This is a genomic window from Kitasatospora sp. CM 4170 (assembly GCF_032110285.1).
Taxonomy (GTDB): Bacteria; Actinomycetota; Actinomycetes; order Streptomycetales; family Streptomycetaceae; genus Kitasatospora; species Kitasatospora aburaviensis.
This window is the reverse complement of record NZ_CP134877.1, coordinates 5,596,555-5,653,855: the sequence shown is the minus strand read 5'-3', so window position 1 is coordinate 5,653,855 and position 57,301 is coordinate 5,596,555. Positions and strand designations below refer to the sequence as shown.

At 75.0% G+C, this 57,301-nt stretch carries 51 protein-coding genes (2 of these 51 running past the window's edge); 23 read left to right on the top strand and 28 right to left on the bottom strand.

The window, feature by feature from the left end; all coding sequences use genetic code 11:
* From RMN57_RS24205 to RMN57_RS24190, 4 genes are all read right to left on the bottom strand, one after another.
* Positions 1-734, bottom strand: the 5' portion of a protein-coding gene (locus RMN57_RS24205) for a PP2C family protein-serine/threonine phosphatase (protein ID WP_313765426.1). 460 nt of this gene lie to the left of the window's left edge; only the first 734 of its 1,194 coding nucleotides appear in the window; the start codon lies at positions 732-734; its stop codon lies beyond the left edge, outside the window.
* Positions 735-925: 191 nt separating this feature from the next.
* Positions 926-4,159: an ATP-dependent DNA helicase gene (locus tag RMN57_RS24200; RefSeq protein WP_313765425.1), complete on the bottom strand. Its 3,234-nt coding sequence runs from the start codon at positions 4,157-4,159 to the stop codon at positions 926-928.
* 82 nt (positions 4,160-4,241) lie between these two features.
* Entirely contained in the window at positions 4,242-7,559 is a 3,318-nt protein-coding gene (locus RMN57_RS24195; RefSeq protein WP_313765424.1) for an ATP-dependent DNA helicase, read from the bottom strand.
* A gap of 113 nt (positions 7,560-7,672) precedes the next feature.
* Entirely contained in the window at positions 7,673-8,029 is a 357-nt protein-coding gene (locus tag RMN57_RS24190; protein WP_380236212.1) for an MGMT family protein, read from the bottom strand.
* 134 nt (positions 8,030-8,163) lie between these two features.
* Here RMN57_RS24190 and RMN57_RS24185 point away from each other — a divergent pair, with 134 nt between their 5' ends.
* Complete coding sequence (locus RMN57_RS24185; protein ID WP_313765422.1) at positions 8,164-11,028, top strand: lysylphosphatidylglycerol synthase transmembrane domain-containing protein; 2,865 nt, start codon at positions 8,164-8,166, stop codon at positions 11,026-11,028.
* A gap of 125 nt (positions 11,029-11,153) precedes the next feature.
* Here the strand turns inward: RMN57_RS24185 and moeZ are convergent, their stop codons facing one another.
* From moeZ to RMN57_RS24160, 5 genes are all read right to left on the bottom strand, one after another.
* Entirely contained in the window at positions 11,154-12,332 is a 1,179-nt protein-coding gene (gene moeZ / locus RMN57_RS24180) for an adenylyltransferase/sulfurtransferase MoeZ (RefSeq protein ID WP_313765421.1), read from the bottom strand.
* 275 nt (positions 12,333-12,607) lie between these two features.
* On the bottom strand, positions 12,608-13,606 hold the full coding sequence (locus RMN57_RS24175) for an NAD-dependent epimerase/dehydratase family protein (protein ID WP_313765420.1): 999 nt from the start codon (positions 13,604-13,606) through the stop codon (positions 12,608-12,610).
* Between the two features lie 156 nt (positions 13,607-13,762).
* Complete coding sequence (locus RMN57_RS24170; RefSeq protein ID WP_313765419.1) at positions 13,763-14,968, bottom strand: hypothetical protein; 1,206 nt, start codon at positions 14,966-14,968, stop codon at positions 13,763-13,765.
* Positions 14,968-16,662, bottom strand: a complete 1,695-nt coding sequence (locus RMN57_RS24165) for a DUF3492 domain-containing protein (RefSeq protein WP_313765418.1) — start codon at positions 16,660-16,662, stop codon at positions 14,968-14,970. The genes RMN57_RS24170 and RMN57_RS24165 overlap by 1 nt, the downstream gene beginning before the upstream one ends.
* Positions 16,663-17,214: 552 nt before the next feature.
* Positions 17,215-18,144 carry an alpha/beta hydrolase gene (locus RMN57_RS24160; RefSeq protein ID WP_313765417.1) on the bottom strand — a complete coding sequence of 310 codons (930 nt, stop codon included), beginning with the start codon at positions 18,142-18,144 and terminating at the stop codon, positions 17,215-17,217.
* Between the two features lie 221 nt (positions 18,145-18,365).
* Here RMN57_RS24160 and RMN57_RS24155 point away from each other — a divergent pair, with 221 nt between their 5' ends.
* From RMN57_RS24155 to RMN57_RS24145, 3 genes are all read left to right on the top strand, one after another.
* Positions 18,366-19,025, top strand: coding sequence for a TetR/AcrR family transcriptional regulator (locus RMN57_RS24155; RefSeq protein WP_313765416.1), 660 nt, complete (start codon positions 18,366-18,368; stop codon positions 19,023-19,025).
* A gap of 146 nt (positions 19,026-19,171) precedes the next feature.
* Entirely contained in the window at positions 19,172-19,399 is a 228-nt protein-coding gene (locus tag RMN57_RS24150) for a DUF3107 domain-containing protein (RefSeq protein WP_238950083.1), read from the top strand.
* A 130-nt stretch (positions 19,400-19,529) separates the two neighbouring features.
* Entirely contained in the window at positions 19,530-19,877 is a 348-nt protein-coding gene (locus RMN57_RS24145; protein WP_313765415.1) for a hypothetical protein, read from the top strand.
* 56 nt (positions 19,878-19,933) lie between these two features.
* On the opposite strand, the gene RMN57_RS24140 is transcribed toward RMN57_RS24145, so the two are convergent.
* Entirely contained in the window at positions 19,934-20,662 is a 729-nt protein-coding gene (locus tag RMN57_RS24140) for a ferritin-like fold-containing protein (RefSeq protein ID WP_238950078.1), read from the bottom strand.
* Between the two features lie 531 nt (positions 20,663-21,193).
* Between RMN57_RS24140 and RMN57_RS24135 the strand changes: the two genes are divergently transcribed.
* From RMN57_RS24135 to RMN57_RS24115, 5 genes are all read left to right on the top strand, one after another.
* Positions 21,194-23,170, top strand: coding sequence for a DEAD/DEAH box helicase (locus tag RMN57_RS24135; protein ID WP_396327946.1), 1,977 nt, complete (start codon positions 21,194-21,196; stop codon positions 23,168-23,170).
* 199 nt (positions 23,171-23,369) lie between these two features.
* On the top strand, positions 23,370-24,263 hold the full coding sequence (locus RMN57_RS24130) for an alpha/beta hydrolase (protein ID WP_313765414.1): 894 nt from the start codon (positions 23,370-23,372) through the stop codon (positions 24,261-24,263).
* Positions 24,264-24,662: 399 nt separating this feature from the next.
* Positions 24,663-24,809, top strand: a complete 147-nt coding sequence (locus tag RMN57_RS24125) for a hypothetical protein (RefSeq protein WP_238950056.1) — start codon at positions 24,663-24,665, stop codon at positions 24,807-24,809.
* 317 nt (positions 24,810-25,126) lie between these two features.
* Positions 25,127-25,765 (top strand): DUF6758 family protein, encoded by a 639-nt coding sequence (locus RMN57_RS24120; RefSeq protein WP_238950043.1) that lies wholly within the window; start codon positions 25,127-25,129, stop codon positions 25,763-25,765.
* Between the two features lie 46 nt (positions 25,766-25,811).
* Positions 25,812-26,672, top strand: coding sequence for a PHP domain-containing protein (locus RMN57_RS24115; RefSeq protein ID WP_313765413.1), 861 nt, complete (start codon positions 25,812-25,814; stop codon positions 26,670-26,672).
* A 190-nt stretch (positions 26,673-26,862) separates the two neighbouring features.
* Here RMN57_RS24115 and RMN57_RS24110 read toward each other — a convergent pair whose 3' ends face one another.
* Positions 26,863-27,525, bottom strand: a complete 663-nt coding sequence (locus RMN57_RS24110) for a suppressor of fused domain protein (protein WP_313765412.1) — start codon at positions 27,523-27,525, stop codon at positions 26,863-26,865.
* Between the two features lie 450 nt (positions 27,526-27,975).
* Between RMN57_RS24110 and corA the strand changes: the two genes are divergently transcribed.
* Positions 27,976-29,100: a magnesium/cobalt transporter CorA gene (corA, locus tag RMN57_RS24105; RefSeq protein WP_313765411.1), complete on the top strand. Its 1,125-nt coding sequence runs from the start codon at positions 27,976-27,978 to the stop codon at positions 29,098-29,100.
* Between the two features lie 14 nt (positions 29,101-29,114).
* Here the strand turns inward: corA and RMN57_RS24100 are convergent, their stop codons facing one another.
* Positions 29,115-30,056: a DMT family transporter gene (locus RMN57_RS24100; RefSeq protein ID WP_313765410.1), complete on the bottom strand. Its 942-nt coding sequence runs from the start codon at positions 30,054-30,056 to the stop codon at positions 29,115-29,117.
* Between the two features lie 137 nt (positions 30,057-30,193).
* On the opposite strand from RMN57_RS24100, the gene RMN57_RS24095 reads away from it, so the two are divergent.
* The 4 genes from RMN57_RS24095 to RMN57_RS24080 all read left to right on the top strand — a co-directional run bounded on the left by RMN57_RS24095 (position 30,194) and on the right by RMN57_RS24080 (position 34,079).
* On the top strand, positions 30,194-30,742 hold the full coding sequence (locus RMN57_RS24095) for a hypothetical protein (protein ID WP_313765409.1): 549 nt from the start codon (positions 30,194-30,196) through the stop codon (positions 30,740-30,742).
* 193 nt (positions 30,743-30,935) lie between these two features.
* Positions 30,936-32,219 carry a magnesium transporter MgtE N-terminal domain-containing protein gene (locus RMN57_RS24090; RefSeq protein WP_313765408.1) on the top strand — a complete coding sequence of 428 codons (1,284 nt, stop codon included), beginning with the start codon at positions 30,936-30,938 and terminating at the stop codon, positions 32,217-32,219.
* A gap of 37 nt (positions 32,220-32,256) precedes the next feature.
* Positions 32,257-32,862, top strand: coding sequence for a DUF1003 domain-containing protein (locus RMN57_RS24085; RefSeq protein ID WP_380234719.1), 606 nt, complete (start codon positions 32,257-32,259; stop codon positions 32,860-32,862).
* 56 nt (positions 32,863-32,918) lie between these two features.
* Complete coding sequence (locus RMN57_RS24080) at positions 32,919-34,079, top strand: Mrp/NBP35 family ATP-binding protein (RefSeq protein ID WP_313765407.1); 1,161 nt, start codon at positions 32,919-32,921, stop codon at positions 34,077-34,079.
* Between the two features lie 87 nt (positions 34,080-34,166).
* Here the strand turns inward: RMN57_RS24080 and RMN57_RS24075 are convergent, their stop codons facing one another.
* The 4 genes from RMN57_RS24075 to sigE all read right to left on the bottom strand — a co-directional run bounded on the left by RMN57_RS24075 (position 34,167) and on the right by sigE (position 37,425).
* Positions 34,167-34,841 carry a hypothetical protein gene (locus tag RMN57_RS24075; RefSeq protein WP_313765406.1) on the bottom strand — a complete coding sequence of 225 codons (675 nt, stop codon included), beginning with the start codon at positions 34,839-34,841 and terminating at the stop codon, positions 34,167-34,169.
* A 199-nt stretch (positions 34,842-35,040) separates the two neighbouring features.
* Positions 35,041-35,490, bottom strand: coding sequence for a sec-independent translocase (locus RMN57_RS24070; RefSeq protein ID WP_313765405.1), 450 nt, complete (start codon positions 35,488-35,490; stop codon positions 35,041-35,043).
* 130 nt (positions 35,491-35,620) lie between these two features.
* A complete protein-coding gene (locus RMN57_RS24065; RefSeq protein WP_313765404.1) occupies positions 35,621-36,688 on the bottom strand; it encodes a zf-HC2 domain-containing protein in 1,068 nt (355 codons plus the stop codon).
* Complete coding sequence (gene sigE, locus RMN57_RS24060) at positions 36,685-37,425, bottom strand: RNA polymerase sigma factor SigE (protein WP_380234720.1); 741 nt, start codon at positions 37,423-37,425, stop codon at positions 36,685-36,687. Before sigE ends, RMN57_RS24065 begins: the two co-directional genes overlap by 4 nt.
* Positions 37,426-37,756: 331 nt before the next feature.
* On the opposite strand from sigE, the gene RMN57_RS24055 reads away from it, so the two are divergent.
* Positions 37,757-38,389, top strand: a complete 633-nt coding sequence (locus tag RMN57_RS24055) for an O-methyltransferase (RefSeq protein WP_238950323.1) — start codon at positions 37,757-37,759, stop codon at positions 38,387-38,389.
* Positions 38,390-38,607: 218 nt separating this feature from the next.
* Here the strand turns inward: RMN57_RS24055 and RMN57_RS24050 are convergent, their stop codons facing one another.
* Positions 38,608-38,775, bottom strand: a complete 168-nt coding sequence (locus tag RMN57_RS24050) for a DUF3117 domain-containing protein (RefSeq protein WP_014137929.1) — start codon at positions 38,773-38,775, stop codon at positions 38,608-38,610.
* 300 nt (positions 38,776-39,075) lie between these two features.
* Here RMN57_RS24050 and RMN57_RS24045 point away from each other — a divergent pair, with 300 nt between their 5' ends.
* Positions 39,076-39,876, top strand: a complete 801-nt coding sequence (locus RMN57_RS24045) for an enoyl-CoA hydratase-related protein (RefSeq protein WP_313765403.1) — start codon at positions 39,076-39,078, stop codon at positions 39,874-39,876.
* A gap of 23 nt (positions 39,877-39,899) precedes the next feature.
* Here the strand turns inward: RMN57_RS24045 and RMN57_RS24040 are convergent, their stop codons facing one another.
* On the bottom strand, positions 39,900-40,487 hold the full coding sequence (locus RMN57_RS24040; protein WP_313765402.1) for a DNA-3-methyladenine glycosylase I: 588 nt from the start codon (positions 40,485-40,487) through the stop codon (positions 39,900-39,902).
* Complete coding sequence (locus RMN57_RS24035; protein ID WP_313765401.1) at positions 40,484-40,924, bottom strand: DivIVA domain-containing protein; 441 nt, start codon at positions 40,922-40,924, stop codon at positions 40,484-40,486. Before RMN57_RS24035 ends, RMN57_RS24040 begins: the two co-directional genes overlap by 4 nt.
* Before the next feature lie 157 nt (positions 40,925-41,081).
* Between RMN57_RS24035 and folP the strand changes: the two genes are divergently transcribed.
* Positions 41,082-41,894, top strand: coding sequence for a dihydropteroate synthase (folP, locus tag RMN57_RS24030; RefSeq protein WP_313767940.1), 813 nt, complete (start codon positions 41,082-41,084; stop codon positions 41,892-41,894).
* Positions 41,895-41,925: 31 nt separating this feature from the next.
* On the opposite strand, the gene RMN57_RS24025 is transcribed toward folP, so the two are convergent.
* Positions 41,926-42,735: a TIGR00730 family Rossman fold protein gene (locus tag RMN57_RS24025; RefSeq protein WP_313765400.1), complete on the bottom strand. Its 810-nt coding sequence runs from the start codon at positions 42,733-42,735 to the stop codon at positions 41,926-41,928.
* Between the two features lie 112 nt (positions 42,736-42,847).
* On the bottom strand, positions 42,848-43,921 hold the full coding sequence (gene dapE / locus RMN57_RS24020) for a succinyl-diaminopimelate desuccinylase (protein ID WP_313765399.1): 1,074 nt from the start codon (positions 43,919-43,921) through the stop codon (positions 42,848-42,850).
* 160 nt (positions 43,922-44,081) lie between these two features.
* Between dapE and RMN57_RS24015 the strand changes: the two genes are divergently transcribed.
* Positions 44,082-45,098: a hypothetical protein gene (locus RMN57_RS24015; protein WP_313765398.1), complete on the top strand. Its 1,017-nt coding sequence runs from the start codon at positions 44,082-44,084 to the stop codon at positions 45,096-45,098.
* A gap of 280 nt (positions 45,099-45,378) precedes the next feature.
* Positions 45,379-46,155, top strand: coding sequence for a hypothetical protein (locus tag RMN57_RS37105; protein ID WP_380234665.1), 777 nt, complete (start codon positions 45,379-45,381; stop codon positions 46,153-46,155).
* Between the two features lie 143 nt (positions 46,156-46,298).
* Here RMN57_RS37105 and dapC read toward each other — a convergent pair whose 3' ends face one another.
* Complete coding sequence (dapC, locus tag RMN57_RS24005; protein ID WP_313765397.1) at positions 46,299-47,459, bottom strand: succinyldiaminopimelate transaminase; 1,161 nt, start codon at positions 47,457-47,459, stop codon at positions 46,299-46,301.
* Between the two features lie 22 nt (positions 47,460-47,481).
* Entirely contained in the window at positions 47,482-47,808 is a 327-nt protein-coding gene (fdxA, locus tag RMN57_RS24000) for a ferredoxin (protein WP_238950001.1), read from the bottom strand.
* A 200-nt stretch (positions 47,809-48,008) separates the two neighbouring features.
* On the opposite strand from fdxA, the gene RMN57_RS23995 reads away from it, so the two are divergent.
* Both RMN57_RS23995 and RMN57_RS23990 read left to right on the top strand, forming a co-directional pair.
* Positions 48,009-48,983, top strand: coding sequence for a GNAT family N-acetyltransferase (locus RMN57_RS23995; RefSeq protein ID WP_313765396.1), 975 nt, complete (start codon positions 48,009-48,011; stop codon positions 48,981-48,983).
* A 69-nt stretch (positions 48,984-49,052) separates the two neighbouring features.
* Positions 49,053-49,925, top strand: a complete 873-nt coding sequence (locus RMN57_RS23990) for a transglutaminase-like domain-containing protein (RefSeq protein ID WP_313765395.1) — start codon at positions 49,053-49,055, stop codon at positions 49,923-49,925.
* Positions 49,926-49,934: 9 nt separating this feature from the next.
* Here the strand turns inward: RMN57_RS23990 and RMN57_RS23985 are convergent, their stop codons facing one another.
* The 5 genes from RMN57_RS23985 to RMN57_RS23965 all read right to left on the bottom strand — a co-directional run bounded on the left by RMN57_RS23985 (position 49,935) and on the right by RMN57_RS23965 (position 55,944).
* Complete coding sequence (locus tag RMN57_RS23985) at positions 49,935-50,573, bottom strand: response regulator transcription factor (protein ID WP_313765394.1); 639 nt, start codon at positions 50,571-50,573, stop codon at positions 49,935-49,937.
* 68 nt (positions 50,574-50,641) lie between these two features.
* On the bottom strand, positions 50,642-51,892 hold the full coding sequence (locus RMN57_RS23980) for a histidine kinase (protein WP_313765393.1): 1,251 nt from the start codon (positions 51,890-51,892) through the stop codon (positions 50,642-50,644).
* A gap of 8 nt (positions 51,893-51,900) precedes the next feature.
* The gene (locus RMN57_RS23975; protein ID WP_313765392.1) at positions 51,901-52,623 is read right to left on the bottom strand and encodes an ABC transporter permease; all 723 of its coding nucleotides are present in this window, start codon (positions 52,621-52,623) and stop codon (positions 51,901-51,903) included.
* On the bottom strand, positions 52,620-53,576 hold the full coding sequence (locus RMN57_RS23970) for an ABC transporter ATP-binding protein (RefSeq protein WP_313765391.1): 957 nt from the start codon (positions 53,574-53,576) through the stop codon (positions 52,620-52,622). The genes RMN57_RS23975 and RMN57_RS23970 overlap by 4 nt, the downstream gene beginning before the upstream one ends.
* Positions 53,577-53,781: 205 nt before the next feature.
* A complete protein-coding gene (locus RMN57_RS23965) occupies positions 53,782-55,944 on the bottom strand; it encodes a prolyl oligopeptidase family serine peptidase (protein ID WP_313765390.1) in 2,163 nt (720 codons plus the stop codon).
* 314 nt (positions 55,945-56,258) lie between these two features.
* On the opposite strand from RMN57_RS23965, the gene RMN57_RS23960 reads away from it, so the two are divergent.
* Both RMN57_RS23960 and mshB read left to right on the top strand, forming a co-directional pair.
* Positions 56,259-56,453 (top strand): DUF2304 family protein, encoded by a 195-nt coding sequence (locus RMN57_RS23960; protein ID WP_238949974.1) that lies wholly within the window; start codon positions 56,259-56,261, stop codon positions 56,451-56,453.
* 31 nt (positions 56,454-56,484) lie between these two features.
* A protein-coding gene (gene mshB / locus RMN57_RS23955; protein WP_313765389.1) for an N-acetyl-1-D-myo-inositol-2-amino-2-deoxy-alpha-D-glucopyranoside deacetylase crosses the window boundary here: on the top strand, positions 56,485-57,301 show its 5' portion. The gene runs 137 nt beyond the window's last position; 817 of the gene's 954 nt are visible here — the first part of the coding sequence; it begins with the start codon at positions 56,485-56,487; its stop codon lies beyond the right edge, outside the window.

Here is a 57,301-nt window from a genome sequence, read left to right as displayed (position 1 = left end):
AACTCCTCCTCCACCCCGGGGTGGTCGTTCTCGTGCAGCGCGCGGTCGAGGCTGACGGCGAGCCAGCCGGCCACCCGGTCCAGCGCGGGCTCCTGGTGGGCGGCCTCGCGGAAGGCGCCGAGCACGGCGGCGGCGGTCTCCACCGCGCCGAGCCCCTTGCCCCGGACGTCGCCGACCACGGCCCGGACGCCGTGCCGGGTGTTGACCACCTCGTAGAGGTCCCCGCCGATCCTGGCGTGCGCGGCGGCGGCCTCGTAGTGGACGGCGGCGCGGACGGTGCCGACCCGCTCGGGGACCGGCCGCAGCAGCACCCGGCGGGCGATCGAGGCGACCAGCTGGGCGTCGGCGAGCGCCTTCTCCTGGCGCAGCCGCAGGGTGGCGCTGACCCAGCCGATCACGGCGACCAGCACGATGGCGAAGACGGTGGCGCCGTGCACCGACTCGCCGAGCACCTCGTTGTGGAAGGCCATCAGGAAGGCGGCGGCCTCGGTGCAGAGGCCGATCGCGAGCGGGTACCAGGTTCGGCGGCTGACCACGGCGGCCAGCGCGGGGACGGCGGTGAGGGCCGGTTCGACGGTCACCGCGGCATCAGTGAAGTAGTCGAGGACGGCGACCAGCGCCATGCCGATGAACGGCAGCGACAGCGCCGTCCTCGGCCAGGTACCGGTCGCGCCCGGAGCGGCCCCCGGGGTCGGCCCGGCGAACCGCTCTCTGATCCATCCGGTCGCGCTCAACTTCGGACTCTCCAGCAGAAGACGCCGATGCCCTTGGGCACCTGCGGTGATGACTGAGGGTTAGGGGATACGGTCCTCGCTGGCGGCCGGAGCACGGGGGTTGACCGGTTACCGACCCCACAATAGGCGCGAAACGTGCACTACGCACTGGTTTCGCCCGATGCCATGATGAGTTGGATGCTCTCCGTGACTCATTCTTCACTGTTCCCGATCAGGAGCCGTTCCAACTTCTTTCGGTCGGGAAGTCCTGCGGGTTGTTCGATCCGACCGCTGCGGACGTACAGGAACGACGCGGTGACCTGCTCCAGCGGAACGCCCAACTGTTCGGCCCAGGCGACCCGGTAGACCGCGAGCTGGAGCGGATCCGCGGTCTCCTCGCGGTGCGTCTTCCAGTCCACCACTTCGTAGCGTGACGCGCCGCCGAATTCTGACCCGCCGTCACCGTCCCGGTAGACCGCGTCGATCCGGCCGCGCACCACCCGACCCGCCAGCACCAGCTGGAACGGCGCCTCGACCCGGTAGGGCGTCCGGTTCGCGTACGGGGTGCGCAGGAACGCCTCCTTGAGCCGCTCCAGGTCCTGCTCGTCCTCGATGCCGTCGTCGTCGGCGCCGGGCAGCGCACCCGGCTCGACCAGCAGCAGCGGCTCGATCCGGGACTGCACCCACGCGTGGAAGCGCGTTCCCCGGCGGGCCGCGGGCTGCGGCGGGCGCGGCATCGGGCGGGCGAGGTCGTGCGCGAAGCCGTCCGGGTCGGCGGCCAGCCGCATCAGCTGGGTGGCGGAGAGCGTCGCCGGCAGCGGCACGTCCCGGACGCTGCGCCGGGAGCGTGCGAGCTCGCCGAGCAGCGCCGTCAGGTCGCGGTCCCAGGACTCCACCAGGCGGCGGTCCTCGGCGGCCATCGGCTCCGGCTCGGGCGCGGGCCGCCCGGCGAGACGCCGGTGCACCACCTCGGCGACCCGGCGGCGGGCGTGCTGGGCCGCCGGGTCCAGCGGCAGCGGCCACGGCCGCTCCACCGGCGCGGCCAGGGCCGGGTTCCCGGCGCCCTTCTCCGGCGGCTCGGCCCACTGCTCAATCTCGCCGGCGCCGGGCTGCTCGCAGTGCTCCCGCAGCTGCTCCAGGAAGGCGGACGGGCCGCGCGGGGTCTTCTGGCTCGGGCCCCACCAGTGCCCGGAGGCGAGCAGCAGCGAGCGCGGCCGGGTGAAGGCGACGTAGCCGAGCCGCAGCTCCTCGGTGCCGGAGTGCTCGGCGAGCTCCTGCTTGAAGGCCGCCATCGACTTGGCGTTCCAGCCGCCGCGGACGTCGGGCAGGGTGGCCGCGTCGCCGCGCAGGGCGTGCGGGAGCACCCGCTTGGTGCTGGTCCAGCGCTCGCGCGCGGTCGAGGACGGGAACGCGCCCCGCACCAGGCCGGGAACGGCGACCACGTCCCACTCCAGGCCCTTGGACTTGTGCGCGGTGAGCACCTTCACGGTGTCCTCCCCGCCGGGCAGGCTGCTGTCCAGGCCGCGCTCGTACTCCTGGGCGGCCCGCAGGAAGCCGAGGAAGGCCGGCAGGCCCGGATCGCCGTCCAGGTCGGCGAAGCCGGCCGCGACGTCCAGGAAGGCGTACAGGGTCTCCCGTCGGCGGGCGGCCAACGCCTGCGGGGAGGCTGCGAGTTCGACCTCCAGGCCGGTGACGGCGAGCACCCGGTGCAGCACGTCCATCAGCGGCTCGGCGAGCGAACGGCGCAGCTCGCGCAGCTCCTGGGCGAGCCGGGCGAAGCGCGACCGGGCCTCGGGCGAGAACGGCAGGTCGTCGGGTGCCCCGTCCGGTCCGGTCGGGGCGGTCGGGGCGGTCAGGAAGGTCTCCAGCGCGTCGGCCAGCGAGACCACCTCGGTCGGGTCGGTCTCGGCGACGGCGGCGGCCAGCGCCTCGACGCCCTCCGGCCGGTCGGTGCGGACGAGTTCGGCGGCGCGGCGGCCGAGCAGGGCCAGGTCGCGCGGGCCGATCCGCCAGCGCGGACCGATCAGCAGCCGGACCAGCGCGGCGTTGGCGGTCGGGTCCTGGAGCACCTCGCAGACCGCCACCAGGTCCGCCACCTCGGGCAGCTGGAGCAGCCCGCCGAGGCCGACCACCTCGACCGGCACCTCCCGGGCGACCAGCGCCGCGTGGATGTCGGGGAAGGCCGCGCCGCCGCGGCAGAGCACGGCGATCCGGCCGGGGGCGGTGCCGGTGGCGACCAGGTGGGCGATCGAGTCGGCCAGCCAGTCGACCTCCTCGGCGTGGGTGGGCAGCAGCGCCGCCCGGACGTAGCCGTCCTGCTCGGCCCCCGGGGCCGGGCGCAGCGCCTCGACGCCCTCGTGCATCGCGCGCAGCGGCGCGGCCAGCTCGTTGGCGAAGGCGAGCAGCCGCCCGCCGCTGCGGCGGTTCTCGCTCAGCGCGTACCGGGCGGCGGGGCCGCCGCCGGCCCGCGGGAAGTGCCGGGGGAACTCGTCCAGGTTGGCCACCGAGGCGCCGCGCCAACCGTAGATCGCCTGGCACGGGTCGCCGACGGCGGTCACCGGGTGGCCGCTCCCCCGCCCGTCGGGGCCGGCGCCGAACAGCCCGGCCAGCATCAGCCGCTGGGCGACCGAGGTGTCCTGGTACTCGTCGAGCAGCACCACCCTGAACTGGCCGCGCAACAGCTCGCCGACCTCGGGGCGCTGCTGGGCGAGCCGGGCGGCGGCGGCTATCTGGTCGCCGAAGTCCATCAGCCCGGCCGCGGCCTTGCGGCGCCGGTACTCCTCGACCAGGCGGAGCAGCTCCAGCCGGGCCCGGGCGGCACCGGGGACGGCCCGCAGGTCCTCGTTGGTGAGCCTGGCGGTGGCCAGGGTGTCGAGCAGCTCCTCGTCGAAGGCGCGCAGCGCGGCCGGCTCGACCAGGTGCTCGGCGAGCTCGCCGTCCAGCGCCGTCAGGTCGGCGACCAGGTTGGCGAAGGTCCCGGTGAGGGCCGGGAACGGGCCGCGGGCGGTGCGCAGCACCTTGGCGGCGAGCTGGAACCGGGTGGCGTCGGCGAGCAGCCGCACGTCCGGCTCGATGCCGATCCGCAGGCCGTGCTCCTTGAGCAGGCGGCCGGCGAAGGCGTGGTAGGTGGAGATCTCCGGCTCGCCGAGCGGCTCCCCGTCCGCCTCCGCGACTCCCGCTCGCAGCAGGGCCGAGCGGACGCGTTCGGCGAGCTCGGCGGCGGCCTTGTTGGTGAAGGTGAGGCCGAGCACCTCCGCGGGGGCCACCGCGCCGGAACCGACCAGCCAGACCACCCGGGCGGCCATCACGGTGGTCTTGCCGGAGCCGGCGCCGGCCACGATCACGGCCGGCTCCAGCGGGGCGCCGATGGCCGCCATCTGCTCCCGGTTGAAGGGGATGCCGAGCAGCTCCTTGAGCTGGTCGGGATGGCTGAGCACGGCGGTCACCCCGCAACGTTAACGGGGTGCACCGACAGGCCGGACCGACGGCGGGGGTGACCCTCGCTACTCCGCGCCCCCTCCGCGACGTCTACTCGACGAGCTGGGCGCCGTCCCGCTGCGCCGAGCAGCTGCGGCGGAACGAGCAGCGGTCGCAGCCGCCGCCGGTCTGCGGCACGAAGCGCTCGGCGAGCACCTTCCCGGCCGCCTCGGCGAGCAGGTTCTCGATCCACGGCTCGCCCTCGGGCGGCTCCTGGCGCTGCACCTTCGGCACGTCCGGGCCGGACTTGTCCGGCTTGCGGAGCTGGACCAGCTCGGCACCGCCCGACTCGGGCGCCCCGCCGTCGAAGCCCGGCAGCTCGTTCAGCGCGCCCGCCCGGACGGCCAGCTGGTAGACGGCGAGCTGCTTGTGGTCGGGCAGCGACTTGTCGGTCGGCACCTCCTTGCCGGTCTTGAAGTCGACCACGTAGGCGCGCCCGGCCTCGTCCTTCTCGACCCGGTCCATCGAGCCGCGGATCCGCACCCGGACCCCGCCCGCGTCCAGGGTGACGTCGAACCCGTGCTCGGTGGCGACCACGTCCCGGCCGCGCTCCAGCACGTGCCAGTTGAGGAAGCGCTCCAGCGCCGACCGCGCCTCGGTCTTCTCCTGCTGGGACTTCCAGGGCGCGTCGAAGGCCAGCGCGTCCCAGACCGTGTCCAGCCGCTCCATCAGGACGGCGAGGTCGGCCGGGGTGCGGCCGGAGCCGACCTCGTCGGCGAGGGCGTGCACCACGTTGCCGAAGCCCTGGGCCGCGGAGCCCACGGCGCGCGCCTTGACCTCCTTGTCCAGGAACCACTGCAGCGAGCAGTTCTCCAGCTGCTCCAGGCCGCTGCCGGAGAGCCGGACCGGCAGGTCGGCGCTGCGCAGCGGCTCCGGGGCGGCGGTGGCGTCGTCCAGGCCCCACCAGCGCTCGGGGTGGGCGGCCGGCACCAGCGGCAGCCCGTCCTCGTCGGCGGCCAGCGCCAGGGTGGCGAGGCGCTCGGCGGCGGCGCGGCGCAGCTCGGGCGAGCGGGCCGGGTCGACGGTGACCGCGCGCAGCTCGGCGACCAGGGCGGCGACCGAGAGCGGGCGGCGCGGGCGGTGGGTGACGTCCTCGACGGTGGCCGGCGGGGTGCGGCGCAGCACCCGGCCGGTCCTGGGGTCGACGTCCTCGCGGTAGAGCTCGCGCAGGAAGCGGGAGGGCTCGTCGCCGTCCTCGGCGGGCGCCTTGACGGCGGTCACGATCAGCCGTTCCTTGGCCCGGGTGGCGGCGACGTAGAAGAGCCGGCGCTCCTCGCCGAGCAGCGCGGCCGGGGAGAGCGGCTCGGCGAGGCCGTCGCGGCCGATCCGGTCCGCCTCCAGCAGCGAGCCGCGGCGGCGCAGGTCCGGCCATAGGCCCTCCTGGACGCCGGCCACCACGACCAGGCGCCACTCCAGGCCCTTGGAGCGGTGCGCGGTCATCAGCCGGACGGCCTCCGGGCGGACCGCCCGCACGGTGAGGGTGTCGGCGGCGATGTCCTGCGCCTCCAGCTCGGCGAGCAGGTCGAGGGCGCTGCGGTGGCCGGTGACCTGCTCCTCGGCGCGGGCGGCGGTCTCGAACAGGGCGCAGAGCGCGTCGAGGTCCCGGTCCGCGTTGCGGCCGGCCGCGCCGCCGCGCAGCGCGGCCCGCTCCAGGCGCTCGCGCCAGCGGCGGCTGCCGTCCCAGAGCTCCCAGAGCGCGTCCTCGGCGGTGCAGCCGCCGGCCAGCCGCTCGCGGACCTTGCGCAGCAGCATGCCGAGGTCCCGGGCGCGCCGGGCGTACCCGGGGTCGAGCGCGATCAGCCGCTCCGGCTCGCCCAGGGCCTCCCGGATCAGCTCCCCGGCCGGGCGCGGCACGGCGGCGGGCCGGCCGTCGGCGCGCAGCACGGCCCGCTCCTCCTCGCGCAGGGCCCGGCCCAGGCGCCGCAGGTCGGAGCCGTCCATACCGCCGAGCGGGCCGGTGAGCAGGGTGTGGGCCAGCTCGGTGGTGAGCGGGTCGGGGGCGTCGATGCCGGCGTGCCGGTCCCGGGCGGCCTGCTCGGCGCAGACCCGCAGGGCGAGCAGCAGCTGTGCGACGGCGGGCTCCTCGCGCAGCGGCAGGTCGTCGCCGTCTATCTCCAGCGGGACGCCGGCCGCGCCGAGCGCCCGCCGCACGCCGGGGATCGAGCGGCCCCCGGCCCGGACCAGGACGGCCATCTCCCCCCACGGCACGCCCTCCTCCAGGTGGGCGCGGCGCAGCAGGTCGGCGATCGAGTCCAGTTCGGTCCCGGGGGTGGGGTAGGTGTACACCTCGACCCGGCCGCCCTCGCGGGAGGGCAGCAGGGCGCGGTGCTGGGCGAGCTTCTCCGCGGGCAGCCGGCCCATCGGCATCCGCCGGGCCAGCTCCCGGGAGGCGGCCAGCAGGACGGCGCCGGAGCGCCGGGAGACCCGCAGCACCCGGACGTCGGCGGGGGCGCCGTCGGCCTGCGGGAAGGCCTGGGGGAACTCCAGGATGCCGTTGATGTCGGCGCCCCGGAACGCGTAGATCGACTGGTCCGGGTCGCCGACCGCGACCAGGTCGCGCCCGCCGCCGGCCAGCCGGCGCAGCAGCCGGACCTGGGAGGGGTCGGTGTCCTGGTACTCGTCGACGAAGACCACGTCGTACCGCCCGCGCAGCTGCTCGCCGACCTCGGGGCGCTCGGCGAGCAGCACCGCGCGGTGGACCAGCTCCGCGTAGTCCAGGACCCCGCGCAGGTCCAGCACGTCCAGGTAGTCGGCGAGGAAGTGCGCGGCGGCGGCCCAGTCGGGGCGCCGGACGCCTTCGGCGAAGCGCGCCAGCTCGGCCTCGCCGAGGCCCAGCTCGCGGCTGCGGGCGAGCACGGCGCGGACCTCGTCGGCGAAGCCGCGGGTGGTCAGGCAGGCCCGCAGGTCGAGCGGCCAGGCGATGCGGGGGCTGCCGAGCCTGGCGTCCTCGGCACCGCCGGCCAGCAGCTCGCGGACCATCACGTCCTGCTCCGGCCCGGAGAGCAGCCGCAGCGGCTCGGCGTAGTCGTGCGGGTCCTGGTGGGCGCGGAGCAGGGCGTAGCAGAAGGAGTGGAAGGTGGTGGCCTGCGGGGCGGCGGCCGAGGCCCCGAGCCGGCCGGACATCCGGTCGCGCAGCTCCATCGCGGCCTTGCGGCTGAAGGTCAGCACCAGGATCCGCTCGGGGTCGGTGCCGCGCTCGATCCGCCGGGCGACGGCCTCCACCAACGTCGTGGTCTTGCCGGTGCCGGGCCCGGCGAGCACCAGCAGCGGGCCGCCCGCGTGCTCGACCACGGCGCGCTGGTAGTCGTCCAGCACGGGCGGGTCGGGCTGTGCGAGGGGGCTGCGCACCAGACGGTAGGGGGAGCTCACGAATGTCCTGGGGGGTTGTGCTGCGGGCCGCGGACGGCGGGCCCCCGCCGGGGGCCCGCCGTATCGAGCCTACGATCCTGCCCCGTCATTCCCGTCCGCGCACCCGCTTCGACTCAATCCCCCGCGGAGCGGCCGTCCCAGCGGGCCCGGGCGAGGTCGACCCGGGGCGGGTCCGCGAGCTCGCGCATCGGGGTACCCTCGTCGCCGTAGTGGGAGAGGGCGCGGTGCTCGTGGCCGGGCAGCAGCCGGCCGTCGGCCCGGATCACCCGCCACCACGGCACGGCGCCCCCGTAGAGGGCCATCACCCGGCCGACCTGCCGGGGACCGCCCTGGCCGAGGTACTCGGCAACGTCCCCGTAGGTCATCACCCGGCCGGGTGGAATCCGCTCGGTCAGGTCGAGCACCAGTTCGGCGAAGGGCGGCAGTCCGACCCGGCCACCGTCGTCGTCAGCGTCCGTCACCTGCGGCATTCTTCCTCATAGGGGCGGAGCGGCGGTCCGGTACGAACGATCCGCCGCGCCCGATCCGCCCCCTGTCCAGCACGGGGCGCCGAGGCATGCCACCATCTTCGGGGCGGTGAGTGGTGATACGAGGACAAGACCAGATGACCGGGACGGCTGACGTGGGCGTGGACGAGGACTCCGACGAGTCCGCCGACGCGCGGTCCGCGGCACCCTCGGGCGCACCCGGCACCGAGCCGTCGCCGGCAGTCTCCCTGATCAAGGACCGGACGATCAAGACCCCGCAGCAGACCGACGCCGGGGCCGCAGCGGCGCCCGGCCCCGCACCCGTACCCGCGGCCGAGGCGGCGCAGTCCGCCGTACCGGCCCAGCCACCCGCACCGGTCAACGGCCACGGGGCCGCCGCGGCGCACCAGCCGCCGCCCCCGGCCGGACCGGAAGAGCCGGAAGAGCCGCAGGCGCCGGCCGGTCCCGCGGACACGGCGGCCGCCGAGCCGGACGAACCCGGCGAGCCCGGCGAGGCGCACGACGACACCCCGCACCTGGACGTCGACGAGCCCCTGCTCGCCGCCCGCGCGCACCGGCCGTCCGACCTGATCCGCTTCCTGGCCGGCGTCCTCGGCATCGTCGCCGTCTTCGTCCTGGCCGGCGTGGCGACCTCGACCACCACCGGCATCGAGATAGACATCGCCTCCAACGCACCGCGGTTCTCCCCGGTGCTCTCCACCATCACCGGCCTGGTCTCCAGCGTCGCCGTCCTCGCCGTCCCGCTCGCCTTCGCGGTCGAGCGGCTGATCAAACGCGACGGCCTGCGGGTCGCCGACGGCGTGCTCGCCTCGGTACTCGCCTACGGGGTCTCGCTGGGCATCGACTGGTGGGTCGCCGAGGGCGCCTCCGAGCACATCCGGGAGGCCCTCACCCGGTTCCCGCTGGACAGCACCAGCACCCTGACCGACCCGGTGCACGGCTACCTGGCACCGGTGATCGCCTACATGACCGCGGTCGGCATGTCGAGCCGGCCCCGCTGGCGGGTCGCCCTCTGGGTGGTGGTCGTCTTCAGCGGGATCACCGAGCTGCTCGGCGGCTACACCACCCCGCTGTCGCTGGTGCTCACCGTCCTGATCGGCTGGTCCGTCGCCTACGGCACGCTGTACGCGATCGGCTCCCCGAACATCCGGCCCACCGGGCAGCACCTCATGATCGGCCTGCGCAAGGTCGGCTTCACCCCGGCCAGCGCCCACCGCGCCCAGGACGCGCCCGGCGGCACCCGCCGCTACTTCGTCGCCCAGCAGAGCGGCCCGCCGCTGGACGTCCACATCATCGACCGCGAGCAGCAGGCCTCCGGCTTCTTCTACCGCGCCTGGCGGCGGCTGCGGCTGCGCTCGGTGGCCGTCCGGCGCAGCCCGCAGTCGCTGCGCCAGGCGCTGGAGCAGGAGGCGCTGATCGCCTACGCGGCCGCCGCCTCCGGCGCCCGCGCCCCGCAGCTGGTCGCCACCTCCGAGCTGGGGCCGGACGCCGCGATCCTGGTCTACGAGAACGTCGAGGGCCGCACCCTGGACGAGCTCTCCGCCGAGGAGGTCACCGACCAGGTGATGGCCTCGCTCTGGGAGTCCGTCGCCGCCCTGCACGAGCGCCGGATCGCCCACCGCCGGCTCACCGGCGAGTCGCTGCTGGTCGTCGACGAGAAGACGGCCTGCCTGGTCAACCTCTCCGGCGGCGACATCGCCGCCACCGACCTGACGCTGCGCATCGACGTCGCCCAGCTGCTCACCACCTTCGCGCTGCGGATCGGCCCGGAGCGGGCGGTCTCCACCGCCAACGCGGTGCTCGGACCGGACCGGGTCGCCCAGGCGCTGCCGCTGCTCCAGCCGGTCGGGATGAGCCGCTCCACCAGGGTCGACCTGAAGAAGCTGAGCAAGGAGCGGAAGGCCGCGGCCCAGGCCCGGGCGCTGGAGCAGGTCGCCGCCGGCGAGCGCACCCAGCAGCAGGCCGAGGAGGACATCGCGGCGGCCGGCGAGGACCTGCTCAGCCGGATCCGCGGCCAGATCCTCCAGATCGCCCCCGAGGCGCCGATGGAGCCGGCCAAGCTGGAGCGGCTCAAGCCGAAGAGCCTGATCATGGTGATCGCGCTCACCTTCGCCGCCTACCTGGCGCTGACCACCATCAAGCCGGCCCAGCTCAAGCTCTCCCAGATGAACTGGGCCTGGGCGGCGGTGGCCCTCGCCGCGGCCGCCTTCAGCTACGTGGCCGCGTCGATGAGCCTGACCGGCTTCGTGCCGGAGAAGCTGCCCTTCCGGCGGACGGTGGCGGCCCAGCTGGCCGGGTCGTTCGTCAAGCTGGTCGCCCCGGCGGCGATCGGCGGCATCGCGCTGAACACCCGCTACCTGCAGAAGGCCGGGATCCGCTCCGGCCAGGCGGTGGCCTCGGTCGGCGCCTCCCAGCTGGCCGGCCTGGCCGGGCACCTGCTGCTGCTGTTCAGCTTCGGCCTGATCACCGGCAGCCAGAACAACGGGGACCTCTCGGCCTCCCGTGCGGTGATCATCGGCGTGCTGACCGCCGCCGTGCTCTCCCTGGTGATCGCGGCCGTCGCCCCGCTGCGGCGGTTCGTGCTGAACCGGCTGCGCTCGCTGTTCTTCGGCGTGGTGCCGCGGATGCTCGACCTGATGCAGACGCCGAGCAAGCTGGTCACCGGCTTCGGCGGCATCCTGCTGCTGACCCTCTCCTTCACCGCCTGCCTGGACGCCTCGGTGCAGGCCTTCGGCGGCTCGATCAGCTTCTCGGCGGTCGCGGTGGTCTTCCTGACCGCCAACGCCGCGGGCTCCGCCATCCCCACGCCCGGCGGCATCGGCCCGGTCGAGGTCGCCCTGATCGGTGCGCTCACGGTCGCCGACGTGCCCCCGGCGGTCGCCACCCCGGCGGTCTTCCTCTACCGGGCGCTCACCTTCTGGCTGCCGGTGCTGCCCGGCTGGATCTCCTACAACGTGCTGCAGCGCAAGGGCGCGCTGTAGAACCCGCCGGGGAACGGCGGCGTCGTCCGCCGGCGGTGCCGTCCCCCGGGCGCCGCTCCCCCGAACACGCCGAAGGGCCCGCCGGATCGCTCCGGCGGGCCCTTCCCGTCTGCGACGGACGCCCGTCAGTAGACCGGCTTGTGCGGCTCGATCTGGTTCACCCAGCCGAGCACGCCGCCGCCGAGGTGGACGGCGTTGGCGAAGCCGGCCGACTTCACCACGGCCAGCACCTCGGCCGAGCGCACGCCCGACTTGCAGTGCAGGACGATCTTCCGGTCCTGCGGCAGCGACTCCAGCGCGTTGCCCATCAGGAACTCGTTCTTCGGGATCAGCACGGCACCGGGGATGTTGACGATCTCGTACTCACCGGGCTCGCGGACGTCGACCAGGAAGATGTCCTCCTTGTCGTCCTGCCACTGCTTGAGCTGCTTCGAGGTGATCGTCGAACCAGCGGCGGCGGCCTGCGCCTCCTCCGACACGACGCCGCAGAAGGCCTCGTAGTCGATCAGCTCGGTGACGGTCGGGTTCTCGCCGCAGAGCGCGCAGTTCGGGTCCTTGCGGACCTTCACCTGGCGGTAGGTCATCTCCAGGGCGTCGTAGATCATCAGTCGGCCGACCAGGGGCTCGCCGACGCCGGCCAGCAGCTTGATCGCCTCGGTGACCTGGATCGACCCGATGGACGCGCAGAGCACGCCCAGCACGCCGCCCTCGGCGCAGGACGGGACCATGCCCGGCGGCGGGGCCTCCGGGTAGAGGCAGCGGTAGCAGGGGCCGTGCTCGGCCCAGAAGACGCTCGCCTGACCGTCGAAGCGGTAGATCGAGCCCCACACGTACGGCTTGCCGAGCAGCACCGCGGCGTCGTTCACCAGGTAGCGGGTGGCGAAGTTGTCGGTGCCGTCCACGATCAGGTCGTATCCGGAGAAGATCTCCATGACGTTGGAGTTGTCGAGGCGCTCCTCGTGGAGGATCACGTTGACGTAGGGGTTGATCTCCTTGACGGAGTCCCGCGCCGACTCGCCCTTGGAGCGGCCCACGTCCGACTGACCGTGGATGATCTGCCGCTGCAGGTTGGACTCGTCCACCACGTCGAACTCGACGATCCCCAGCGTGCCCACGCCCGCGGCGGCCAGGTACATCAGCGCGGGCGAGCCCAGGCCGCCGGCGCCGACACAGAGCACCTTGGCGTTCTTCAGCCGCTTCTGCCCGGCCATCCCCACGTCGGGGATGATCAGGTGGCGGGAGTACCTGCGGACCTCGTCAACGGTGAGCTCGGCGGCCGGCTCGACCAGGGGTGGCAGCGACACGGGGACTCCGATGGTCGTCGGTTCAGGTGGCCTGGGCCAACCTCTTCGGACTTGCACGACGCCACCGGCGGGTGGCTCTGCTACGCCAACAGTGTCACGCCGCCCCGGTATTCCGAGACAGCCCGTCCGATGGGCGAGACAGGCGCCCTCGGATGCTGGGACCGCGGAATCCCCCGGGGGCACCCCCGGCCGCGGGCCGCCCGAGGGCGCGCCGGCCCGCCCCGCCGGGGCCGTTGCGCCCTCGGACACCGGAGGCGCCTGCCGCCCGGCGCCGCTCAGACCCGGCAGGCCGTCTCCAGCCAGACGTCCCCGAGCGACTCCTCCAGCGGCACCTGCGTCCGCCAGCCGAGACGGTCCCGGGCGGTCCGCACGTCCGCCTGCCGCCACGGCACCGGCTCGCCCGCCGCGACCCGCCCCTCGCCCGGCCGCGGCTCCGGCCCCCGGTGGCCCGGCACGTGGTGGCCCAGGTGCGGGACGCCGTGCTCGGCCGGCCCGCCGGCCTGCGCGGGCAGCACGACCTGCCGGTTCTCCTCGACCACGGCCCCCTCGAAGCCCGACGCCCGGACCAGCAGCTGGGCCGCCTCCCGGGCCCGGACGGCGTGCCCGCTGCCGATGTTGATCACCCCGGTGGCCGCCGACACGGCGGCCGCCCGGATCGCCCGCGCGACGTCCCGGACGTCCACGAAATCCCGGTATCCGGACAGGTCGGGCATCCGCACCTGCGCCTCGTCCCGCTCCAGCGCCCGCCGCAGCCCCTCGGCCAGCCGGCCGAACAGCGAGGCGGTCGGCGCGCCCGGGCCGACCACGTCGAACACCCGCAGCACCGCGGCGTCGAGCCCGGAGGCCAGCACCAGCTCCGTCCCGGCGAGCTTCGACACCCCGTACGGGCCGACCGGGCGCGGCTCCGCGCTCTCCGAGACGGGCACCCCGCCCGGCACCGGCCCGTACTCGGCCGCCGAGCCGACGTGCACCAGCCGGGCCGGCTCGCGGCTGCGCCGGATCGCCTCGCAGACGGTGGCGACGGCCAGCGTGTTGGCCCGGATCAGGGTGCGCGAGCTGCCGTAGGTGGCGCCCGCGCAGTTGATCACCACCTGCGGCGCGACCGCGTCCAGGAACCGGGCCAGCGCGCCCGGGCTGCCGGTGGTCAGGTCGAAGCGGATGTCGGCCGAGTCACGCCGGCCGAGCACCGTCACCTGCAACTCCTGGTCCACGAGCAGACGATCGGTGACCCGGCGGCCGATGAAGCCGTCGGCGCCCAGCAGCAGCACCCTCATCGGGGGCGTCCTTCCACGAAGCGAGGTCGGGTACGACCTGGCGGACAGAGTGTGAGACGGATGGTGAGACAGGTTCGAGAACAGCGGGCCCGGAGGATCGTGGCCGGCGCCCGCGGGAACGGCGTCGACGGGCCGGTGACCGGTCGGGGGCGGCGCTCAGCGGTGCGCACCGGCCCGGCCGAGCACCGGCCACGCGTACGCCAGCACCGCCAGCGCGACGGCCCCGCCGCCGAGCAGCCCGGCCGCCGACGCGGGCCGGCCCAGGGCCGGCGGCAGCGCGACGGCGGCCGCCCCGGCCAGTGCGCCCAGTGCCGCGGCACCGCTGCGGCCGCAACGCGCCAGCATCGCCGGCAGCACCAGCAGCAGCCCGAGCACGCCCTGCGCCGCCCACTGGGCGGGCTCGGCGCGCTCGACCGCCAGGTGCAGCAGCCCGCCGCCGTGGCCCGGCCCCGGGCGCGGCGCGACGGCGGTCAGCACGGCGAGCGCGGCGAAGCTGAGCACCGCCAGCACCGCTAGGTGCAGGGCGACCGCCACCGGCAGCACCGGCCGCATCCGGGCCCGGAACTCGGCGAGGGTGCCGGCGGCCCGCAGGTGGCCCCGGCCGACGTGCCGGAACCAGCGGGCGGCCCACTCGGCCGAGCCTGCCGACAGCGCGGCCGCCAGCACCAGCGCGGCCGTCACCCGGCCGTCCGCCGCCCCGGCACCGGACGCGGCGAGCGGGAGCAGCAACAGCCCGGCGACCCCGGCGCCGTGGCCGAGCGCGGCCGGCCGCCACCGGCGCGGCGGCGCCCCCGGCGGCGCTCCGGCCGGCCAGGGCGCGGCCTGCGGGCCGAGCTCGCCCTCGGCGGCGGAGGCGGCGCAGTCGGCGGAGGCGGTGGTGGCGGTGCCGGCGGTGCCGGCGGCCGTCCCGGAATCGACCCTGCCCACCGCCACCCGGGCCGGCCGGGCCTCCCCGGCAGCCCCGGCCGGCAGCAGTACGAGCGGGACCGCGGCCGGCAGCAGCGCCGGCCACCGGCCACCGAGTCCGGCTGCCGCCGCGACCGGCAGGGCCGCCAGCACCGCCGTCCGCAGCACCCCGCCGCACCGCCGGTGCCGGATCTCCGGCGGCCCGGCGTCCCGCGGCGCGGGAGGACGGCGCGGCACCCTGGCGTACAGCTCCTCGGCGAGCGAGAACAGGTCGGCGTGCCGGCAGCGCGCGGCCTCCGCCGGGCCCAGCCCGGCCTCCTCCAGCCCGGCGGCGATCTCCAGCGGGTCGACGGCGCGCTCGCAGAGCGCGCGGTGCTCCGCCATCACCTCCCGGACCGGATCGGCCCCGGGGGCCCCGGCCGCCGCCCCCTCCCGGGCCGCCCGCGGGCCGGCCATCAGACCGCCTCCGCGAGGGCGCCCGCCCGGTCGGCCACCGCACCGGCGCCGCCGTCCGCGGCCTCGCCGTCCGCCGCACCCGCACCCGCACCCGCACCCGCACCCGCACCGACCGTGACGGCCGCACGCCCCGCACCGGCCGTGGCGCCGCCGTCCCCGGCGCTCCCCGCGCCCCGGCGGTCGGCCAGCCAGTACTCGGCGGGCCGGGCGAACGGGCGCGGCGGTGCGGCCACCGCACCGCCGGCCCCGGCCGCCGGGAAGGCCGGCCACTGCGAGACCAGCTCCAGGTAGATCTCCCGGAAGGCGCCGATCACCGGCTCCACGGCGAAGCGTTCCTGCGCCCGCAGCCGCCCGGCCAGCCCGAGCCGGGCCCGCCGCTCCTCGTCGCGCAGCAGCGCGAGGCAGGCCCCGGCCAGCGCCTGCGGATCGCGGGGCGGGACGAGCAGCCCGGTCGGGCCGACCACCTCCCGGGCCACCCCGACGTCGGTCGAGACCACCGCGCGCCCGCTCAGCATCGCGTCCGCCAGCAGCCGGGGGCCGCGGTGGGAGAGGGCCGAGAAGACGATCACCGTGCCGCCCTCCCAGGCCCGCGCCGGCGACTCCGGCCGCCCGGCGAACTCCACCGCCCCGGCCACCCCCAGCCGCTCGGCCACCGCCTCGCAGTGCGCCCGGTAGCCGCGGGCGGCCTCCTCGCCGTGGATCACCAGCCGCGCCCCGGGCAGCTCCGCCCGGACCCGCGCGAAGGCGTGCAGCGCCAGCTCGGTGTCACGTCCCGGCTCCAGCGCCCCCGCCCAGACCAGGGTCGGGGCGGCCGGCTCCGGACCGGCCGCCGCCCGGGACACCGCCGGGGTGCCCTCGTGGACCACCCGGGTCCGCGCCGGATCGGCGCCGCAGCGCTGCTGCCACTCCTGGTCGTGGGCGCTGCCGGGGGTGAGTATCGCGGCCTGCCGGTAGGTCTCCTCGGTGAGCGCCCGGAAGAAGGAGAGCAGCAGCGCCCGGACCGGCCACCGGTACGGCGCCTCGCGGTAGCCGAGGTACTGCTCGCGCAGGTGCAGGCCGTGCTCGGTGACCACGAACGGCACCCCGTGCAACCGCTTGGCCACCAGGGCCGGCAAGGCCGCCGGACCGCCGCCGACCACGTGGCAGAGGTCCGCCGCACCGAGCCCGCCGGGCCCGGCGCCGTACCAGGGCGCGGAGAGCGGGCGCAGGCACTGCTCCAGCAGGTCCGCGGCCACCAGCACGTCGCAGACCAGCGGCTCGCCGGCCGAGGTGTCGGCGCCCGGGCCGCGCCAGACCCGCTCCAGGGTGCGGCGGGCGTGTGCGGAGGCCAGGAAGGCGGGCAGCCCGCCGTCCTCTGCGGCCAGCACGGCCAGGCGGTACAGCCCGGCGCCGAAGGCGGCCCGCTCGCCCGGTACCACCAGGGCCCGGACCAGTTGCTCGTACGCCCGTGCGTACTGGCGTCTGCGCAGCGCCCCGGGTGCCCGGCCGGCCGGGCGGCGCCCCCAGAGCGCCAGCTCGTGCACGCCGAGCCACCGGCCGCGCGGGCTCCCGGCGATCCCGGACGCGTCCCGTCCGGCCAGGACGTACAGCTCGAAGTCGTGCTCGCGCAGGCCCTCGACCAGGCGGGCGCACCAGCCGCCGAGGCCACGCTGGGAGTGCGGCCGCGCACCCTCGGTGAGCAGAGCAACGCGCACGGGAGACCTCCAGGGCAGAGCGGATCGGGAGCGGATCGACGGATTGCTGAGCGGCCACGGCCGGCGCCCGGGGCCCCGCGGGACGGCGCGGGGAGGGGCCCGGGGGTGGTGGAGCCCGGTCGGCCGGGCACACGGCGGCCCGGGCCGGCGGTCGTACCGGCCCTGCCGACCCGTCTGCCTGCGGCCACGCTCTCCGGACATTCCGGGGGTACTCCGGTGGCCGCGACTCCCCCACACCAGTTCGGTCCGACAGCAGAAAGGTAGGACCGGCCCCCGGCAATCCATCGGTCACATGCCTGGCTGCCACCTGAACGAGTGAACCGGCGTGACCTCGCCCCGAACGGGGGCGTTACCGCCACCCGGTCGGCGGGCGGTCCGCCGCCCCTCCGGGCGCGCCGGACCGGCCGGCCCCGTGCCGGCGGCTCCCGCGCAGCTCAGGCCCGCTCCCGCGGCTTCCGGGCCGCCCGGCCCGTACGAACGGCTCCCGATCCGCTCCCGCCCGTGCGGGCGGTTCCCGATCCGCTCCGCGCGGACGCGCGGTCCCCGATCCGCTCAGGCCCGGCCGAGCAGCTCCCGCACCGCGCGGGCCACCTCGTCGGGGTGCTCCATCATCGCCACGTGCCCGGAGTCCGGCAGCACCAGCAGCCGGGAGTCCTCGAAGGCCGCGCAGGCCCGCCGCGCCGACCGGTAGGAGACCAGCTTGTCGCGCAGCCCGTAGACCAGCAGCGTCGGCACGTTCACCTGGCGGGCCTGCCGCCAGAGCGCCTGGTCGCCGCGCTCGGTGTACGCCGTGACGATCCCGCGCGCCGAGCCGACCAGCGCCTGCATCGCGTACGGCACCTCGATCCGCCGCCGGTACTCGGCCACCGCCTCGGCCCGGGTGGCCGGGGGCAGCGCGGCCGGGTCGCCGTAGACCAGCCGCAGCAGCCCCTCGGTGGCCTCCTCGGGGGTGCGGCCGTTGGCCGGCAGCCGGCGCAGCAGGGCCGGGACGCCGGGCACCGCGAGCAGGCCGGTCGGCCAGGCGTACCGCTGCGGGGGCAGCTCGGGCAGCGCGGGCGAGATCAGCGTGAGGCTGCGCACCAGGTCCGGCCGGAGGGCGGCGAGCCGGACCGAGACCGCTCCGCCGAGCGAGTTGCCGAAGAGGTGCACCGGGCCGCGCCCGGTCGCCTCCAGGTAGCCGATCACCGCACGGACGTGGCCGTTGACGGTGAGGTTGCCGTCGGCCGGCGGCGCGGAGCGGCCGAAGCCGGGCAGGTCCACCGCCTCGCCGTCGACCAGGCCGTCCAGCCGCGCCATCAGCGCCGTCCAGTTGGCGGCCGAGCCGCCGAGGCCGTGCACGAAGAGGGCCGGCGTACGCCCGTCGACGGGCCCGCCGTCCGCTCCGGAACGGTGCACCGCGAGCACCGCCCCGGGCACCTCGACCGTACGGAACGGTGCGGGCCGGCCCGCCTCCGGGCGTATCTGCTGCTCAGCGCTGCTCATGATGGACGATGGTAGTGAGCCCCGGGCCGACCGGCCTCGATCGGGACCGCCGTCTCACACCTTGTCGCACCACTGCCGTTGCCCGTGGTCAGCGCCGTATTGTGGGCTCCTGACAAGGGGGCTCCGTGCTTTTCTCACGCTCGCCAAGCGCGAACGCGGTTACCGAAAAGTAGAATCGGTCACCTTGCCAGCCCCGAACAACCCGTGAAGTGAGGAGCGCCGTGACGGCCATCCAGGAGGCGCAGGAGCGCCCGCGCGGTGCCCGCCTGCCGCGAAGCGCCCGCCGTGAACAACTGCTCGGTGCCGCCCAGGAGGTGTTCGTCGCGCAGGGTTACCACGCGGCCGCCATGGACGACATCGCCGACCGCGCCGGGGTCAGCAAGCCGGTGCTGTACCAGCACTTCCCCGGGAAGCTGGAGCTCTACCTGGCGCTGCTCGACAAGCACTGCGACGCCTTGGTCGAGTCGACCCGCGAGGCCCTCTCGACGACCACCGACAACAAGCTGCGGGTCGCGGCGACGATGGAGGCGTACTTCAACTACGTCTCCAGCGAGTCCGGCGCCTTCCGCCTGGTCTTCGAGTCCGACCTGACCAACGAGCCGGCCGTGCGCGAGCGCGTCGAGCGGGCCTCGGAGGCCAGTGCGACCCTGGTCAGCCAGGTCATCCAGGAGGACACCGACCTCCCCGAGGCCGAGTCCAAGCTGCTCGCCGCCGGCGTCTGCGGCCTGGCCCAGATCACCGCGCGCTACTGGCTCTCGCAGGGCCTGGAGATCCCGCGCGACGAGGCGGTCCGGCTGGTCGCGAGCCTGGCCTGGCGCGGTCTGAAGGGCTTCCCGATGCACCCCGGCGCCGAGTCCCCCGAGGCCCCGGCCGCGGAGTAGTGAGCCGCGGGGTGATCGGCCGACCTTCGCCTCGGCCTTGATCCCGTGCTCTATGGTGAAGCCGTACGGCGCGGTCGCCGCGATCGCCTGTCCCAGGTGGTCCGGTACCGCGCGTGGATGGCTGCAACCCCGGAGGGACGGAAGCCGTGGAGGTCAAGATCGGCGTGCAGAACGCGCCGCGCGAGATCGTGATCGAGAGCTCGCAGACTGCCGATGAGGTCCAGAGCGCGGTCGCCAAGGCGCTGGAGGGCACCGAGAAGCTCTTCACGCTGACCGACGAGCACGGCCGCCGCGTCATCGTCCCGGCCGAGCGCCTGGCGTACGTGGAGATCGGCGAGCAGGCCGCCCGCAAGGTCGGTTTCGGCACGCTCTGAGCCGTTTCACGGTGCCCCGCCCCCCCACCCGGGGGGGCGGGGCACCGTCGCGTGTACGGCCGGGGGCACCGGGGTACGGCCTGGGGTGCGGACGCCCCGCGCCGCACGCCCGCACCCAGGGGAGGCACCCTTGCTGGTCGAGACGCTCGCCTTCGCCCTCATCGGCCTGATCGTCGGCGCGGCCGCGCTGGTGTCGCTGCCCGCCTACTTCCCGGGCGGCCGGGCGCTCACGGCGGGGACGGCCCTGGTGGCCGCGCTGCTCGGCGGGGTGATCATGCACTTCACCCTGGACGGCGCGTTCCCGGGGGTCAGCATCGCCGTCTCGGCGATCGTCTCGGGCCTGCTCACCTCGGTCCTGGCCCGGCCGGACCTGGCGGCCGGGCGGCTGCCCGCACACCGGCACCACCCGCACCGGGTCGGCGGCGAGCGTCACCCGCACCGGGCCGGCGGCGCGCACCGGCGCCACCGGCACGCCTGACCGGAGCCCGCGCCGGCCGACGCCGGACCGGCACGGCCCGGCGCCGCCCGCAGCCGTCAGGAGGCGAGGCCCAGGGCGGCCATCCGCTTGGTGTGCGCCTCGGTGATCCGGTTGAACATCTTGCCGACCTCGACCAGGTCGAAGCCCTGCACCTGCACGCCGCCGACCAGCAGGTTGGAGAGCGCGTCCCGCTCGGCGACCACCCGCTGGGCCTGGCTGAGCGCCTCGCCCATCAGCCGGCGGCCCCAGAGCGCGAGCCGGCCACCGGCCCGCGGGTCGGCCTCGATCGCCTGCCGGACCTTGTCGACGGCGAACTGGGCGTGGCCGGTGTCCGACATCACGCCGAGGACCAGCTCCCGGGTGTCGTCGTCCAGGCGGACGGCCACCTCGCGGTAGAAGTCGGTGGCGATCGCGTCGCCGACGTAGGCCTTGACCAGGCCCTCCAGCCAGTCCGAGGGCGCGGTCATCCGGTGGAACAGCTCCAGCGGCTCGACGAACGGGCGCATCGCCTCCTGCGGGTCCGCGCCCACCTCGGCGAGGCGGTCGTGCAGCCGCTGGTAGTGCTGGAACTCGGCGGAGGCCATCCGCGCCAGCGCCGCCTTGTCGGCGAGGTCCGGTGCGAGCTTGGCGTCCTCGGCGAGCCGCTCGAACGCGCTCAGCTCGCCGTACGCGAGGGCTCCGAGCAGGTCCAGCACGGCCGCGCGGTACCCCGGGTCGGCCGAGCAGCTCGCCCAGTCCCCGATCGAGCCGGCCGCGATGTCCTGCGTCTCACCATGGGTCTCCATGACCCGCCACCTTAGTCCGGGCGGGGCCGCCGCACACGCACGCCGCCGCCCGGCCCGGGGCGGCGGGCCCGGCCTCCCGGGCCCGTCCGCAGCACCCGGGACGGCGCCCGCCGACCCCGCCCCGGCGCACCGCCGCCGGGCCCCGTCACCTGGGATGTCACCGGCGTCACGTGTTCGAGTCGTCGCGTGACTGTATGGTGGTAGGGAGACCCGTAGTGCTTGCACGGTGTCACCGCCGTCTCGGTGACCCCGGCGAGTCCGCTCCGAAGCGGGGCCGTCCGACGGACGTGCCCGCACCGGAAGCCGGGTACTCACGTACGCGGATGCCCGGTCGGAGAGCCGATCGGCTCCGACCTTGGCTTGGACTTCAAGCCTTGGCACCGCATCAGTGGCCGAGCGAGGGCCGCCGAGACCGCGCCAGCCCGGCGCAGGTCCCGCGCAGGTCCCTCACGGGAATCCTCCCCGACGCCGCCGAGACCGCGCCCCTCACCGGGCCGCGCGGACCGGCCGGCCGCAGGGACCGGCGCGGTTGTGCGTCCGCGCAGCTGTATTCAGGGCCGTCCAGGCCCGTACACAGCCGCGCGGCTGCCCGCCCGCCGCTCGCTCTCGGCCCCTCCACACGGAAGAGGCAGCATCCTGTCCACCACCGCTGAACCGACCAAGACCACCTTCCGGGACCTGGGGATCCTGCCGGAGACCGCCGAGGCCCTGGAGTCCGTCGGCATCGTCCACCCCTTCCCCATCCAGGAGATGACCCTCCCGGTCGCGCTGACCGGCCACGACGTCATCGGCCAGGCCAAGACCGGCACCGGCAAGACGCTCGGCTTCGGCCTCCCGCTGATCGAGCGCGTCATCGTCCGCGCCGACGTCGACGCCGGCCGGGCCGAGGAGGAGCAGCTCTCCGAGTTCCCGCAGGCGCTGATCGTCGTCCCGACCCGCGAGCTCTGCACCCAGGTCACCAACGACCTGCAGACCGCCGGCAAGGTCCGCAACGTGCGCGTGCTCGCCGTCTACGGCGGCCGGGCGTACGAGCCGCAGGTCGAGGCGCTGAACAAGGGCGTCGACATCGTCGTCGGCACCCCGGGCCGCCTGCTCGACCTGGCCGGCCAGAAGAAGCTGAACCTGTCGAAGGTCCGCTCGCTCGTCCTGGACGAGGCCGACGAGATGCTCGACCTGGGCTTCCTGCCGGACGTCGAGAAGATCCTCACCATGCTGCCGGCCAAGCGGCAGACCCTGCTGTTCTCGGCCACCATGCCGGGCCAGGTCATCAGCCTCGCCCGCCGCTACATGAGCCAGCCGACCCACATCCGGGCCACCGCTCCGGACGACACCGGCACCACCGTCGCCAACATCGAGCAGCACATCTTCCGTGCGCACTCGCTGGACAAGGTGGAGATGGTCTCGCGCATCCTGCAGGCCGACGGCCGCGGGCTGTGCATGATCTTCTGCCGGACCAAGCGCACCGCCGCCGACGTCTCCGACCAGCTGACCCAGCGCGGCTTCGCGGCCGGCGCCGTCCACGGCGACCTCGGCCAGGGCGCGCGCGAGCAGGCGCTGCGGGCGTTCCGCAACGGCAAGGTCGACGTGCTGGTCTGCACCGACGTCGCGGCCCGCGGCATCGACGTCGAGGGCGTCACGCACGTCATCAACTACCAGTGCCCCGAGGACGAGAAGACCTACCTGCACCGGATCGGCCGCACCGGCCGGGCCGGCGCGTCCGGCACCGCCGTCACGCTGGTCGACTGGGACGACATCCCGCGCTGGCAGCTGATCAACAAGGCGCTGGACCTTCCGTTCAACGAGCCGGAGGAGACCTACTCCACCTCGCCGCACCTGTACGAGCTGCTGAAGATCGCCAAGGGCACCACCGGTGTGCTGCCGCGTTCCGAGCGCACCCGGGCCGGCCTGAACGCCGAAGAGGTCGAGGACCTCGGCGAGACCGGCGGGCGCGGTTCGCGTTCGGCCGGCGGCCGCGGCCGGAACGGTTCGCGGGGCGGCTCCGGCCGCTCCGACGCCGCCGCGACCACCGAGGAGAAGCCTGCCCGCCGGACCCGTGAGCGCCGCCGCACCCGCGGTGGCTCCGCGGTCGCGGGCGACGCGGCCACCACGCCGGTCGCCGAGGCCGTCGAGGCCGTCGCCGTCGAGGCTCCGGCCGTGCCGGCCGCCGAGGGCGCCGAGGGTGCGGCCCCGCGCCGCCGCCGTCGCCGTCCGCGCAGCACCGGCGCGGGCGAGACCGCCGTCGCCGCGGTGGCCGAGGCTCCGGCCGCGGTCGCCGAGGCCGCCGCGGCGACGGCCGCCCCGGCCGCCGACGCGCCCGCGGAGAAGCCGGCCGCCAAGCGGACCCGCAGCCGGGCCAAGGCGAAGGCCGAGCCGGCCACCGAGGCCGCTGCCGCCCCGGAGGCCGGCGGCGACGCCCCGGCCGAGGCCGAGGCCGCGGCTCCGCGCCGGCGCACCCGGACCCGCCGTCCGGCCGCCGCCGCGGCGCCCGAGGCGACGCCGGAGGGCTGACCGCCGACGCACCGCCCGGAGGGGCGGTCCGGATCCCCGTCGGGACCGGGCCGCCCCCTCCGGCGTTTCGGGGCCCGGCGCGGCGGGCGCCCCGGGGCGGCCACCCCGGCCCCCGGAGCACCCGCCCGGCTACCCTCGGGGGTTACCGACCGGTCACCCCGGCCGCCGGCCGCACGCAGGAGCCCCAGGAGATCCGCCCATGAGCACCCCGCCGTTCCTCACCCTCCCGCACTGCGCGCGCCCGCTGCGGCTGGCCACCGCGCGCGGGGAGTTCGCCGCGCTGCGGGCCGAGCCGGCCGGCGCGGTCCGCGGGTCGGCGCTGCTGGTGCCCGGCTTCACCGGCAGCAAGGAGGACTTCATCGCGCTGCTGGAGCCGCTCGCGGCGGCCGGCTACCGGGTGACCGCGATCGACCAGCGCGGGCAGTACGAGACCGGCGGCTCGGACGACCCGGCCGAGTACGCCGTCGACGCGCTGGGCGCGGACGTCCGGGCGCTCTCCGCCGCACTGCTGACCGAGCCCGGCGGCGACGCCGGCCCGCTGCACCTGCTGGGCCACTCCTTCGGCGGCCAGGTGGTCCGCGAGGCGGTCCTCGCGGCCGCGGCCGAGGGCCCGCTGCCCTGGCGGTCGCTGACCCTGATGTCCACCGGCCCGGGCGCGATCGACCCGGCGGAGGCGGAACGGACCAAGCTGCTGCTGTCGGTGCTGCCGACGATGAGCCTGGAGGAGATCTGGCAGGTGCTCCAGCAGATGGAGGAGGGTTCCGGCGACCCGGCGCGCCGCCCGGCCCCCGAGGTGACGGACTTCCTGCACCGCCGCTGGGTGGCCAACGTGCCGCAGGCGCTCGCCACCACCGGTGGGCACCTGGTCGCCGCGCCGGACCGGGTGGACGGGCTCGCGGCGGCGGCGACCGCGGCCGGGCTGCCCCTCCTTGTGCTCTCCGGCGTCCGGGACTACGCCTGGCCGGTGCCGGAGCAGACGGCGATGGCCGAGCGGCTGGGCGCCCGCCGCGTGGTGGTCGAGGACGCCGGTCACTCCCCCAACGCGGAACAGCCCGCCGCGACCGCCGAGGCCCTGACCGGTTTCTGGGCCTAGCGAACCTGGCGGACCTACCCCGTCCGGCCGGGCCCCGGCCCGCCGAAGCCCCACCCCGCGCGGCGGTCCGCAGAGCGACCTGCGGGCCGAACCGCGGGGCAAACCACGGGACAAAATTCGTTAGTTGCGGTAATATTTGATTCTGTCCGGGAATCATCGTCGCCATCGACGTCGGCGCGAATCAGCCGAAACCCGGATGTCACGGACGGGCAACGGCCCGGTAGCAGCACCACGCGACAGTGGTTCACGAGGGACCAGGCGTGCCCGGCAAGCAGGGGGAGCCCTTTGCCGCAGCAGACCGTCGACCCCGTCGACCGTTCGACCCGACAGACCGAGAAAGGGCTGATACCGACTCAGCCACGACCGCCCCGCCCGACGGGGCCGGGAAAGGAGACGCCCATGCGCTTCGAGATCCTCCGCCTGGACGACGCCCACGGCACCGCCACCGACCGCCTGATCGCCGACGCCGAGACCGTCCGCGAACTGGTCCAGGCCGCCGCCAGCACCGGCGAACGCCTGCTCATCCGTCCGTGCCCGACCGTCTGACCCGGCGCGGCGCCCCAGCCCCGGGGACCTCACCCGCCGCCGAAGAGCCGGGAGCGTCCGACTCCGACGTTCCGATACCCGACTGACGCCCCGTCGCCGCACCAGCGATGACGGGGCGTCAGTGCGTCCGGCCCCGTCGCCGCCCGAGCGGGCCGACGTTTGCCGCCGCCCGCCGCTGGACATCCCCTACCGGGAACCGCCCGTTTTCGCGCCCACCCTGCGCGGGCCGGGCGCCCGCCACCGACAGGTGCCGCCGAGCCCTCCGTACGGGTGATCGTCCTTGACGCGGCGGTCCGGAGGGAGGAGCGTTGTCGGCTATGAGGGGCGAGCCAAGCTGCCCGAGGTGCGCCGGTCGGGTCCGCGCCCCCGGTCTGTTCTCAGACACCTGGCAGTGCGACCGGCACGGCGCCGTGCACCCGATGCAGCCGGTGCTGCCCCCGAGCGTGGAGGCGCTCGGTGTGGCCGTCGCCCGCTCGCAGGTCCCCGTCTGGCTGCCCTGGCCGCTCCCGGTCGGGTGGCTGTTCACCGGCATCGCGCACGTCGGCGACGACGTCTCGGGCGCCCGGGCCACCGCCGTCGCCTGCTCCGGCCCGGCGCCGCTCGGCGGCTTCGGGGAGCTGGTCCTGGTCGCGGAGGAGCTCGGCGTCGGCCTCGGCGCCCGGTACGCGGGGCTGGCCGGACCGGACCCGGGCGAGTCCGTCGCCCTCTACAAGCCCGCCGACGCCAAGCTGATGGCGGCCGGGCGGCCGACCCCGATGTTCCACGTCCCGGACGCCCCCGCCGACCGCGCGGTCTTCGTCGGCGAGGCCCGCGGACTCTGGCTCTGGGCGGTGGCCTGGCCGGAGCAGTCGGCCCTGGTGATGTACGACGAGCTGGTCCTCACCGACCTGCGCGAGGCCGGCGCCGAGCTGGACCTGCTGCCCTGCGGGGCGCTCTCCCCCCGCCTCCTCGGCTGACCGCCGCACTATCCTGGGCGCCAGCCGACCCCAGGGAGCCCCGCCCGTGCGCATCGACCTGCACGCCCACAGCAACGCGTCCGACGGCACCGACAGCCCGGCCGAGCTGGTCGCGGCGGCGGTCGCCGCGGGCCTGGACGTGGTGGCGCTGACCGACCACGACACGGTGGCCGGCCACGCCGAGGCCGCCGAGGCGGTGCACGCGCTGCCCGCGGGCACCCGGCTGACCCTGGTCCCGGGCGCCGAGCTGTCCTGCGTCGTCGAGGGCATCAGCATGCACCTGCTGGCCTACCTGTTCGACCCGGCCGAGCCGGCCTTCGCGCAGGAGCGCGAGCTGGTGCGCACCGACCGGTTCCGGCGCGGGCGGGCCATCGTCGAGCGGTGCCGGGCACTGGGCGCGGACATCAGCTGGGAGCAGGTCGAGCGGATCGCGGGCGCGGGCTCGGTGGGCCGCCCGCACATCGCCAGCGCGCTGGTCGAGGCCGGCGTGGTGGCCACCGTCTCGGACGCGTTCACCGCGGAGTGGCTGGCCAACGGCGGGCGGGCGGACGTCCGCAAGCACGAGACCGACCCGGTCGAGGCGGTCCGGCTGGTCAGGGCGGCCGGCGGGGTGCCGGTCTTCGCCCACCCCGGCGCGGTCAAGCGCGGGCGCACCGTCTCCGACCAGGTGATCGCGGACCTCGCGGCGGCCGGTCTGGCGGCGCTGGAGGTCGACCACACGGACCACGACGAGGCCGCCCGGGAGCACCTGCGCGCGCTGGCCGGCGACCTCGGCCTGCTGACCACCGGGTCCAGCGACTACCACGGCACCCGCAAGACCGTCCGGCTCGGCGAGCACACCACCGATCCCGCCGTCTACGAGGCGCTGGTGGCCCAGGCGACCGGCGCGAAGCCGATCGGGAGCTGAGCGCGGCCCGGCGCGAAGCCGATCGGGAGCTGAGCACGGCCCCGGCGCGTGCGCCGGGGCGCGGGAGCGTCCGTCGTGGTGCGGCACCGACGCGGCGCCGGGCCCGGTTCCGTTCCCGGCGGCGCGGTCCGGCGCCGACGCGTCAGGCCCGGCCCGCCGCGGGGTTGACGCCGCATCTGCTGAGCCGCGGTCAGTCCAGCGGCACCGCACGGCGCTCCGGGTCGCGCAGATCGGTGCCGTGCTTGAGCCAGCGCTCCTCCAGCGCCGCGGCCCCGTGCACCCGCTTCCAGCCGGCCTCGTTGGGGGTCATCGGCAGCAGCGGCAGGAAGCGGACCGGATCTGCGGGCTCGTCCAGCTCCAGATCGGGCACCAGGCCGCCCGGCTCGGCGGTCAGCACCGAGGTGAACGGCGCGCCCTCCCAGAGCGGGGAGCCGAGGTCCAGCGAGCCACCCGGCGCCACCACCAGGCCCTCCACCTGCGGCGTCGCGGCGAAGGTGGCCAGCGCGCGGAGCACGCCGTCGCGGCCCCCACGGACCGTCAGGACCAGTTCGACGCGCGGGCCGCGGACCTGGTCGGCGACCGGCGAGGTCGGGTCGGCCATCGGGGCCGCGGACATCCCGAGCGTCGCGTAGCGGACCAGGCCCTCCGCGTCGGGGCCGAAGCGCAGCACCTCGATCCGGTCCGTCCCGAGGAAGGTGACCGCGGCGCGGCCGCTCGGCTCGCCGAAGGTGGTCAGCAGCCGGGCCTCGACGGCGGCCAGCACCGCCTCCCGGGTGAGGCCGGAGGAATCGTGGCCGCCGGAGTGGCCGGACGTGCCCGAGGGATCGCCGAAGAGCGGGAAGTCGTGCGCCATGCCCGTGAGCGTAACCCGGGCCGCCCGCCGGGCCGGCACGACCGCCGGCGGAACACCGCAGCGGCAATGGCCGGTCAGATGTTAGTGTGAGCGACTGGCCACCGGGGATCCTTCCATCGGGGCAGCGGCGCGAAGGAGGTGGTTGCGGTGGATACCAGCCGACCATGCAGTACCGGCAGCTCTACCCGGCCCGGACGCCTTCCCCGTACCCCCCGCCACGCAGGCTGAAACAGCACCCACGAGAGCTGTGATCGCCGCGTTCGCGGATCGCCGAGGCGGCGTCGGACCGGCCGGGAGAGCACCCCACCGGCGTCCGGCCGTTCCAGCGCGTGCCCCAGCAAGGCCGAGGACCGACCGCGGACGCCCCCCACACCGGTGTTCCTCCGCCGTCGCACCACGGCCTGCACCACCGCGCCGCCGTGCGGCGGCTCCTGCCCCAGGGAGCCTGCCATGTCGATGATCAACAGCCTGCGCGCCGCCGTCCGCACCAACCGCCGCCGCTCGGCGGCCGGCCTGTTCGACTCGATCCACCCCGGCGCGTCGACGTCCGCCGTGGTGGACTGCGCGGTGTACCAGCACGGCAAGCGCAGCGGCGACAGCTGCACCCCGCGCGAGGCCGTCCGCCGGGTCAAGGCCTCGCAGCAACTGCCGGACGGTGCAGGATCGTTCAGCTGGATCGGGCTGCACGAGCCGACCGAGGCCGAGTTCGAGGGCATCGCCCAGCGCTTCGGCCTGCACCCGCTGGCGGTCGAGGACGCGGTGCACGCGCACCAGCGGCCCAAGGTCGAGCGGTACGACGACGTGCTGTTCGCCGTCTTCAAGACGATCCGCTACGTCGAGCACGACCAGCTGACCCCGACCAGCGAGGTGGTCGAGACCGGTGAGCTGATGGTCTTCGCCGGGCGGGACTTCGTGATCACCGTCCGGCACGGCGGGCACAGCTCGCTGCAGGAGCTGCGGCACCGGCTGGAGGCCGACGCCGACGGCACCGGGCTGCTGGCCAAGGGCCCGTCCGCGGTGCTGCACGCGATCGCCGACCAGGTGGTGGACAACTACCTGCTGGTCGCCGACCGGCTGCAGACCGACGTGGACGAGATCGAGTTCGACGTCTTCTCCAACCGGGGCGGCCGTGGCACCGACGTCGGCCGGGTCTACCAGCTCAAGCGCGAGGTGCTGGAGTTCAAGCGGGCCGTGGCGCCGCTGCTGCGACCCATGCAGCAGCTCTCCGAGCCGCTGCAGCGGCTGGTCGACCCGGACATCCAGAAGTACTTCCGGGACGTCGCCGACCACCTCGCCCGGGTCACCGAGCAGGTGCACGGCTTCGACGAGCTGCTGAACTCGCTGCTCCAGGCCAACCTGGCGCAGGTCTCGGTGGCGCAGAACGAGGACATGCGCAAGATCACCGCGTGGGCGGCGATCTTCGCCGTGCCCACCATGATCACCGGCGTCTACGGGATGAACTTCGACTACATGCCGGAGCTCCACCACAAGTACGGCTACCCGATGGTGCTCGGAAGCGTCGTCCTGATCTGCATCGGGATGTACCGCGGATTCCGCCGCAACGGCTGGCTCTAGCGACCCCCCGGCCGTTACCGGCGGCCGCCGCGGGCCACCAGGACCAGCCCGAGGAGGATCAGCAGCACGGCCGGGTAGGCCGCCACCGGCGGCCACTGGCCGAGCCAGAGCGCCGCGATCAGCGCGGCGCCCGGGGTCTCCAGCAGGATCGCGGTCGAGGTGACGGACGGGCCGAGGGTGCGCACCACCCGGTTGCTCAGCGAGTGGCCGAGCAGCTGGGCCGTGACCATCAGCAGCGCGATCTGCCACCAGACGCCGGCCGGCCAGCCGCTCATCGGCGTCCCGGCGACCAGGCAGACCGCCAGCAGCACCACCGCCGTGGTCGCGTAGCAGACCAGGGTGTACGCGGTGGTGCTGACCGTCTTGCGGACCTCGGCGCCGATCAGCATGTAGCCGGCCGCCGCGAGGCCGGCGCCGAGCGCCAGCGCATCGCCCAGCAGGGCGCGCGGCGACAGCGACAGGTCGACCCCGGTGAGCACCAGCACGCCCGCGAACGCCACCGCCGTCCCGATCCAGACCGCCCGGGGCGCCCGGACGCCGAACAGCCGCATCAGCAGGATGGTCCAGAGCGGGGTGGTGGTGACCAGTGCGGTCGCCGAGGCCACCGAGGTCATCCGCAGGCTCGGCATCCAGAGCGCGAAGTGGACGGCCAGCAGCGCGCCGGCCGCCGCCGCCAGCAGCAGCTGCCGGCGGCCGATCCCGCGCAGCTCGGCGCGGTGGCGCAGCAGCGCGTACGGGCCGAGCACGCCGACCGACATGACGTTGCGCCAGAACGCGATCGCCAGGGCGGGTGCGGCGGTGGCGCTGATCAGCGGCGCCGACAGCGAGATGCCGGAGACCGAGACGGCGAGCAGCAGCAGGTCGATCCTGGGGAGCGGGCGCGCCGGGACCCCCGGGTCGGCGGGGCGGGGTGCGGTGCTGGCGGACGCTGCGGTCGCGGGCCGGGCGGCGGGCACGGAGCTCCTCCGGTTCGTGGTGCTGCGGCCGGGCGGCCGGTTGTCGACCTCCTAAGGTAAGGCCCGTGTGGCCATCACGGAACTGTCGCCCGACGGTTGAGACACCCCGTGGACGCGCAGGCCGTACGCTGTGCGCCATGGACCGCACGCCTGCCGCCGCCGCGAACGCCGACGCCTTCCTCGACCGGGCCCTGTTGGAGGAGGCCGCGAAGAAGTCCGGGCTGCTCTGGGTCCGTGCCGACGGCGAGGAGCAGAGCCGGGCGCTCTGGCACGCGTGGTACGACGGCGCCGTGGTGGTGGTCGGCGACGGCGGCGAGCAGCCGCTGCACGGGCTCACCGCCGGGTCCGGCGCGCTGGTCACGGTCCGCAGCAAGGACAAGGGCGGCCGGCTGACCGGCTGGCCGGCCCGGGTCTCCGTGCTGGAGCCGGGGAGCGAGGCCTGGCTGGGCGCCGTCGAGGAGCTCAAGGGCAAGCGGCTGAACGCGCCCGACACCGACACCATCACCGACCGCTGGGCCCGGGAGTGCCGGGTGCTCCGGCTGGAGCCGGTCGCCGGGCTGACCGAGCGCCCCGGGGAGATGCCGGACGCCTCGCACGCCGCCGTCCCGATGCCCACCCCCGCCACCACCCGGATGCCGATCCCGTCCGGCCTGCCCAAGCTGCTGTTCAAGCGCCGCCGGGGCTGAACCGCCCGCTGCCCGCCCGGTGGCCCTCGCGCCGCCCGCCCGGTGGCTCCCGCGCCGCCTGCCCGTCCGCTGCCCGACCCGGCGGACCGCGCGGGGCGGGGCCTCGCCGGGCCGAGCCCGGGGACCCCGGGTAGATTGGCCGCGGGGCGCTGCCTCGCGCCCCCTCAGCGCGTCGAGCGAGTCGAGGGAGTCCATGGCAGGGCCAGGCAGCCGGGTCTTCATCTCGCACCTCTCCGGCATCGCCGTGTTCGACCCGAACGGCGACCAGGTCGGCCGGGTCCGCGACGTCGTCGTCACGCTCCGCCTGGGCGGGCGGCCGCCCCGGGTGCTCGGGCTGGTGGTCGAGGTGATCGGCCGGCGCCGGACCTTCCTGCCGATGACCCGGGTCACCAGCCTGGAGACCGGCCAGGTGCTCACCACCGGCGTCATCAACATGCGCCGGTTCGAGCAGCGCTCCTCCGAGACGCTCGTCCTCGGCGAGCTGCTGGACCGCACCGTCACCTGGAGCAAGACCGGCCAGGAGGTCACCGTCCTGGACGTGGCCATGGTGCAGACCCGGCTGCGCGAGTGGGAGATCGGCAAGGTCTTCGTGCAGGTCGGCCGGGTCGGCCGGCTGCGCAAGGCCCGGGGCGAGACGCTCACCGTGGAGTGGCGGGACGTCACCGGCTTCGCCCTGCCGGAGGAGGGCCAGGGTGCCGCCAACCTGCTCGCCACCTTCGACCAGCTGCGCGCCGCCGACCTCGCCAACGTCATGCACCACCTCTCCGCCAAGCGCCGCGCCGAGGTCGCCGCCGCGCTGGACGACGAGCGGCTGGCCGACGTCCTGGAGGAGCTGCCCGAGGACGACCAGGTCGAGATCATCGGCAAGCTGAAGGACGAGCGGGCCGCCGACGTCCTGGAGGCGATGGATCCGGACGACGCCGCCGACCTGCTCTCCGAGCTGCCCGGCGACGAGGCCGAGCGGCTGCTCCAGCTGATGGAGCCGGACGAGGCCGCGCCGGTCCGCCGGCTGCTGAAGTACGAGGAGAACACCGCCGGCGGTCTGATGACGACCGAGCCGATCGTGCTGGAGCCGGACGCCACGGTGGCCGAGGCCCTGGCCCGGGTGCGGATCTCCGACAACAAGCCGGCGCTGGCCGCGCAGGTCTACGTCTGCCGCCCGCCGAACGAGACCCCGACCGGCAAGTACCTGGGCACCGTGCACTTCCAGCGGTTGCTGCGGGAGCCGCCCTACACCCTGGTCGGCTCGCTGGTCGACGACGACCTCGACCCGCTGCCGCCGAACACCCCGCTGCCGCTGATCACCAGCTACCTGGCGACCTACAACATGGTCGCCGCCCCGGTCGTGGACGAGGCCGACCACCTGGTCGGCGCGGTCACCGTCGACGACGTGCTCGACCACCTGCTGCCCGACGACTGGCGCGAGGCCGCCCTGCACGGGCTCTCCGAGGAGAGGGAGACCGCCGGTGGACGCTGACCGCAAGGGCCGCCGCGACGACAGCCTCCGCCAGCGCCTGCACGGCGAACTCCGGGAGCTGCGGCAGCTGCGCGAGCTGCGCTCGCGCGAGGGCGTGCGCGAACGGCGGTCCGAGACGCCCGCCGGCGGGCCCGGCCGGGCCCGGCTCGACCAGCCGCGCACCACCCGCCCGGGCCTGATCACGCTGCCCACGTACGACCCGGAGGCCTTCGGCCAGCTCTCCGAGCGGATCGCGCGCTTCCTCGGCACCGGGCGGTTCATCGTCTGGATGACGGTGGTGGTCATCGTCTGGGTGGGGTGGAACACCCTGCTGCCGGACACCGTCCGCTTCGACGACTACCCGTTCATCTTCCTCACCCTGATGCTCTCGCTGCAGGCCTCGTACGCGGCGCCGCTGATCCTGCTGGCGCAAAACCGCCAGGACAACCGGGACCGCGTCAACATGGAGCAGGACCGCGCCCGCAGCGACCGGAACATCGCCGACACCGAGTACCTGACCCGCGAGGTGGCCGCCCTGCGGCAGGGCCTCGGCGAGGTCGCCACCCGGGCCTTCATCACATCCGAGCTGGCCGGCGTCCGCGCGGAACTGCAGTCACTGCTCAAGGAGATCGAGGACCGCCGGGAGTCCTCCGAGTTGCTGTGACCGGCAGCACGCTACCGACCGGTTAAGCGGTCCGTCCGGAGCCGTACCATCAAGGCATGGCCAACGAGACAGAGGTTGCGGCCGGCGTCACGGAGGAGTCCGTACGCCAGGCGCTGGCGACCGTCAACGACCCGGAGATCAACCGCCCGATCACCGAGATCGGCATGGTGAAATCGGTCGAGATCGCCGAGGACGGCGCGGTGCGCGTCGCGGTCTACCTGACCGTCTCCGGCTGCCCGATGCGCGACACCATCGTCACCCGGGTCCGCGAGGCGGTCGGCCGGGTGCCGGGCGTGACCGGGGTCGAGGTGGAGCTCGACGTGATGAGCGACGAGCAGCGCAAGGAGCTCTCCCAGCTGCTGCGCGGCGGCGCCCCCGAGCGGGAGATCCCGTTCGCCAAGCCCGGCACGCTGACCCGCGTCTACGCGGTCGCCTCCGGCAAGGGCGGCGTCGGCAAGTCCTCGGTGACGGTGAACCTGGCGGCCGCGATGGCCGCGGACGGCCTGAAGGTGGCCGTGGTGGACGCCGACATCTACGGCCACAGCGTGCCCCGGATGCTGGGCGTCGAGGGCCGGCCCACCCAGGTCCAGGACATGATCATGCCGCCGCAGGCGAACGGCGTGAAGGTCATCTCGATCGGTATGTTCACCCCGGGCAACGCCCCGGTGGTCTGGCGCGGCCCGATGCTGCACCGCGCGCTGCAGCAGTTCCTGGCCGACGTCTGGTGGGGCGACCTGGACGTCCTGCTGCTGGACCTGCCGCCCGGCACCGGCGACATCGCCATCTCGGTGGCCCAGCTGGTCCCCAACGCGGAGATCCTGATCGTCACCACCCCGCAGATGGCCGCCGCCGAGGTGGCCGAGCGGGCCGGCACCATCGCGGTGCAGACCCACCAGAAGATCGTCGGCGTGATCGAGAACATGTCCGGCATGCCCTGCCCGCACTGCGACGAGATGATCGACGTGTTCGGCACCGGCGGCGGCCAGACCGTCGCGGACGCGCTCACCCGGACCGTCGGCGCCACCGTGCCGGTGCTCGGCTCGATCCCGATCGACGTCCGCCTGCGCGAGGGCGGCGACGACGGCCGCCCGGTCGTGCTCGCCGCCCCCGACTCCCCGGCCGGCGCCGCCCTGCGCGCCGTCGCCGGCAAGCTCGGCGGCCGCCAGCGCGGCCTCTCCGGCCTCTCGCTGGGGCTCACCCCGAAGAACAAGTTCTGAGGACGGCGGAAGGGGCCGGACGCGGTCGGCGTCCGGCCCCTTCCGGCTGCCCGGGGCGGCGCCGCGGCGCTGCCGGGCGGGAAGGCCCTACGGGCGGGTGTAGGCGGTGAGGTCGGGGACGGTGGCGAAGCCGGTGCCGTAGGCGCTGACGCCGCGGCCGAAGGCGCCGAGCAGGACGCCCGGGGCCTCGCCGGCGAGCACCCAGCCGTACTCGGACTCGCGGTAGCGGAAGGGCTGCGGCAGCCCGTTCACCGGGAGGCTGAGGGTGGACCAGCCGGGGCCGGCCAGGTCGTCGGCGAGGTCCCAGGCGAGGGAGCTCTGCTGGTCCAGCCAGTCCTGGCGCAGCGCGCGGTCCAGCTGGCCCGGCCAGGTCGCGGCGAGCAGGCCGGAGCCGGCCAGCCAGGCCGCGGAGGAGGCGGAGGTCGCCTCCAGGGTGCCGGTGTTGTCGGCGCTGCGGCGGCTGTCCCGGCGGGCGACCGTGACGACCACGGCGAACTTCCGCGTGTCGCGCGGCTCGTACTGCCTGGCCGGCTCCTCGCCGTGGCCCAGCGTGCCGTAGTCGACGCTGCCGGACTCCCCGGCGCGCGGGCCGCCGGCGCCCGCCTGCATCAGGTAGCGGCGGCCGGTCCAGCCGTCGTCCAGGCCGTACCAGGGGAAGTCCGCGGTCAGGTAGGGCACCAGCGGGTCCGCCGGACCGGCCTGGCCGCCGACCACCCGGCCACCGGCCGTCGCCGTCCCCACCGCATGACTCGTCGCGTCCATCCCCGGGCCTCCTCAACGCACGTATCCTGCCGCGGCGCGCTCCCATGGTGGCGTACCGCGGCGTCCCCGGCGGCGTCTTCGGTCCGGAACGGGCCGGAAGTGACAGACGGCACAGCGGGAACAATCAGCACAATAGCGGCGCACACGCCACCGCCCCGCTCAGCCGTGCGGCCGAGCGGGGCGGTGGTGTCGCCGCGACCTACGTCGCGTCGGGGTCGAACGGGGGGCGCTCACCCGGGGCGAGCGGGCCACCGGCTCCGGCCGCGGCCGGAGCGGCGACGGCGGACTTGTCCATGCTGACCGTGCCGGCGCGGCCGTGGCCGTTCACCGCCGGGGCCGGCTTGTCGTCCAGCACCGAGCGGATGTCCAGGCCCTCCCGCATCTCCTTGAGGCCCAGCGGGTCCTCGTTGTCGCCCAGGAGCTGCTTGCGGACGAAGGTCTTGGGGTGGAGGTCCTCGAACTCGAAGTCCTTGAACTCGGGGCCCAGCTCGCTGCGGATGTCCTCCTTCGCGTTGTCGGCGAAGGACCGGATCTTCCGGATGAAGCCCATGGTGTCCTGGATCAGCTTCGGCAGCTTGTCCGGACCGAAGATCACGATGGCCATGATGACCAGGGTCAGGATCTCCAGTGAGCCTACGTCGCTGAACAACTAAGCTCCCTAAGCTCGTCGGGCAACAGTTCCTACCAGCGTAATGGCCACCGGCGGGTCTGCGGCCCACACTGTGATGAAGCCGTGGTGAAGACCCGCCGATGGCCGCGCCCTGGGAGGCCCGACTGCGCTAGCGGTTCTCGTGGTGCAGTCCGGCGAGGCCGGAGCTGGGGGTGCGGTCCGGCAGCGCGTACGGCGGGGTCGCCTCGCGGTTGGCCGACACCGGGCGGACCGGGAGGTCCACCGGGACCTTCGCGGTCATCGGGACCGGCCCGCCGCCGCTGCGGCCGGTGTCACCGACCGGGCTCACCGAGGTGCCACCGTGCTGGTCCTCGCTCTGCGCGCTGAGGCCGCCGACCCCGCCCAGCGTCACCGCGGCCACCGAGAAGGCCCCGGCGGCGGCGAAGACGAACCGGCGGCCGCGCGGCGGCGCGGGGCGCAGGACCGCGGGACCGGCGGAGGCCGCCGCGGGCTGGGGCCGCACGGACTCCTCCGGGCGGGCGGACTGCTCGGGGCGCGCGGCACGCCGTCCCATCAGCGGACGCAGCACGGACCCGCCGCGCCCGAAGGCACGCGGGTCGACGCCCGGCAACGGCGCGTCGGCGCCGAGCGCCCCGCCGCCGAAGGAGGCGCCGGCGCCGCGGCCGAACGAGCCGCCGTTCAGCCGGCTGCCCCCGAGCGTGCCTCCGCCGGCCTCCGGCCGGGGGGAGCCCCAGGCGGTGGGGAGGCCGCCGCCTGGCAGGTCGTCGTCGTCACGGCGGGGGCGGTCGGCGGCCCCCGGCCGCTCGTCCTCCTCCAGGGCGCCGACGGCCATCAGCCGGGCCATCAGCGCCGAGGACGGGCCGGGCGTGTCGGTCCGGGTCAGCAGGTGCTTGACGGCGCGGCCCTCGTCGGCCTCGGCGAGGCACTGGGGACAGGTGGCCAGGTGCGCCTGGACGCGGTCGCGCGAGTCGTGGCCGAGCTCGCCGTCGACGAAGGCGGAGAGCCGCTCACCCAGGTGGTGCTCCTCGGCGGGCTCGGTGGGGCGTACGGCGACCGCACGCAGGGCGGGCGTGCCCGGCAGCGCGCCGGCGGGTGGTACGGGCGTCTCGGGACCGTCCTGGTTGCGGCGGCCCAGCTGGGCCCAGCCGCTCCGGCGGGTGGCGGCCCGGCCGCCCGCCTCCGGCCCGCCCGGCCCCGATCGGCCGGTTCCGCTCACGATCGCCTCCGTCCGCGCCCGCCCGGGGAGCCCGGGGCCTCCCCGGCCACGGCGCCGACCGGCACCGGAACCGGCTCCGCGGAGCCGCCCCGGCGCTCACGGCCGGGGGCCGCACCGGGCGCGCGGTGCTTGAGCGCGGCGCGCAGGTGCGAGCGGCCGCGGTGGATCCGGCTGCGGACGGTGCCGAGCTTCACGCCGAGCGTGGCGGCGATCTCCTCGTAGGAGAGGCCCTCGATGTCGCAGAGCACCACGGCGGCCCGGAACTCGGGAGCGAGGGTGTCCAGCGCCTGCTGGACGTCGGCGTCGAAGTGGGTGTCGCTGAAGTGCTGGGCCGGGCTGGGCTCGCGGCTGGCCAGGCGCTCGGCCGCGTCCTCGCCGAGCGCGTCGAAGCGGATGCGCTGGCGTCGGCGGACCATGTCCAGGAAGAGGTTGGTGGTGATCCGGTGCAGCCAGCCCTCGAACGTGCCGGGGGTGTAGGTGGACAGCGAGCGGAACACCCGGACGAAGACCTCCTGGGTGAGGTCCTCGGCGTCGTGCTGGTTGCCCGTCAGGCGGTAGGCCAGGCGGTAGACGCGGGCGCTGTGAGCCTCGACGATCTCCTCCCAGGTGGGCGGAGTCCAGGTCTGCGCGTCGGGGCCCTCGGCGAAGCTCGCGAGAGCGGCGGGGGCCTCGGCGGTACCGGCGGCCGGCGTCTCGGCGGCCGGCAGGTCCAGGGGGGAGTGCGCAGGCTGGTTCATCACGGGCTTCGGCGTACGGGCCGACGCGGTGCCGCGGGGATGCCGCCGCACGGGGACGTCGCCCTCGGCCACACCTCCTCGGTCGGCTCTTCTGCCCAGCAGGGCCACCACCATATCCACCTCACCCGTCAAGCCCGGATAAAAGTGCCCCGGTTGTCAAGCCCCGGGGTCCGGCCCGGGAGGCGTCGCCTTCACCGGGTCCCTTCTCCAGCAACGGCCCGCCGCCGTACGCGGTTCCCGGGCGGCCAGTAATCTGTGGCAGGAAATATCGACATCCGCATCGACCACGCTCCGCGCCGGGCCGCCACCCGGGGCTCCGAAAGAGGCAGCCATCAGCGAGTTCGGGCCCGCACGCGCGGCCCTCGCCGACACCTACGTCGGGGAGGACGCGGTGCTGACCTACGCCCGGGCGCAGTCCGCGCGGACCGGCATAAGGGCGATCGGGCCGAGCGGCGGCGCCTGCCTGCGGCTGCTCGCGGCGGCGCTGGACGCCAAGGCGGTCGCCGAGATCGGCACCGGCACGGGCGTCTCCGGCGTCTACCTGCTGCGCGGGATGCGGCCGGACGGCGTGCTCACCACCGTGGACTCCGAGCCGGTGCGCCAGCAGCTGGCGCGGGAGGCCTACCAGGCGGCCGGGTTCGCGGCCAACCGCTCACGGTTCATACCGGGCCGGGCGCTGGAGGTGCTGCCCCGGCTCGCGGACGGCCAGTACGACCTGGTGTTCTGCGACGGCGATCCGGCGGAGTCCCGGGAGTACCTGGCGGAGTCGCTGCGGCTGCTGCGGCCGGGCGGGATGGTCTGCTTCGAGGGGGTCTTCCAGGAGGGCCGGCTGGCCGAGCCCGAGCTGCAGGACCCGCAGACGCACGCGGTGCGCGACCTGGTCCGGGACGTCCGGGAGAGCGAGGCCCTGCTGCCGGCCCTGCTGCCGGTCTCGGACGGGCTGCTCTGCGCGGTCAAGCGCTGACCGGTCCGCCGCGACGCGGGCGGGCGGCCGGTAAGGCGCCCGCGCGGGTGTGACGGCCGGCACCGGGCCCGCACAGGCCGGGCGGCCGGCACCGGGCCGGCGCGGGCGGGGCGGCCGGCGCGGGCCGAACGCCCCGGGAACCACAGAGCCCGGGCCGACGAATCGTCGTACCCGGGCCCGGCAGCACATCTCCAGGAGATGGCGAGCACCCGCTGCGGTCAGCCGCAGGCCTTCTTCAGGGCCTCGCCGAGGGCGTCGGCCTCGTCAGGCGTGAGCTCCACCACGAGGCGTCCGCCGCCTTCGAGCGGAACGCGCATGATGATGCCCCGCCCCTCTTTGGTGACTTCGAGCGGGCCGTCACCCGTCCGCGGCTTCATGGCCGCCATGCTCGTTCCCCTTCCTGCAACCGCTCAGCTACGCACCGGCAGTCCGTCCACCGCCGGTATCGAACGCATTGATCGGAAGCCATTATCCCGCATGCCACGGCCTGATGACCAACATCACTCTCGGTGCAACCAGGGCCGGACCCACCCCAAGCGGGGCATTTCCCGGCATAAGCCCCGGCGCGGCGGCGATCCGTACGCCACCGAAAGGTGCGATACCTCACACTCCCCACGCGGCCGCGCGCTCCGGCATCCTGACACACGACCGACCCGTCGACGATCACAAAGGGAGTCCCCTCGCCCATGTCCGATTCCGTGCTGTACGAGCTGGACGGCGGCCTGGCCGTCATCACCATCAACCGTCCGGAGGCGATGAACGCGCTGGACACCGCGACCAAGGTGGCGCTGCGGGACACCGTGGCCGCGGCGGCCGAGGACCGGGCGGTGCGGGCGGTGCTGCTGACCGGCGCCGGCGACCGGGCGTTCTGCGTCGGACAGGACCTCAAGGAGCACCTCGGCATGCTCAAGCGGGCCGAGGAGACCGGCGAGGGCGCGCTGAAGACCGTCGCCGAGCACTACAACCCGCTGCTGCGCGCCCTGGCCGGGATGCGCAAGCCGACGGTGGCCGCGGTCGGCGGCGTGGCGGCCGGTGCGGGCGCCTCGCTGGCCTTCGCCTGCGACTTCCGGATCATCGCCGACACGGCCGGCTTCAACACCGCGTTCGCCGGGATCGCGCTGACCACCGACTCGGGCGCCTCCTGGACGCTGCCCCGGCTGGTCGGGCACGCCAAGGCGACCGAGCTGCTGATGCTGCCGCGCACGGTGAAGTCGACCGAGGCGATGGAGCTGGGCCTGGCCACCAAGGTGGTCCCGGCGGCCGAGCTCGCCGCCACCGCGCGGGTCTTCGCCAAGGAGCTGGCCGAGGGCCCGACGGTGGCGTACGGGGCGATCAAGGAGTCGCTGGCGTACGGCGCCGCGCACACGCTGGACGAGCTGCTCGACAAGGAGGACGAGCTGCAGACCCTGGCCGGCGCGAGCGAGGACCACCGGATCGCGGTCCGCGCCTTCATCGCCAAGGAGAAGCCGAAGTACCTGGGCCGCTAGCGGGCCTGCGGGCGCCTTCGGGCCTAGCGTCCCTGCGGGCCGCGGGCGTGGCAGTCGGCGAGGTGGTCGTCGACCAGTCCGCAGGCCTGCATCAGCGCGTAGGCGGTGGTCGGGCCGACGAAGCGGAAGCCCGCCTTCTTCAGCGCCTTCGCCAGCGCCGTCGACTCGGGCGTGACGGCCGGCACCTCCTCCAGGCTGCGGGGGGCCGGCCGGTCCGGGTCACCGGCGAACTGCCAGATCAGGGTGTCCAGGCCGCCGTCCAGGTCGCGCGCGACCCTGGCGTTGGCGATCGCGGCCTCGATCTTGGCCCGGTTGCGGATGATGCCGGTGTCGCCGAGCAGCCGCTCGACGTCGTCCGGGCCGAACTCGGCGACCTTCGCGATCTCGAAGCCGGCGAACGCGGACCGGAAGCCCTCACGGCGGCGCAGGATGGTGATCCAGGACAGCCCGGACTGGAAGGCCTCCAGGCAGACCCGCTCGAACAGCGCGTCGTCCCCGTGCACCGGGCGGCCCCACTCGGTGTCGTGGTAGACCCGGTAGTCGTCCGTCGAGTCGCCCCAGGCGCAGCGGCGCAGGCCGTCCGGGCCGACCACGGCCCCGCCCGCGCTCACCGGCCCTCGCCCGGCTTGGCGTCCTCCGGGCCGGCGGCCGGCTCGGCGCCCTTGGCCAGGTTGACGGCGGGCTCGACCACCTTGGCGAACTCCTCCAGACCGGGCAGCGGTTCGGCGCCGGCGTCCGGACGGTCGGTGGCCTCGACGGCGCCGCGCACCGCGGCGAGGGCCTCCAGCTCGGCGATCCGGGCGTCCCGGTAGGCCAGCTCCGCGCCCAGCCGGTCGAGGACGTCGTCCACCTCTTCCATCCGGTAGCCGCGCAGGGCCATCGGCAGCCGGATGTCGGCGACGTCGTCGTGGCTCAGCGGACGGTCCTGCGGCAGCCGTACGGCGATCCGGTCCTGCTCCGCCTCCGGCAGCGATCCGCCCCCGCCGAGCGCCACCAGTGCGGCGCCGCCGACCACCACGGCCATCGCCACCACGATCACCCAGAACACGTGCGGTCCTCCCGAACTCCCGGCCGGCCCCCGTCCTGGTGGGATCATGGTTCCCGAGAGGCCGGGGGCCATCATCGCACCCGCAGCAGCTGTGGAGGAGACATCGGTGGCACTGCGCCTGGGACCACGGGAATTCGGTGACGACGAGCTGGTGATCATGGCGATCGTCAACCGCACCCCGGACTCGTTCTTCGACAAGGGCGCCACGTTCGCCGACGAGGCCGCGTTCGCCGCCGCCGACCGCGCGATGGCCGAGGGCGCCGCGATCCTGGACATCGGCGGGGTTAAGGCCGGGCCGGGCGACGAGGTCACGGTCGAGGAGGAGCTGCGGCGCACGGTGCCGTTCGTGGCGGAGCTGCGCAAGCGCCACCCCGAGGCCGTGATCAGCGTGGACACCTGGCGGCACGAGGTCGGCGAGGCGGTCTGCGAGGTGGGCGCGGACCTGCTGAACGACGCCTGGGGCGGGGTGGACCCGAAGCTCGCCGAGGTCGCCGCCCGGTACGGCGCCGGCCTGGTCTGCACGCACGCGGGCGGCGCCGAGCCGCGCACCCGCCCGCACCGGGTCGGCTACGAGGACGTGATGGCGGACATCCTGCGGGTGACCGTCGGGCTGGCCGAGCGCGCGGTGGAGCTGGGCGTGCGGCGGGACTCGGTGATCATCGACCCGGGACACGACTTCGGCAAGAACACCCGGCACTCGCTGGAGGCGACCCGGCGGCTGCCGGAGATGACCGCGACCGGCTTCCCGGTGCTGGTCTCGCTCTCCAACAAGGACTTCGTCGGCGAGACGCTCGACAAGCCGGTCGACGAGCGGCTGCTGGGCACGCTGGCGACCACCGCCGTCTCGGCCTGGCTGGGCGCGCAGGTGTACCGCGTGCACCAGGTGGCGGAGACCCGGCAGGTGCTGGACATGGTCGCCTCGATCCGGGGCACCCGCCCCCCGGCGGTCGCCCGCCGGGGGCTGGCCTGAGACCCGGGCGGATCCCCCGGCCCCGGGGTCCCTAGATCTCGTTCACCGGGCGGCGGGCGTCGGCGAGGATCTTCATGACCTCGTCGATCTCGTCGGTGATGTGGAAGAGCTCCAGGTCGTGCGGGGCGGCCTTGCCCTGCGCGACGAGCGTGTTCTTCAGCCAGTCGAAGAGCCCGCCCCAGTACTCGCTGCCGAAGAGGATCACCGGGAACCGGGTGACCTTCTTCGTCTGCACCAGGGTGAGCGCCTCGAACAGCTCGTCCAGCGTCCCGAGGCCGCCGGGCAGCACCACGAAGCCCTGCGCGTACTTCACGAACATCGTCTTGCGGACGAAGAAGTAACGGAAGTTCAGCCCGAGGTCGACGAACTCGTTGAGCCCCTGTTCGAAGGGCAGCTCGATGCCGAGGCCGACGCTGAGGCCCCCGGCGTCCGAGGCGCCGCGGTTGGCGGCCTCCATCGCGCCGGGGCCGCCCCCGGTGATCACCGCGTAGCCGGCCTCGGCCAGCGCACGGCCGATGGCCACGCCGGCCGCGTACTCGGGCGAGTCGACCGGCGTCCGGGCGGAGCCGAAGACGCTGATCGCGGGCGGGAGTTCGGCGAGCGCGCCGAATCCCTCGACGAACTCGGAGGTGATCCGCAGCACCCGCCACGGGTCGGTGTGCAGCCAGTCGGTCGGGCCGGTGGTGTCCAGCAGGCGCTGGTCCGTCGTGCTCTCGCCGACCTGGTCCCGGCGCACCAGCACCGGGCCCTTCTGCTTCTCGGGCCACGCCTTCTTCGGGCGCGGCTCGCCCACCCGCTCGGGACCGTGACCGTAGTGCTTCTCGTCTCCAGTGCCTGTCATGACGAAACCCTACGCCCGTTGATCCCCGTTTTCAGGCAACGGTGGGAGGTCGGTTGGGCAACCGGAAGGTGGCGTTCGGCCGCCGCCCTCCCGGTCGCCCGCCGGCCGGAGGTCAGGCGGTGAGCCAGGCCCGCAGCCGCTCCTCGGTCTCCGCGATCGCGCTGAGCGAGCAGTGTTCCTCCCGCTTGTGCGCGAGGTTCGGATCGCCCGGGCCGTAGTTGACCGCCGGGACGCCGAGCGCGCTGAACCGGGCCACGTCCGTCCAGCCGAACTTGGCCCGGGCGACGCCGCCGGTGGCGGCCAGGAAGGCCTGCGCGGCGGGCTGCCCGAGGCCGGGCAGCGCCCCCGGGGCGGAGTCGGTGACGGTCACGTCGAAGCCGTCGAAGACCTCGCGCAGGTGCTTCTCCGCGTCCGCCTCGCTGCGGTCGGGCGCGTAGCGGAAGTTGACCGTCACCACGCACTCGTCGGGGATGACGTTGCCGGCCACGCCGCCGTCGATCCGGACCGCGTTGAGGCCCTCGCGGTACTCCAGGCCGTCGATCTCCACCCGGCGCGGCCGGTAGTCGGCGAGCCGGGTGAGCACCTCGGCGGCGTGGTGGATGGCGTTGTCGCCGAGCCAGCTGCGGGCCGCGTGGGCGCGCACGCCGGTCAGCCGGACCTGCACCCGCATGGTGCCCTGGCAGCCGCCCTCGACGGCGGCGCCGCTGGGCTCCATCAGCACCGCGAAGTCGGCGGTCAGCCAGTCCGGGTGCGCGGCGGCGAGGTGGCCGAGGCCGTTGCGGTGGGCCTCCACCTCCTCGCAGTCGTAGAAGACGAAGGTGAGGTCGCGGTTGGGCTCGGTCAGGGTGGCGGCCAGCCGCAGCTGCACGGCGACGCCGGACTTCATGTCGGAGGTGCCGCAACCGTAGAGCAGGTCGCCCTCGACGTAGGAGGGCAGGTTGTCGGCGATCGGCACGGTGTCCAGGTGCCCGGCGAGCAGGACGCGCTCGCCGCGACCGAGACCGGTCCGGGCGACCACGTTGTTGCCGTACCGGTCCACGGTGAGGTGCGGGTAGCCGCGCAGGGCGGCCTCCACGGCGTCGGCCAGCGCCTGCTCGTCGCCGCTGACCGACGGGAAGTCGACCAGGGCGGCGGTCAGCGCACCGCCGTCGAGGGTGAGGTCCAGGGGCGTCTTCGGGCTGCTCATGGTCGCCAGCGTAGTCCCGGTGCCCCGGCCCGCCGCGACCCCGCTGTGGCAGCGCTGTGACACCGGGACGGCAACCTGCGGGCCCCGCACACCCGTCCGAGTGGGTACGGTGTCGGTTCAGGTGCACGGTGGATCAAGTGCTCGGTGGAGAGGGGCGGCGGTGGCCAGGAGGAAGAGCGGCAGGCGGAACGGCGACGCGGCGCCCCGGCGGCGCCGTCGGCCACTGCGCGTGGTGCTGATCGGCCTGCTGGTGCTCGCGGCGGTCGCGGTCGGCCTGTTCTGGCTGCGCGACCAGAAGCTGACGCCGGAGGGGTGCTCGGTGAAGACCCCGGCCGGCGAGGGGACGCTGGAGGTCCCGCAGGCGGCCAACGCCGCGACGATCGCCGCCGTGGCGCACGCGCGCGGCCTGCCCGACCGGGCGGTGACGATCTCGCTGGCGACGGCGATGCAGGAGTCCAAGATCCGCAACCTGACGGGCGGCGACCGCGACTCGGTCGGGCTGTTCCAGCAGCGGCCCTCGCAGGGCTGGGGCACGGTGGAGCAGATCTCGGACCCGGTCTACGCGACCAACAAGTTCCTGGACGGCCTGGTCAAGGTGCCCGGCTACACCCGGCTGCCGCTGACCGACGCCGCCCAGCAGGTGCAGAAGAGCGGCTACCCGCAGGCGTACGCCAAGCACGAGACCAAGGCGACGCTGCTCGCCTCCGCCCTCACCGGCCGCGAGGCCGCCTCGCTCAACTGCGTGGTGCACGACTTCGCCGCCCCCGAGTCGGACGAGGACACCGCCTCGCCCGGCGCCTCCGGGGCGCCCTCCGCCTCCCCCGCCGCCCGGCCGGACCGGACGCAGGCGCTGACCGACCGGGTGCGCCGCGAGTTCGGGCGGACGGTCACCCCGGCCGCCGGCTACAGCTCCACCATCAAGGGCGCCGAGAACGCCGTCTCGCTGACCCCGGACCCGGCCGCCAGCACCGACGCCGGCCCGGAGGCGGAGCGTCAGAACGGCTGGGAGGTGGCGCACTGGGCGGTGACGCAGGCCCAGAAGCTCGGCATCGAGACGGTCGCCTACGACGGGAAGATCTGGCGGAAGGGCAAGTCCGAGGACGGCTGGAAGCCGCAGCCGACCGGGACCTCGACCAAGCTGGTGCTGGTCACCCTGGCCGCGCCCGGCAAGAGCTGACGCACTGGTGTCCGGGTTGCCGCTGAACGGGTGAAACCGGTCAACCGCGGTGGACGCCGGACCGGCCGGGGCCGACCTGGTGCAGAACCGTCACTGCCCTTGGCGCACCCGGTGTCCGGCCGGTCCGTCGGGACATCTCCGGTCCGGTGGCAGCGGCCATACGATCCGATCGTCGGTCAGGTCTGTTCCTTGCACCGGCCGAAACCTTCTGGCTTCTCAAGCGGTAATGACGTCGTCCGCCCGGCGGACGGGACGGACCCAAGACCCTTCGAGGAGCCCCATGTCTCACCCCCTCACGCGCCGGATCGCCCAGGCCGCGCTGCTCGTGGCGGCCGGCGCGACCCCGCTGGTCGCGGCCGGCTCCGCGTCCGCCGCCGACGCCCTGCTGCCCAAGTCCGACCTGGCTGCCCCGCTGGGCCAGCTGACCAACACCGACGCGGGTTCCACCCTCCAGCACACCACCCACGAGCTGGGCCGGGCCGCCGGTGACACCGGTGCGGCCACCGTCGCCGCGGGCGTGCCGGCCACCGCCGACGCCACCGGCAACATCGTCGCCCACCAGCTCCCCGAGGCGAACGAGAAGGCCGGCTCGCTGACCGCGCCGGTCGACAAGACCGCCGCCACCACCGGCCAGCTCTCCGCGCTCACCCCGAAGGTCGCCACCGCGCTGGCCGACAAGGCCGGCGAGGCCGTCACCGGCGCCCAGGCCCCGGCCGGCCGCAGCGCGGGCGCGGGCGCCAACCCGGTCGGCGGGCTCTCCCAGACCGCCGGACTGACCCAGGGCCTGCCCGGCACCGGCTCGCTCACCGGCGCCGTCCCCGGTGCCAACGCCCTGACCGACGCCCTGCCGCTCGGCGCGCTGCAGCGTGCGCTGCCCGCCGAGGCCACCTCCGCGGTGCCCGGCGCCGACGTGCTGGGCCTCGCCGAGCACGGCTCGGCCAACCGCCTCGGCGGCGCGGACCTCGGACCGAACTCCCCGCTCTCCGGCCTCAGCCCGATCACCGGCCTGCTCGGCGCCATCGGCGGCGGCGGCCTGGGCGGCCTGCCGATCGGCTGATCCACGCCGATCCGCTCTGATCCGCACTGATCCACGCCGGTCCGCTCTGACCCGCACCGATCCGCACTGATCGCGGCGGAGCCCGGTGACGACGGGAGGGGTCGGTGTCCTGCTGGACACCGGCCCCTCCCGTTCGTGCGTGTTCAGCCGCGCAGCCGCTCCACGGCCGCCGCGACCCGCTCGTCGGTCGCGGTGAACGCGACCCGGACGAAGCGACCGCCGGCCGGACCGTAGAAGTCACCGGGCGCCACCAGGATGCCCAGCTCCGCCAGTTCGGCGACGGTCTCCCAGCACGGCCGGTCCTGGGTCGCCCACAGGTAGAGGCTCGCCTCCGAGTGCTCGACCCGGAAGCCGTACGCCTCCAGCGCCGCCCGCAGCGCCGAACGCCGGGCCGCGTAGCGCGTCCGCTGCTCGGCCACGTGCGCGTCGTCCCCGAGCGCCGCGACCGTCGCCGCCTGGACCGGCGCCGGGACGATCATGCCGCTGTGCTTGCGCACCTCCAGCAGCTCCCTGACCACCACCGGGTCGCCGGCCACGAAGGAGGCGCGGTAGCCGGCCAGGTTGGAGCGCTTGGAGAGCGAGTGGACGGCCAGCAGGCCCTCGTGCGACCCACCGTCGGCGGCGGACCCGCAGACGTCCGGGTGCAGGACGGAGACCGGGTCGGCCTCCCAGCCCAGCTCCAGGTAGCACTCGTCGCTGACCAGCAGCACCCGGTGCTCCCGCGCCCACGCCACCGCGCGGCGCAGCTCGTCCTTGCCGAGCACCCGGCCGGTGGGGTTGGACGGCGAGTTGACCCAGAGCAGGCGGACCCGGGAGCCGTCCAGCTCGTCCACCGAGTCGTACTCGACCGGCTCGGCGCCGCAGAGCCGGGCGCCCACCTCGTAGGTCGGGTAGGCCAGGCGCGGGTAGGCCACCTGGTCACCGGGGCCGAGGCCGAGCTGGGTCGGCAGCCAGGCCACCAGCTCCTTGGAGCCGACGGTCGGCAGGACGGCCTGCGGGCCGATCTCGGCGCCGACCCGGCGGCGCAGCCAGCCGGCGACCGCCTCGCGCAGCTCCACCGGGCCCCAGACCGTCGGGTAGCCGGGCGTGTCGGTGGCGGCGGACAGCGCCTTCTGGATCACCTCCGGCACCGGGTCGACGGGGGTGCCCACGGAGAAGTCGCAGAGCCCGCCCGGGTGGGCGAGGGCGGTGCGCTTGTACGGCTCCAGCTTGTCCCAGGGGAAGACCGGCAGGACGTCGGAAACGCGGCGCGCCGCTCCCGGATGGCCCGGGAACGGCGCGTGCGTGCTGTTCTTGGTGCTCACAGCTCAGTTGCCACCGATCGGGTCAGTGGCCGGCGTTCTGCGGCGGCAGAGCGGCGATGAACGGGTGGTCGCGCTCGATCAGGCCGAGCTTCGAGGCACCACCGGGCGAACCGAGGTCGTCGAAGAACTCGACGTTCGCCTTGTAGTAGTCCTTCCACTCCTCGGGAGTGTCGTCCTCGTAGAAGATCGCCTCGACCGGGCAGACCGGCTCGCAAGCGCCACAGTCGACACACTCATCCGGGTGGATGTAGAGCGATCGCTCGCCCTCGTAGATGCAGTCAACCGGGCACTCTTCGATGCACGCCTTGTCCTTGACGTCGACACAAGGCTGCGCGATGACGTAGGTCACGCTGTCGTTCCTCCTCGGAAGGGCTCGGCGGCCCATTCTGTTTTGCTCGCGTGCGCGGGTGAGCGCGGCGTCGTCGATGCCCGCCCCTAGTATCGCGGGTCGGAGACCGCAAATGCACAGGAGGTGGCCAGATGGTCGTCGACGGACCGGTCCAGGACCGCCCCGAGGTCCGGATAGACCGCTCTGACGTGGGACGACGCGTGTCCGTTCGGCGTGTCGCGGAGTTCGCGGACGGCCGCCCCGTGTTCCGCGATGTGATCGGCGTACTCACATCGTGGGACGATCGTGGGCTGACCGTCGAGCCGCGCAGCGGCGGTCCGGTCTCCTTCGACGAAAGGCTGCTGGTCGCGGGCAAGGTGGTGCCGCTCTTCCCTGCGCGGCGTGCCCCGCTCCCGGGCGTGTCGCCGGTGGAGCTGCAGCGGATCGCCGCGCGCGGCTGGCCCGCCGTCGAGCAGGAGCCGCTCGGCGAGTGGACGCTGCGCGCCTCGGCCGGCTTCACCCGGCGGGCCAACTCGGTGCAGGCACTGGGCGACCCCGGGGTGCCGCTGCCCGAGGCGCTGGCCGCCGTACGGCGGTGGTACGCGGCGCGCGGCCTGCCGGCCTGGGTCGAGGTCGTCACGCCAGGCGCGCCGGAGGACCTGCGGGCCGAGCTGGACCGGCTGGGCGCCGCGTACGCGCCGACCCTGGTCCGGGTGGCCGAACTGGCGCCGCTGAGCAGGACCGGGGACAAGGCCGCCCGGGACCGGGTGCGGCTGGCGCGGACCGCCGGGCCCGACTGGACGTCACTGTACCGGCGGGTCACCGGCGAGCCGGCGGTCGAGGAGGCCGCCCGCGCGGTGCTCCACGGCGGCCCCTCGGTCTGGTTCGCCACCGTCCACGACACCTGGGGCTGCGGGACCGAGGGCGACGACACCCCGCCCGTCCTCGCCATCGGACGCTGTGTCATCGACGGCCCCTGGGCCTGCTTCGGCGCCGTCGAGGTGGCGCCGTGGGCCCGCCGCCGGGGCCTGGCCACCGCGGTGATGGCGGTGCTCGCCGCCCGGGCCGCCGAGGAGGGCGCGACCGCCGGCTACCTGCAGGTCGAGGCGGAGAACGACGGTGCGATCGCGCTCTATGACGGAATGGGCTTCGAGACCAGTCACACTTACCACTACGCCCGCCTCCCCGAGGCCTAGCCCGCACCCGCACCCGCACCCGCCCAGCAGCCCCCTCCGTCCGCCCGTACGAAAGCCGTCGCAGCCACCGTGACCGAGCAGAGCAGAGCACGCTTCCGGACCGAGGCCCGGGCCGAGCACCCCGATCCGGTGCTGCTCTGCCTACTCGCCGCCGCCGAGCACCCCACCCTCCCGGAGCCGGACGACCTCGGCGAGGCGCCCACCCCGGAGGCCCTGCTGGCCGCCTGCGAGGCCGCCCTGGAACGTCACGCCGCCGCCGTCCGGCGGGCGGTCGCCGAGCGCGCGCCGGCCGGTCCGGAGGAGACCGCCGCGCTGCTGGCCGCCGTCCTGGGCGGGCGGGAGCGGTTCCACGGGCGGCAGTCCGACTACCGGCGGCTGGAGTCCTCGCTGCTGCCGGAGGTGCTGCGGCGGCGGCGCGGGCTGCCGATCATGCTGTCGCTGGTCTGGATGGCCGTCGGCCGCCGGGCCGGGCTCACGGTGCACGGCATCGCCCTGCCCGGCCACTTCATCGTCGCGATCGGCGGCCCGGGCGGCGGCGACGAGTACGTCCTGGCCGACCCGTTCCACGGCGGGCGGCTGCTCGACCCCGAGGACGCGGCCCGCCTGGTCCACTCCGCCGGGCGGGAGTTCGCCCCCGAGCTGCTCACCCCCGCCCAGCCGCTGGACGTCGTGCTGCGGGTGCTCGGCAACATCCGCGCCTGGGCAGCCGATCGCCCCGAGCACGCCCGCACCCAGCTCTGGGCCGCCGAGCTCGCCCTGCTGCTCCCCCGTCACCCCGCCCAGCTGCGGCTGGAGCGCGCCGAACTGCTGGTGCGCACCGGGGACTTCCTGGGCGGCTCGGCCGAGATGGACGCCTACGCGGAGATCCTGGACGCCTTCGACCCGGACGCCGCGGCCAGGGTCCGGCTGGACGCCCGGGCGGCGCGGCACCGGCTCAACTGACCCGCCGGCTCACAACCAGCCCTTCTCCCGGGCGATCCGGACCGCCTCGGTGCGGTTGCGGGCCTCGGTCTTCTGGATCGCCATCGAGAGGTAGTTGCGCACCGTCCCCTCGGAGAGGTGCAGCCGGCGGGCGATGTCCGCGTTCACCGCGCCGTCCGCGGCGGCCGCCAGCACGTCCCGCTCCCGGGCGGTCAGCGGGTTGGCGCCCTCGGCGAGCGCCGCTGCGGCCAGCGCCGGGTCGATCACCCGCTCGCCGCGCAGCACCCGGCGGATCGCCTCGGCCAGTTCGGCGGCCGGGGCGTCCTTCACCAGGAACGCGTCCGCGCCGGACTCCATCGCCCGCCGCAGGTAGCCGGGGCGGCCGAAGGTGGTCGCGATCACCACCCTGGTCTGCGGCCGCTCCTTGCGCAGCAGCGCCGCCGCCTCGATGCCGGTCATCCCGGGCATCTCGATGTCGAGCACGGCGACCTGCACGTCGTGGGCGACCGCCGCCGCGACCACCTCGTCGCCCCGGCCGACCTGCGCGACGACGTCGATGTCCCCCTCCAGCCCGAGCAGCGCGGCCAGCGCCTCCCGGACCATCCCCTGGTCCTCCGCGAGCAGCACGCGCACGGAGGCCGGGGCACCGTCGTTCCGAATCTCACTCATGGGGTCAGACCCTAAGGCGTGTCCGCCCGGTGGGGCCCGGGCCGGCCCGGAGGGACGCCCCGGCGGCCTCAGCCGGCCGGGGCCGCCGGGGCCGGGACGGTCCGCAGCGGGACCAGCGCCCGCAGCCGGAAGCCCTTCCCGCGCTCCCCGGGCCCGGTCTCCAGCCGGCCGCCGACCAGCGCCAGCCGCTCGTCCAGGCCGGAGAGCCCGTTCCCCGGGGCGGACTTGCCCGGCCCCTTGCCGTTGTCGGTGATCTCCAGGACGGCGAACCGCTCGCCGTCGCCCTCCCAGGCCTCGTCCGCCCGCACCGTGCAGAGGGTGGCGCCCTCGCCGTGCCGGACGATGTTGGTGACGGCCTCGCGCAGCGCCCAGGCCAGCGCGCCCGCCTCCTCGGTGGCCAGCCCCGGCCAGGCCTCGACCAGCTCCGGCGCCGCCTCCAGGCCGACCTGCGCGGCCGCCAACGCCGTCCGGGCGGCGGCCAGTTCGACCGGCAGGGTGGGCCGGCGGAACCCGGTCACGGCCTCCCGCACGTCGATCAGCGACTGCCGGGCCACGTTCTCGATGTCGGCCACCTGCGCCCGGGCCGCCTCGTCCTTGCCGGCGTCCATGAACCGCCCGGCGAGCTCGCTCTTCAGGGTGATCAGCGACAGCGAGTGCCCGAGCAGGTCGTGCAGGTCCCGGGCGAGCCGCAGCCGCTCCTCGGAGGCGGCGAGGTGGGCGACGGCGGCCCGGGCCTCGCGCAGCTCCCGCATGGTGGCGACCAGCCGCTGCAGCCCGGTCATCGCGACGCCGGACAGGAAGGCGGTGAGCGCGATGGTGGGGATGTCGCCGCGGTCGGCGTGGCTGAGCAGCCCGACCACGACGGTGAGGCCGGCCATGCCGCCCACCCCGGCGAGCGCGTAGCGCACCGGCGCGATGATCGCGACGGCCACCGAGGCGTAGGTGAACAGCGTGAGCCAGGCCGTTCCCAGGGTGAAGGCGGCGACCACCGCGGTCAGCACCAGCCCCGCGACGACGGCCCGGCCCGCCATCGGCGCCGCCGCGGCCTGGGAGCGGATCACGACCAGGCTGGCGTAGCCGGTCACGAACCCGGTGAGCGCGATCCAGCCGACCACCGTGGCGGCGGTGCCGTGGCCGCCGTGCAGCAGGTCGCCCACCGGGTAGAGCAGGTAGACCATCCAGAGCAGCATCCAGCTGACCTTGACCAGCAGTTGGCGCCTGGTCTCCACCGGGGAGCCCGGGATGGTCATGAACGAGGTACGCGCCACGCCCACCTCCGGATGTTCGTCGGACGGGTGGGCGTGGGGCGTTTCGGGCATGCTGGCCATCATGCCCGCCGGGTGTCCCGGCGGTACAGCGCGGCGGCGGCCGCGACGAAGACCACCAGGAAGCCGGCCAGACCCGCGACGGCGCCCAGGTCGAGCGCGTGCCCGGGCTGGGTGAAGGTGGCCAGCTTGTTGTAGAGGTACACCGGGTTGAACCGGGCGAAGGTCTCCAGCGTGCCGCTCACCGGGAACCACGTCCCGCCGAACAGCGCCAGCGCCATGTAGGTGATCATCACGATGGTCTGCACCGAGTCCGGCGCCGCCGCGTAGCCGAGCGCCACCCCGAGCGCCGCGAAGACGAAGCTGCCCAGCCAGAGCGCGGCCACCAGGCCGACCCACCGGCCCGCCCCCAGCTCCACCCCCTGGGAGGCGCCGACGGCGAAGACCACCAGGATCGCGGGCAGCGTGGTCACCGCGCTGGCGGCGATCTTCGCCACGGTGTACGCCCGGCCGGGCAGCGCGGTCAGCCGCAGCTGGCGGGTCCACCCGCTCTTGCGCTCCAGCGAGATCCGCTGCGCGCTGCCGGTCAGCACCGACCCGACGGCGCCGAAGGTGGCCATCGAGACCATGAAGTAGGTCTTCACCGGGAGACCGCCGGCCAGCCCTCGGGCGCCGTAGGCGTTGATGAAGAAGACGTACATCAGCGCCGGGTAGAGGACCGTGAAGAGCAGGTACTTCCTGTTGCGCAGGGTGCGCAGGATCTCCAGGCGGATCAGGGTGGTCATCGCGCGGCCTCCGTCGCGAACTCGCTGCTGTCGGCGGCGTCCTGCTCGCCGGTGATGGTCAGGAAGGCCTGCTCCAGGCCGAGGCCGGTGACCTCCAGACCGCGCGGGTACAGGCCCGCGCGGTAGAGCCCGGCGACGCCCGCGTCGGCGTCCGCGGTCCGGATCCGGACCGTCCGCACCCCGGGCACCCGGGCGGTGACGTCGAGGGCCAGCACACCGGGCAGGGCCCGCAGCGCGGAGTCGTCGAACGGGCCGTCGGCGTCGTGCAGTTCGAAGGTGATCCGGCGCGCCCCGGCCTTCGCCTTGATCTCGGCCGAGGAGCCGTCGGCGATCAGCCGGCCCCGGTGCAGCACCAGCACCCGGTCGGCGATCGAGTCCGCCTCCTCCAGGTAGTGGGTGGCGAACAGCACCGTGCGCCCGACGTCGGCCTGGGCCCGCATGCTCGCCCAGAACGCCTTGCGGACGGAGACGTCCATGCCGGTGGTGGGCTCGTCGAGGACGATCAGGTCGTTGGCGCCGGCGATCGCCAGGGCGAACCGCACCCGCTGCTCCTGGCCGCCGGAGAGCCGGTCGACCCGGCGCTCGGCCAGCTCGGTGATCCCGGCGTCGGCGAGCACCTCGCCGACCGCCCGGCCGCGCGGGTGCACGTCGCAGGCCAGCCGGACCAGTTCGCGGACCTTGACGTCGGCCATCAGCCCGCCGCTCTGCAGCATCGCGCCGACCCGGCCGGCCGCGATCGCGGCCCGCGGGGCCCCGCCGAACAGCTCGACGGTGCCGTGGTCGGGCTCGCGCAGCCCGAGCAGCAGGTCCAGGCTGCTGGACTTGCCGGCGCCGTTGGGGCCCAGCAGGGCCACCGTCTCGCCCGGCCGCAGGACGAGGTCGAGGCCGTCGACCGCGCGCACCCGCCCGTAGCTCTTGCTGACGTTCCGGAAGGCGGCTACCTCGGTGCCCATCGTCCCGGTCCTCTCCCCTGGTGGTGTCCTTCGCACCACCTCAGAGTCCCGCGCGCGGGGGCCGCGGCGTCAGTGCCCGCCGTCGTGCCTTCGGCATGACGGATGTCATACCGGCGGCCGGGGCCCGGACCGCCGGGCACCGGCCGCCGGAGCCGCAGGTCGGTGCGCGGCCCGGGCCCGGATCGGGCCCGGGCCGCGCACCCGCTCAGATCCCGAGCGACTTCTTCACGAAGTCGACCTGGAGCAGCAGCAGGTTCTCGGCGACCTCCTCCTGCGGGGTCATGTGGGTGACGCCGGAGAGCGGCAGCACGGTGTGCGGCCGTCCGGCGGCCAGCAGGGCCGAGGAGAGCCGCAGGGTGTGCGCGGCCACCACGTTGTCGTCCGCCAGACCGTGAATGATCATCAGCGGCCGCTCCAGCCCGGCCGCGTAACCGCCGAGCGAGTTGGCCGCGTACACCTCGGGCCGCTCGGCCGGGTGGCCCAGGTAGCGCTCGGTGTAGTGGGTGTCGTACAGCTCCCAGTCCGTCACCGGGGCGCCGGCCACGCCCACGTGGAAGACGTCCGGGCGGCGCAGCACGGCGAGGGCCGCGAGGTAGCCGCCGTACGACCAGCCGCGGATCGCCACCCGGCCGAGGTCGAGCGGGAACTCCCCGGCGAGCGCCTGCAGCGCGTCCACCTGGTCGTCCAGGGTGGCGCCGGCGAAGTCGAAGGCGATCGACTTCTCCCACGCGGGCCCGCGCCCGGGGGTGCCGCGCCCGTCGGCGACGACCACCGCGAAGCCCTGGTCGGCGAACCACTGCGAGTTCAGGTGCGGGTTGTGCGCCTGGACGACGCGCTGGCCGTGCGGGCCGCCGTACGGGTCCATCAGGACCGGCAGCAGGCCGTCCCGCTCGCGGTCGTAGCCGGTGGGCAGGAAGACCGCGGCGGGGATGCGACGCTCGCCGGCGAAGCGGAAGACCGGCCGGGCGGTGATCACCGGGGTCTCGGCGTAGGACTCGATGGTGGCGACGTCGTCCACCACCACGCCGTCCGGCAGGTCGCGGGCGACCTGCACCAGCGTGCCGGGCAGGTCGGGCTCGGCGGTGGCCCGGACGGTGATCCCGGCCGCGTGCACCGCGGTGCTGACGGAGGTGAACGGCCGGCCGTTGGCGGCCTCCCAGGAGAGCCGCTTGCCGTCGTGGCCGATCCGGCCGACCCCGATCCAGCCGGGCTCGGGGTCGGTCTCCGCGGCGCCGCCGGAGGCGGTGAAGAAGACCTCCTCCGCGGTCACCGCGAGCACGGCGCGCAGGTGCAGGTCCGCCCCCGTGACGGCGTGGTCGCCGACCACCAGCGCCCGCACCCCGTCCTCCCCCGCGGTGTCCGAGATCCGCACCAGCTTGCCGTCCGGCGTCCAGGCCGGGACGCCGGTGAACAGCTCCAGCCAGACGTCGTCGCGCTCCTCGTGCAGCACCTCGGTGGCACCGGTCTCCACGTCCACACCCAGGATCCGCTGGCTGCGCTGGTCGCGGGCCTGGACCAGGAGCAGCGGCACCCCGCCGGTGGACCAGTGCACCCGGCCCAGGTACGGGAAGGCCTCGCGGTCCCAGACGACCTCGGTCCGGCTGCCGTCCAGGCCGAGGAGCCAGAGGCCGGTCTCGGCGTTGGCGGTGCCGGCGGCGGGGTAGGCGACCTCGGCCGGCTCGCTGCCCGGGTTGGCCGGGTCGGCGATCCACCAGCGGCCGACCGGGCTGTCGTCGGCCCGCTCGACCAGCAGCCGGTCGCTCTGCGGGGACCACCAGAAGCCGCGGTCGCGGTCCATCTCCTCCTGGGCGATGAACTCGGCCTGGCCCCAGGTCACGTTCGGGCCGTCGGGCTGGGCGAAGGCCCAGTCGGCGGTGCCGTCGGTGCGGGTGAGCCGCAGCTCGCCGGCGGTGTTGGCGTACGCGACGAAGGCGCCGTCCGGGGAGGGGCGCGGGTCCAGCAGCGGGCCCTCGGCGGGCAGCTCGGTGCTGCTGCCGGCCACCAGGTCGGCGAGGAAGAGCCGGCCGGAGAGGGCGAAGGCGGCGACCTTGCCGGCGCCGTCCAGGGCGTAGCCGACGATGCCGGCCGAGCCCTCGCGGCTGCGCTCGCGGCGGGCCTTCTCGGCCGGCGAGAGGTCCTCCTCGCCGCCGCCGAGCAGGGCCGCCGGGTCGGCCGCGACCCGCTCCTCGCCGGTGGCGGTGTCGAGGGTCCAGAGCAGGTTCGCCCGGTCGCTGCCGGACCGGGAGCGCAGGAAGACGACCCGGGAGCCGTCGGATGCGACGGCGAAGGACCGGGGCGCGCCGACGGTGTAGCGCAGGGTGCGCGCGTACTGCCTCGGGAAGGTGTCCGCAGGGGTGTGGGAGGTCATGGGACCGACCTTATGACGTCAGGGCGCCGCTGCCCGGTGGATCGTGATCACTCGTTCGGAGCATCGGCCCCGGGTGCCCGCCGAAGGGGTCCACACCCCTTCCGACCGGCCCATGCGCCCCATTTGTGCCACGATGCCCCGGCGTGTGCAGACTCACGGTGCGTAACGCGCCCCTCACCCATCGGGTATGACTGGTCCCAGGAGTGATCGTCGGGCCCCGTCCCGGGCCCCGGTCACCCGACCGCAAGTCCCGCACGGTCCCGACCGTCGCCCCCGCCAGGGGGCGGCGCACCCGAGAAGGGGTGTGAGCCGCCATGGCTTTGTCCATCTCCGCAGCCATGCTGATGCTGGTCATCGTGGTGGTGCTGATCCGCCGCTCCGGACTGAAGCTCGCACACGCGATCATCTGCGCGCTGCTCGGCTTCTACCTGGCGTCCAGCTCCATCGCCCCCTCGATCAGCGAGGTCACCAGCAACCTCGCTGGGATGATCAACGGCCTGAAGCTCTGACCCCGCGCGGCCGCTGGTTAGGCTTCCTCCCATGACCCCGACTAGCGGCCGCAGCCTGCTCCTGGTGCACGCCCACCCCGACGACGAGTCGATCGGCAACGGCGCCACCATGGCCCGGTACGCCGCCGAGGGCGCCCGCGTCACCCTGGTGACGTGCACCCTCGGCGAGGGCGGCGAGGTGATCCCGCCCGAGCTGGCCCGTCTGACGGCGGACCGGGACGACACCCTCGGCGCCCACCGGATCGGCGAGCTGACCGCCGCGATGCGCGAGGTCGGCGTCACCGACGTCCGCTTCCTCGGCGGCCCGGGGCGCTACCGCGACTCCGGCATGATGGGCGTGCCCGACAACGACGTGCCCGGCTGCTTCTGGCGGGCGGACGTTGACGAGGCGGCCGGCCACCTGGTCGCGGTGGTCCGCGAGGTGCGGCCGCAGGTGCTGGTCACCTACGACGAGAACGGCGGTTACGGGCACCCCGACCACATCCAGGCGCACCGGGTGGCCATGCGCGCGCACGAGCTGGCCGCCGATCCGGCCTACCGCCCCGAGCTGGGGCCGGCCTGGCGGATCGCCAAGGTGTACTGGAACCGGATGCCCCGCTCGGTGATCGAGCGGGGCCTGGCCGAGACCGCCGCCGCGGCGCCGTTCCCCGGCACCGCCGGGCCGGCGGACGTCCCGGGCGTGGTGGACGACGCCGCGGTCACCACCGTCCTGGACGGGGCCGCGTACGCCGGCCGCAAGGCGGCCGCGATGGCCGCGCACTCCACCCAGATCACCATGGCCGGGGCCTTCTTCGCACTCTCCAACGACCTCGGACAGCCGCTGATCGCCACCGAGTACTACCAGCTGG

Coding starts and splice junctions, on each gene's coding strand:
- RMN57_RS24190 (WP_380236212.1), bottom strand. CDS start 8,029: ATGCCGCAGGTGACGGACGCTGACGACGACGGTGGCCGGGTCGGACTG.
- dapE (WP_313765399.1), bottom strand. CDS start 43,921: ATGAGCAGCCCGAAGACGCCCCTGGACCTCACCCTCGACGGCGGTGCG.
- RMN57_RS23960 (WP_238949974.1), top strand. CDS start 56,259: ATGGCTTTGTCCATCTCCGCAGCCATGCTGATGCTGGTCATCGTGGTG.
- RMN57_RS24175 (WP_313765420.1), bottom strand. CDS start 13,606: ATGAGGGTGCTGCTGCTGGGCGCCGACGGCTTCATCGGCCGCCGGGTC.
- RMN57_RS24170 (WP_313765419.1), bottom strand. CDS start 14,968: ATGGCCGGCCCGCGGGCGGCCCGGGAGGGGGCGGCGGCCGGGGCCCCC.
- RMN57_RS24080 (WP_313765407.1), top strand. CDS start 32,919: ATGGCCAACGAGACAGAGGTTGCGGCCGGCGTCACGGAGGAGTCCGTA.
- RMN57_RS23975 (WP_313765392.1), bottom strand. CDS start 52,623: ATGACCACCCTGATCCGCCTGGAGATCCTGCGCACCCTGCGCAACAGG.
- RMN57_RS24120 (WP_238950043.1), top strand. CDS start 25,127: ATGAGGGGCGAGCCAAGCTGCCCGAGGTGCGCCGGTCGGGTCCGCGCC.
- RMN57_RS23965 (WP_313765390.1), bottom strand. CDS start 55,944: ATGACCTCCCACACCCCTGCGGACACCTTCCCGAGGCAGTACGCGCGC.
- folP (WP_313767940.1), top strand. CDS start 41,082: ATGGCGATCGTCAACCGCACCCCGGACTCGTTCTTCGACAAGGGCGCC.
- RMN57_RS24140 (WP_238950078.1), bottom strand. CDS start 20,662: ATGGAGACCCATGGTGAGACGCAGGACATCGCGGCCGGCTCGATCGGG.
- RMN57_RS24095 (WP_313765409.1), top strand. CDS start 30,194: ATGGACCGCACGCCTGCCGCCGCCGCGAACGCCGACGCCTTCCTCGAC.
- RMN57_RS24045 (WP_313765403.1), top strand. CDS start 39,076: ATGTCCGATTCCGTGCTGTACGAGCTGGACGGCGGCCTGGCCGTCATC.
- RMN57_RS24160 (WP_313765417.1), bottom strand. CDS start 18,144: ATGAGCAGCGCTGAGCAGCAGATACGCCCGGAGGCGGGCCGGCCCGCA.
- RMN57_RS23985 (WP_313765394.1), bottom strand. CDS start 50,573: ATGAGTGAGATTCGGAACGACGGTGCCCCGGCCTCCGTGCGCGTGCTG.
- RMN57_RS24185 (WP_313765422.1), top strand. CDS start 8,164: ATGACCGGGACGGCTGACGTGGGCGTGGACGAGGACTCCGACGAGTCC.
- RMN57_RS24025 (WP_313765400.1), bottom strand. CDS start 42,735: ATGACAGGCACTGGAGACGAGAAGCACTACGGTCACGGTCCCGAGCGG.
- RMN57_RS24125 (WP_238950056.1), top strand. CDS start 24,663: ATGCGCTTCGAGATCCTCCGCCTGGACGACGCCCACGGCACCGCCACC.
- corA (WP_313765411.1), top strand. CDS start 27,976: ATGTCGATGATCAACAGCCTGCGCGCCGCCGTCCGCACCAACCGCCGC.
- RMN57_RS24050 (WP_014137929.1), bottom strand. CDS start 38,775: ATGGCGGCCATGAAGCCGCGGACGGGTGACGGCCCGCTCGAAGTCACC.
- RMN57_RS24110 (WP_313765412.1), bottom strand. CDS start 27,525: ATGGCGCACGACTTCCCGCTCTTCGGCGATCCCTCGGGCACGTCCGGC.
- RMN57_RS37105 (WP_380234665.1), top strand. CDS start 45,379: ATGTCTCACCCCCTCACGCGCCGGATCGCCCAGGCCGCGCTGCTCGTG.
- RMN57_RS24090 (WP_313765408.1), top strand. CDS start 30,936: ATGGCAGGGCCAGGCAGCCGGGTCTTCATCTCGCACCTCTCCGGCATC.
- sigE (WP_380234720.1), bottom strand. CDS start 37,425: ATGAACCAGCCTGCGCACTCCCCCCTGGACCTGCCGGCCGCCGAGACG.
- RMN57_RS23970 (WP_313765391.1), bottom strand. CDS start 53,576: ATGGGCACCGAGGTAGCCGCCTTCCGGAACGTCAGCAAGAGCTACGGG.
- RMN57_RS23980 (WP_313765393.1), bottom strand. CDS start 51,892: ATGCCCGAAACGCCCCACGCCCACCCGTCCGACGAACATCCGGAGGTG.
- RMN57_RS24130 (WP_313765414.1), top strand. CDS start 23,370: ATGAGCACCCCGCCGTTCCTCACCCTCCCGCACTGCGCGCGCCCGCTG.
- RMN57_RS24075 (WP_313765406.1), bottom strand. CDS start 34,841: ATGGACGCGACGAGTCATGCGGTGGGGACGGCGACGGCCGGTGGCCGG.